This window comes from Rhodococcus sp. C-2 (genome assembly GCF_027854095.1).
In the GTDB taxonomy this organism is placed as follows: Bacteria; Actinomycetota; Actinomycetes; order Mycobacteriales; family Mycobacteriaceae; genus Rhodococcus_F; species Rhodococcus_F qingshengii.
Map to the genome: position 1 here is coordinate 1 of NZ_JAQGFI010000004.1, position 55,695 is coordinate 55,695.

At 61.8% G+C, this 55,695-nt stretch carries 65 protein-coding genes (1 of these 65 only partly in view); 49 read left to right on the top strand and 16 right to left on the bottom strand.

The features are described 5' to 3' along the window. Positions 1 to 1,113, top strand: a 1,113-nt coding sequence (locus tag PCS43_RS09055; protein ID WP_270923020.1) for a thioesterase domain-containing protein, incomplete at its 5' end; no start/stop codon positions are given. 173 nt (positions 1,114 to 1,286) lie between these two features. Here PCS43_RS09055 and PCS43_RS09060 read toward each other — a convergent pair. The 5 genes from PCS43_RS09060 to PCS43_RS09080 form a co-directional block, all read right to left on the bottom strand. Beyond that, on the bottom strand, positions 1,287 to 2,189 hold the full coding sequence (locus tag PCS43_RS09060) for an esterase/lipase family protein (protein WP_307848882.1): 903 nt from the start codon (positions 2,187 to 2,189) through the stop codon (positions 1,287 to 1,289). Between the two features lie 86 nt (positions 2,190 to 2,275). After that, positions 2,276 to 3,313 carry an alpha/beta hydrolase gene (locus PCS43_RS09065; RefSeq protein ID WP_209911538.1) on the bottom strand — a complete coding sequence of 346 codons (1,038 nt, stop codon included), beginning with the start codon at positions 3,311 to 3,313 and terminating at the stop codon, positions 2,276 to 2,278. A 118-nt stretch (positions 3,314 to 3,431) separates the two neighbouring features. Further along, on the bottom strand, positions 3,432 to 4,292 hold the full coding sequence (locus PCS43_RS09070) for an ABC transporter permease (protein WP_209908052.1): 861 nt from the start codon (positions 4,290 to 4,292) through the stop codon (positions 3,432 to 3,434). Further along, positions 4,289 to 5,152: an ABC transporter permease gene (locus tag PCS43_RS09075; RefSeq protein WP_209908055.1), complete on the bottom strand. Its 864-nt coding sequence runs from the start codon at positions 5,150 to 5,152 to the stop codon at positions 4,289 to 4,291. The genes PCS43_RS09070 and PCS43_RS09075 overlap by 4 nt, the downstream gene beginning before the upstream one ends. Beyond that, positions 5,149 to 6,120: a daunorubicin resistance protein DrrA family ABC transporter ATP-binding protein gene (locus PCS43_RS09080; RefSeq protein ID WP_020969036.1), complete on the bottom strand. Its 972-nt coding sequence runs from the start codon at positions 6,118 to 6,120 to the stop codon at positions 5,149 to 5,151. Before PCS43_RS09080 ends, PCS43_RS09075 begins: the two co-directional genes overlap by 4 nt. A 404-nt stretch (positions 6,121 to 6,524) precedes the next feature. On the opposite strand from PCS43_RS09080, the gene PCS43_RS09085 reads away from it, so the two are divergent. After that, on the top strand, positions 6,525 to 7,382 hold the full coding sequence (locus PCS43_RS09085) for a glycosyltransferase (RefSeq protein ID WP_204855600.1): 858 nt from the start codon (positions 6,525 to 6,527) through the stop codon (positions 7,380 to 7,382). A gap of 121 nt (positions 7,383 to 7,503) precedes the next feature. Here PCS43_RS09085 and PCS43_RS09090 read toward each other — a convergent pair whose 3' ends face one another. The 5 genes from PCS43_RS09090 to PCS43_RS09110 form a co-directional block, all read right to left on the bottom strand. Next, positions 7,504 to 8,481 carry a diiron oxygenase gene (locus tag PCS43_RS09090; RefSeq protein WP_209908057.1) on the bottom strand — a complete coding sequence of 326 codons (978 nt, stop codon included), beginning with the start codon at positions 8,479 to 8,481 and terminating at the stop codon, positions 7,504 to 7,506. A gap of 6 nt (positions 8,482 to 8,487) precedes the next feature. Next, entirely contained in the window at positions 8,488 to 9,366 is an 879-nt protein-coding gene (locus PCS43_RS09095; protein ID WP_209908059.1) for a prephenate dehydrogenase dimerization domain-containing protein, read from the bottom strand. 8 nt (positions 9,367 to 9,374) lie between these two features. Further along, positions 9,375 to 11,459, bottom strand: a complete 2,085-nt coding sequence (gene pabB / locus PCS43_RS09100; protein ID WP_007728560.1) for an aminodeoxychorismate synthase component I — start codon at positions 11,457 to 11,459, stop codon at positions 9,375 to 9,377. Continuing rightward, a complete protein-coding gene (locus tag PCS43_RS09105) occupies positions 11,456 to 11,980 on the bottom strand; it encodes a chorismate mutase family protein (protein WP_019747551.1) in 525 nt (174 codons plus the stop codon). Before PCS43_RS09105 ends, pabB begins: the two co-directional genes overlap by 4 nt. Positions 11,981 to 12,065: 85 nt before the next feature. Beyond that, a complete protein-coding gene (locus tag PCS43_RS09110) occupies positions 12,066 to 12,542 on the bottom strand; it encodes a hotdog fold domain-containing protein (protein WP_003940943.1) in 477 nt (158 codons plus the stop codon). Between the two features lie 552 nt (positions 12,543 to 13,094). Between PCS43_RS09110 and rpsJ the strand changes: the two genes are divergently transcribed. The 32 genes from rpsJ to truA all read left to right on the top strand — a co-directional run bounded on the left by rpsJ (position 13,095) and on the right by truA (position 31,290). Beyond that, positions 13,095 to 13,400, top strand: a complete 306-nt coding sequence (gene rpsJ, locus PCS43_RS09115; protein WP_003938093.1) for a 30S ribosomal protein S10 — start codon at positions 13,095 to 13,097, stop codon at positions 13,398 to 13,400. A 17-nt stretch (positions 13,401 to 13,417) separates the two neighbouring features. Then, complete coding sequence (gene rplC / locus PCS43_RS09120) at positions 13,418 to 14,074, top strand: 50S ribosomal protein L3 (RefSeq protein ID WP_003940826.1); 657 nt, start codon at positions 13,418 to 13,420, stop codon at positions 14,072 to 14,074. Beyond that, entirely contained in the window at positions 14,071 to 14,745 is a 675-nt protein-coding gene (gene rplD, locus PCS43_RS09125; protein ID WP_003940723.1) for a 50S ribosomal protein L4, read from the top strand. The genes rplC and rplD overlap by 4 nt, the downstream gene beginning before the upstream one ends. After that, positions 14,742 to 15,047, top strand: coding sequence for a 50S ribosomal protein L23 (rplW, locus tag PCS43_RS09130; protein ID WP_003940990.1), 306 nt, complete (start codon positions 14,742 to 14,744; stop codon positions 15,045 to 15,047). The genes rplD and rplW overlap by 4 nt, the downstream gene beginning before the upstream one ends. A gap of 39 nt (positions 15,048 to 15,086) precedes the next feature. Continuing rightward, positions 15,087 to 15,923 (top strand): 50S ribosomal protein L2, encoded by an 837-nt coding sequence (rplB, locus tag PCS43_RS09135; RefSeq protein WP_003940895.1) that lies wholly within the window; start codon positions 15,087 to 15,089, stop codon positions 15,921 to 15,923. Between the two features lie 13 nt (positions 15,924 to 15,936). After that, entirely contained in the window at positions 15,937 to 16,218 is a 282-nt protein-coding gene (rpsS, locus tag PCS43_RS09140; protein WP_003940820.1) for a 30S ribosomal protein S19, read from the top strand. Further along, positions 16,215 to 16,619, top strand: a complete 405-nt coding sequence (gene rplV, locus PCS43_RS09145) for a 50S ribosomal protein L22 (RefSeq protein ID WP_003940717.1) — start codon at positions 16,215 to 16,217, stop codon at positions 16,617 to 16,619. The genes rpsS and rplV overlap by 4 nt, the downstream gene beginning before the upstream one ends. Then, on the top strand, positions 16,619 to 17,425 hold the full coding sequence (gene rpsC, locus PCS43_RS09150; protein ID WP_003941003.1) for a 30S ribosomal protein S3: 807 nt from the start codon (positions 16,619 to 16,621) through the stop codon (positions 17,423 to 17,425). The genes rplV and rpsC overlap by 1 nt, the downstream gene beginning before the upstream one ends. Positions 17,426 to 17,428: 3 nt before the next feature. Continuing rightward, a complete protein-coding gene (gene rplP, locus PCS43_RS09155) occupies positions 17,429 to 17,845 on the top strand; it encodes a 50S ribosomal protein L16 (RefSeq protein WP_003940899.1) in 417 nt (138 codons plus the stop codon). Beyond that, positions 17,845 to 18,081 (top strand): 50S ribosomal protein L29, encoded by a 237-nt coding sequence (gene rpmC / locus PCS43_RS09160; RefSeq protein ID WP_003940734.1) that lies wholly within the window; start codon positions 17,845 to 17,847, stop codon positions 18,079 to 18,081. Before rplP ends, rpmC begins: the two co-directional genes overlap by 1 nt. Then, positions 18,078 to 18,359, top strand: coding sequence for a 30S ribosomal protein S17 (rpsQ, locus tag PCS43_RS09165; protein WP_003941020.1), 282 nt, complete (start codon positions 18,078 to 18,080; stop codon positions 18,357 to 18,359). The genes rpmC and rpsQ overlap by 4 nt, the downstream gene beginning before the upstream one ends. Positions 18,360 to 18,705: 346 nt before the next feature. After that, a complete protein-coding gene (gene rplN / locus PCS43_RS09170) occupies positions 18,706 to 19,074 on the top strand; it encodes a 50S ribosomal protein L14 (RefSeq protein ID WP_003940951.1) in 369 nt (122 codons plus the stop codon). Then, positions 19,074 to 19,391: a 50S ribosomal protein L24 gene (gene rplX / locus PCS43_RS09175; RefSeq protein WP_003941019.1), complete on the top strand. Its 318-nt coding sequence runs from the start codon at positions 19,074 to 19,076 to the stop codon at positions 19,389 to 19,391. Before rplN ends, rplX begins: the two co-directional genes overlap by 1 nt. 1 nt (position 19,392) lies before the next feature. Then, positions 19,393 to 19,959, top strand: coding sequence for a 50S ribosomal protein L5 (gene rplE, locus PCS43_RS09180; RefSeq protein ID WP_003940924.1), 567 nt, complete (start codon positions 19,393 to 19,395; stop codon positions 19,957 to 19,959). A gap of 4 nt (positions 19,960 to 19,963) precedes the next feature. After that, on the top strand, positions 19,964 to 20,149 hold the full coding sequence (locus tag PCS43_RS09185; RefSeq protein ID WP_003940698.1) for a type Z 30S ribosomal protein S14: 186 nt from the start codon (positions 19,964 to 19,966) through the stop codon (positions 20,147 to 20,149). A 451-nt stretch (positions 20,150 to 20,600) separates the two neighbouring features. Beyond that, positions 20,601 to 20,999 (top strand): 30S ribosomal protein S8, encoded by a 399-nt coding sequence (rpsH, locus tag PCS43_RS09190; protein WP_003940873.1) that lies wholly within the window; start codon positions 20,601 to 20,603, stop codon positions 20,997 to 20,999. Between the two features lie 14 nt (positions 21,000 to 21,013). Further along, positions 21,014 to 21,553: a 50S ribosomal protein L6 gene (gene rplF, locus PCS43_RS09195; RefSeq protein WP_003940970.1), complete on the top strand. Its 540-nt coding sequence runs from the start codon at positions 21,014 to 21,016 to the stop codon at positions 21,551 to 21,553. 1 nt (position 21,554) lies between these two features. Continuing rightward, on the top strand, positions 21,555 to 21,962 hold the full coding sequence (rplR, locus tag PCS43_RS09200; RefSeq protein ID WP_003940996.1) for a 50S ribosomal protein L18: 408 nt from the start codon (positions 21,555 to 21,557) through the stop codon (positions 21,960 to 21,962). A 31-nt stretch (positions 21,963 to 21,993) separates the two neighbouring features. After that, entirely contained in the window at positions 21,994 to 22,665 is a 672-nt protein-coding gene (rpsE, locus tag PCS43_RS09205; protein WP_003940718.1) for a 30S ribosomal protein S5, read from the top strand. Continuing rightward, positions 22,665 to 22,844, top strand: coding sequence for a 50S ribosomal protein L30 (gene rpmD, locus PCS43_RS09210; RefSeq protein WP_003940751.1), 180 nt, complete (start codon positions 22,665 to 22,667; stop codon positions 22,842 to 22,844). Before rpsE ends, rpmD begins: the two co-directional genes overlap by 1 nt. A 2-nt stretch (positions 22,845 to 22,846) precedes the next feature. Continuing rightward, positions 22,847 to 23,290, top strand: coding sequence for a 50S ribosomal protein L15 (rplO, locus tag PCS43_RS09215; RefSeq protein ID WP_003940829.1), 444 nt, complete (start codon positions 22,847 to 22,849; stop codon positions 23,288 to 23,290). A 276-nt stretch (positions 23,291 to 23,566) separates the two neighbouring features. Further along, on the top strand, positions 23,567 to 24,886 hold the full coding sequence (gene secY / locus PCS43_RS09220) for a preprotein translocase subunit SecY (protein WP_003940773.1): 1,320 nt from the start codon (positions 23,567 to 23,569) through the stop codon (positions 24,884 to 24,886). Further along, the gene (locus tag PCS43_RS09225) at positions 24,883 to 25,428 is read left to right on the top strand and encodes an adenylate kinase (RefSeq protein ID WP_003940868.1); all 546 of its coding nucleotides are present in this window, start codon (positions 24,883 to 24,885) and stop codon (positions 25,426 to 25,428) included. Before secY ends, PCS43_RS09225 begins: the two co-directional genes overlap by 4 nt. Then, positions 25,428 to 26,225, top strand: a complete 798-nt coding sequence (map, locus tag PCS43_RS09230; RefSeq protein WP_003940806.1) for a type I methionyl aminopeptidase — start codon at positions 25,428 to 25,430, stop codon at positions 26,223 to 26,225. The genes PCS43_RS09225 and map overlap by 1 nt, the downstream gene beginning before the upstream one ends. A 313-nt stretch (positions 26,226 to 26,538) precedes the next feature. Further along, positions 26,539 to 26,760: a translation initiation factor IF-1 gene (infA, locus tag PCS43_RS09235; protein ID WP_003418601.1), complete on the top strand. Its 222-nt coding sequence runs from the start codon at positions 26,539 to 26,541 to the stop codon at positions 26,758 to 26,760. A 90-nt stretch (positions 26,761 to 26,850) separates the two neighbouring features. Continuing rightward, on the top strand, positions 26,851 to 26,964 hold the full coding sequence (rpmJ, locus tag PCS43_RS09240; RefSeq protein WP_003938068.1) for a 50S ribosomal protein L36: 114 nt from the start codon (positions 26,851 to 26,853) through the stop codon (positions 26,962 to 26,964). A gap of 250 nt (positions 26,965 to 27,214) precedes the next feature. Continuing rightward, positions 27,215 to 27,589, top strand: coding sequence for a 30S ribosomal protein S13 (rpsM, locus tag PCS43_RS09245; RefSeq protein WP_003940834.1), 375 nt, complete (start codon positions 27,215 to 27,217; stop codon positions 27,587 to 27,589). After that, a complete protein-coding gene (rpsK, locus tag PCS43_RS09250) occupies positions 27,589 to 28,002 on the top strand; it encodes a 30S ribosomal protein S11 (RefSeq protein WP_003940683.1) in 414 nt (137 codons plus the stop codon). The genes rpsM and rpsK overlap by 1 nt, the downstream gene beginning before the upstream one ends. Before the next feature lie 22 nt (positions 28,003 to 28,024). Next, a complete protein-coding gene (gene rpsD, locus PCS43_RS09255) occupies positions 28,025 to 28,630 on the top strand; it encodes a 30S ribosomal protein S4 (protein WP_003940769.1) in 606 nt (201 codons plus the stop codon). A gap of 120 nt (positions 28,631 to 28,750) precedes the next feature. Further along, entirely contained in the window at positions 28,751 to 29,812 is a 1,062-nt protein-coding gene (locus PCS43_RS09260) for a DNA-directed RNA polymerase subunit alpha (protein ID WP_003941016.1), read from the top strand. 29 nt (positions 29,813 to 29,841) lie between these two features. Beyond that, the gene (gene rplQ, locus PCS43_RS09265) at positions 29,842 to 30,399 is read left to right on the top strand and encodes a 50S ribosomal protein L17 (RefSeq protein ID WP_209908061.1); all 558 of its coding nucleotides are present in this window, start codon (positions 29,842 to 29,844) and stop codon (positions 30,397 to 30,399) included. Between the two features lie 6 nt (positions 30,400 to 30,405). Next, on the top strand, positions 30,406 to 31,290 hold the full coding sequence (gene truA, locus PCS43_RS09270) for a tRNA pseudouridine(38-40) synthase TruA (RefSeq protein WP_209908063.1): 885 nt from the start codon (positions 30,406 to 30,408) through the stop codon (positions 31,288 to 31,290). A 59-nt stretch (positions 31,291 to 31,349) separates the two neighbouring features. Here the strand turns inward: truA and PCS43_RS09275 are convergent, their stop codons facing one another. Continuing rightward, a complete protein-coding gene (locus PCS43_RS09275) occupies positions 31,350 to 32,492 on the bottom strand; it encodes an acyl-CoA dehydrogenase family protein (protein WP_007728582.1) in 1,143 nt (380 codons plus the stop codon). A gap of 57 nt (positions 32,493 to 32,549) precedes the next feature. Here PCS43_RS09275 and PCS43_RS09280 point away from each other — a divergent pair, with 57 nt between their 5' ends. Both PCS43_RS09280 and PCS43_RS09285 read left to right on the top strand, forming a co-directional pair. After that, positions 32,550 to 33,128 carry a TetR/AcrR family transcriptional regulator gene (locus tag PCS43_RS09280; protein WP_007728583.1) on the top strand — a complete coding sequence of 193 codons (579 nt, stop codon included), beginning with the start codon at positions 32,550 to 32,552 and terminating at the stop codon, positions 33,126 to 33,128. A 22-nt stretch (positions 33,129 to 33,150) separates the two neighbouring features. Beyond that, positions 33,151 to 33,708: an NADPH-dependent FMN reductase gene (locus PCS43_RS09285; protein WP_003940967.1), complete on the top strand. Its 558-nt coding sequence runs from the start codon at positions 33,151 to 33,153 to the stop codon at positions 33,706 to 33,708. Between the two features lie 16 nt (positions 33,709 to 33,724). Here the strand turns inward: PCS43_RS09285 and eccE are convergent, their stop codons facing one another. Further along, on the bottom strand, positions 33,725 to 35,365 hold the full coding sequence (gene eccE / locus PCS43_RS09290) for a type VII secretion protein EccE (RefSeq protein WP_209908065.1): 1,641 nt from the start codon (positions 35,363 to 35,365) through the stop codon (positions 33,725 to 33,727). 97 nt (positions 35,366 to 35,462) lie between these two features. Here eccE and eccB point away from each other — a divergent pair, with 97 nt between their 5' ends. After that, on the top strand, positions 35,463 to 36,929 hold the full coding sequence (gene eccB / locus PCS43_RS09295) for a type VII secretion protein EccB (RefSeq protein ID WP_083291751.1): 1,467 nt from the start codon (positions 35,463 to 35,465) through the stop codon (positions 36,927 to 36,929). Positions 36,930 to 36,943: 14 nt separating this feature from the next. Here the strand turns inward: eccB and mycP are convergent, their stop codons facing one another. Both mycP and eccD read right to left on the bottom strand, forming a co-directional pair. Next, positions 36,944 to 38,356, bottom strand: a complete 1,413-nt coding sequence (gene mycP, locus PCS43_RS09300) for a type VII secretion-associated serine protease mycosin (protein WP_052959915.1) — start codon at positions 38,354 to 38,356, stop codon at positions 36,944 to 36,946. 14 nt (positions 38,357 to 38,370) lie between these two features. Continuing rightward, positions 38,371 to 39,837, bottom strand: coding sequence for a type VII secretion integral membrane protein EccD (gene eccD / locus PCS43_RS09305; protein WP_007728587.1), 1,467 nt, complete (start codon positions 39,835 to 39,837; stop codon positions 38,371 to 38,373). Between the two features lie 235 nt (positions 39,838 to 40,072). Here eccD and eccCa point away from each other — a divergent pair, with 235 nt between their 5' ends. The 10 genes from eccCa to PCS43_RS09355 all read left to right on the top strand — a co-directional run bounded on the left by eccCa (position 40,073) and on the right by PCS43_RS09355 (position 51,035). Continuing rightward, a complete protein-coding gene (gene eccCa / locus PCS43_RS09310; protein ID WP_209908067.1) occupies positions 40,073 to 44,077 on the top strand; it encodes a type VII secretion protein EccCa in 4,005 nt (1,334 codons plus the stop codon). A 56-nt stretch (positions 44,078 to 44,133) separates the two neighbouring features. After that, entirely contained in the window at positions 44,134 to 45,576 is a 1,443-nt protein-coding gene (locus PCS43_RS09315) for a type VII secretion-associated protein (protein ID WP_270923021.1), read from the top strand. 184 nt (positions 45,577 to 45,760) lie between these two features. Further along, positions 45,761 to 46,066 carry a WXG100 family type VII secretion target gene (locus PCS43_RS09320; protein ID WP_003940986.1) on the top strand — a complete coding sequence of 102 codons (306 nt, stop codon included), beginning with the start codon at positions 45,761 to 45,763 and terminating at the stop codon, positions 46,064 to 46,066. Positions 46,067 to 46,166: 100 nt separating this feature from the next. Continuing rightward, positions 46,167 to 46,460, top strand: a complete 294-nt coding sequence (locus tag PCS43_RS09325) for a WXG100 family type VII secretion target (protein ID WP_270923022.1) — start codon at positions 46,167 to 46,169, stop codon at positions 46,458 to 46,460. Between the two features lie 290 nt (positions 46,461 to 46,750). After that, entirely contained in the window at positions 46,751 to 47,194 is a 444-nt protein-coding gene (gene rplM / locus PCS43_RS09330; protein WP_003940842.1) for a 50S ribosomal protein L13, read from the top strand. Beyond that, the gene (gene rpsI, locus PCS43_RS09335) at positions 47,191 to 47,700 is read left to right on the top strand and encodes a 30S ribosomal protein S9 (protein ID WP_007728596.1); all 510 of its coding nucleotides are present in this window, start codon (positions 47,191 to 47,193) and stop codon (positions 47,698 to 47,700) included. The genes rplM and rpsI overlap by 4 nt, the downstream gene beginning before the upstream one ends. Before the next feature lie 154 nt (positions 47,701 to 47,854). Continuing rightward, positions 47,855 to 49,192 carry a phosphoglucosamine mutase gene (glmM, locus tag PCS43_RS09340; protein WP_007728598.1) on the top strand — a complete coding sequence of 446 codons (1,338 nt, stop codon included), beginning with the start codon at positions 47,855 to 47,857 and terminating at the stop codon, positions 49,190 to 49,192. 111 nt (positions 49,193 to 49,303) lie between these two features. Further along, the gene (locus tag PCS43_RS09345; protein ID WP_007728600.1) at positions 49,304 to 49,609 is read left to right on the top strand and encodes a hypothetical protein; all 306 of its coding nucleotides are present in this window, start codon (positions 49,304 to 49,306) and stop codon (positions 49,607 to 49,609) included. A gap of 80 nt (positions 49,610 to 49,689) precedes the next feature. Beyond that, the gene (locus PCS43_RS09350) at positions 49,690 to 50,754 is read left to right on the top strand and encodes a hypothetical protein (RefSeq protein WP_270923023.1); all 1,065 of its coding nucleotides are present in this window, start codon (positions 49,690 to 49,692) and stop codon (positions 50,752 to 50,754) included. Continuing rightward, the gene (locus PCS43_RS09355) at positions 50,751 to 51,035 is read left to right on the top strand and encodes a hypothetical protein (RefSeq protein ID WP_003940907.1); all 285 of its coding nucleotides are present in this window, start codon (positions 50,751 to 50,753) and stop codon (positions 51,033 to 51,035) included. The genes PCS43_RS09350 and PCS43_RS09355 overlap by 4 nt, the downstream gene beginning before the upstream one ends. Here the strand turns inward: PCS43_RS09355 and PCS43_RS09360 are convergent. Next, on the bottom strand, positions 50,996 to 51,835 hold the full coding sequence (locus PCS43_RS09360) for a poly(ethylene terephthalate) hydrolase family protein (RefSeq protein WP_003941000.1): 840 nt from the start codon (positions 51,833 to 51,835) through the stop codon (positions 50,996 to 50,998). The two genes, PCS43_RS09355 and PCS43_RS09360, sit on opposite strands and share 40 nt — an antisense overlap. Positions 51,836 to 51,947: 112 nt before the next feature. Here PCS43_RS09360 and glmS point away from each other — a divergent pair, with 112 nt between their 5' ends. Further along, a complete protein-coding gene (gene glmS, locus PCS43_RS09365) occupies positions 51,948 to 53,810 on the top strand; it encodes a glutamine--fructose-6-phosphate transaminase (isomerizing) (RefSeq protein ID WP_003940837.1) in 1,863 nt (620 codons plus the stop codon). Between the two features lie 53 nt (positions 53,811 to 53,863). Here glmS and PCS43_RS09370 read toward each other — a convergent pair whose 3' ends face one another. Then, positions 53,864 to 54,235 (bottom strand): plastocyanin/azurin family copper-binding protein, encoded by a 372-nt coding sequence (locus PCS43_RS09370; RefSeq protein ID WP_003940908.1) that lies wholly within the window; start codon positions 54,233 to 54,235, stop codon positions 53,864 to 53,866. A gap of 38 nt (positions 54,236 to 54,273) precedes the next feature. Between PCS43_RS09370 and PCS43_RS09375 the strand changes: the two genes are divergently transcribed. Further along, positions 54,274 to 55,695, top strand: the 5' portion of a protein-coding gene (locus PCS43_RS09375) for an NAD(P)H-hydrate dehydratase (protein WP_081557612.1). The gene runs 12 nt beyond the window's last position; 1,422 of the gene's 1,434 nt are visible here — the first part of the coding sequence; it begins with the start codon at positions 54,274 to 54,276; its stop codon lies off the right edge, out of view.

Here is a 55,695-nt window from a genome sequence, read left to right on the forward strand (position 1 = left end):
CCGTTGAATGCTTCGGGGAAGTTGGATCGGAAGTTGTTGCCGGAGCCGGTGTTCGAGGTTGCGGTGTTCCGGGCTCCCACTACCGAAGCTGAACTACTTGTCGCAAGCGTCTTTTCGGAGATTCTCGGTGTCGAGCACATCGGAGCGGACGACAGCTTCTTCGAGTTGGGTGGCAACTCATTGGTCGCAGCGAGGGTTGCTGCTCGGCTGAGCGCAGCAGTTTCCGTGGAGGTCCCACTGCGACTCATCTTCGCTACTTCGACGGTCAGCGAACTTGCAGAACGAATTGCACTCGGAATTCGGGTGGGCTTCGATGCGAAAACCGATGATGCACTACGAACGCTTCTGCCGCTGAGAACGACAGGGAGCGATGTGCCGTTGTTCTGTGTTCATCCACTCGTTGGACTGGCGTGGCCTTTTGCGCCGTTGGCGGCTGTTGTGGACCGTTCGATTCCGCTTTATGGATTGCAGAGCCCTGTTCTGACTGATGAGGCATTCCAAGGACGATCCCTTGACGATTACGCGGATCGCTACGTGGATGAGATCACCCGGGTTCAGCAGTCAGGCCCGTACCGAATTCTCGGTTGGTCGCTCGGCGCGATCATTGCTCAAGCGGTTGCGGCGAAGATGGAGGAGCGAGGCGAGATCGTTGAGGCGTTGATCTTGTTGGACGGTTCGCCGGAAACACGCGACGAATCAGAGCACGCTGTCCAGGTGCGCGCTGAGTTGGCTGCAATGGGGATTGTCTTCGGCGAGAACGAAAAGCTCGATGAATTGTCGGTCCAAAGGTCTGCAGAGATCTTGACGGCTGTCGACGGAGAGAGAATCGGACTCGATGCGTCTGCGATCAAGCGGTTGCTCACAAGCATTGCGATTTCGGCGAAGCTGATCAACGCCCATCGGCCGCAGTCGTTCGGGGGGCCGATCACCTTCGTGAGTTCGTTGGATCGTTCGGACGCAAAGCAAGCCGATAAGGTTTGGGGTCCGTACGCGCAAGGAGAACTGACGGATGAATTGGTCGACGTTCACCACCTGGAGATGATGTCTCCTGAAGGCGTTCGCGCTATCGGGCTGATCATTGAGCGTGTGTTGCGCGGTGGCGCCGCTGATTGATCAACCGGCGTATACGAGCCTGGTCGGGCGACGGCCAGGCTCGTATGCTTCGCTCTTCGTGATTGGCCTTGTAGGAGGTCATGTTCACCCGTGACAGCGCACGCTTGTCGATCGGAGTTTGTCGAGCGTGCGATTTCGACCGCTGCGGCTGACCATCTCGACGTCTGGGGCAGCTATGCGCAGGGGATCGGCGTGAATTCCGGATCGAGCGCGGATTTTACGAGGTCTAACGAATGCGCGTCACGAACCAGCCCCGCATGCGAGGCAGTGTTGCCTGGGCATCCATCCTGGACCCAGACGTTGTTTACAACGGAATTGGGGCCTGCGGTAAGGAACGAAGCTTCCGGAGGGGTTGAAATCTGGTCGTGAGCGGTCGCGATTACGGTATACGTAACTCCCGGTTGGGTTTCCGAGCCCGCATTGAGCTCAGTCAACAGCGGTGTCCCTTGAAGTTGTTGAACACCGGCTGGTCCCCAAATCGCCTGAACCAAGAGGTCTCCAGGAAGCCCCATATCTGAGAGTTGTATGGCGTTTGCTTGCAAGCCGCCGAAGGTCGTTCCGTGGTTGGTAGCGCCGAGGGTGACCAGAGAATGGACGGCGTTTTTCGACGGATCTTCCGGAGTCGAACCACCGTCGAACTTCAGGTACTGGCGAGCGACGACTCCCCCTTGGGAGTGGCCTACGAGATCCACCTGGCCTGCACCCGTATGACGGCGAACTGAATCAACGAAGGTTGCAAGCTCTTTCGCTGAAGTCGCAATGTCCCTGATACCCCATTGGAGAGCGTTGGGATTGAAGATTTCCCGTGCCCCTCCATAATTGAGAGCAAATACGCAGTAGCCGAGATCAGCAAGTTGCGGGGAAAGTTCAGCCCAGGTATCAACCATGTTCGCGGTTGTTCCATGGATGAGAACTACCGGACGAGGATGATCGGCGCTCGGAACGCAATTCCAGTTGTTGGAGCCCGCCGGCGATGGACCCATAGTCGCGAAACCAGGGCTGGGTTCTCGATCATCCGCCAGGGCACTAACTGAGGTGCCAGACAGCAGGAAACACGTTCCCAGTACGACCAGCATGATCCGAATGAACCGCACCGCTGATTCCTCCTATGAAGCTAATCGGTGCCTCGTGCTGGAGTTGAAGCCAGCACGAGGCACTTGAATCAGACGCCCAGAGACTGTGCGATGAATGGCCAGGACTTGTGTAGATCGTCTTGCCAGTAGCCCCATGAATGGGTACCTGTTGGTCGGAAATCCACTACTGCCGGAATATTCAGTTCGAAGAGCCGCTTCGCCATGTTGGAGGTACACAGGTTGGTTGCAAGCTCGATCGGACTGCCGACAACGATCTGGTCGAACATCGCAGCGCGGCCGTCCTGGATGCGCGGATTAGCAGGGGTGTCATTGGGGAAACCGGGGAGCCCGCTGCCGGTGCTCATGTAAATCTGTGTGCCACGCAGCTTCTCAGCGTTCACAAGGGGGTCGTGTTCCCGCCAACCGGGGCCGTCGAACGGACCCCACATGTTCTGCACGTCGTCAACGCCGCCGATCCACTCCGTGGTGGTCTTGACGAACTGCTGGCCGAGCGGATCGCTGGTCTGAGCACACCCGCTGAATGCGGCAACGGAGTTGTAAAAACCTGGGTACTCGATCGCCAGGTTGAGCACAGAAGTACCCGACATCGAGATTGCTGCAATCGACTGTTCGCCATTGCTGCCAAGTTGCTTGTTCAGCAACGGGGGGAGCTCCTTACCCAGAAAAGTGCTCCACATGTTCTTACCAAGTTTCGGGTCTTCCTTCTGCCAGTCGGTGTAGTACGACAGGCGTCCACCAACTGGCGTCGCGACGTTGACGTTCTTGTCCTGGAAGAAGTCGACGACATCGGTCTGGTACTCCCAAGTAGCGGAATCTTGTCCACCACCGGCTCCGTTGAGCAAGTACAGGATGGGACGGGGCGCGGAGTCATCGGCAGGAGTGATGACCTGAATTGGAACAACGCGGTCCATCGACGCCGCGTATACATTCACGATCTTTTGGCGATCGTTCACTTGCTCGACTGAGACGACGTAAGAACCACTCGTGACGGGCTCCACCGAATCTCCGCCGCCCTGGTGAGCGACAGGCGACGCAGTTGCGATACCGGCCGGAACCAGAGCGCACACCATCGTCACCGCGGCGACACCGGTAGCGCGCTTCCACATGGACTGCCTTGTACGCGTCAAGTTAGATACCTCTCGTTGCGTGGCACGGGTACATCGATGCTCATCCCTGGTGCCACTTGTTTCTCGAACTGTGAAGTCGGTTTGCGGTCTGTATTCGTTACGACATCGCCGCGGCGCGTCGGTATCCCCGAATTGCTGGGTAGACGAAGACCAGAATCATGCCGATGGACCAGATCAGCGTCTTGACGAGGGGTTCCGCCACAGGACCGCCCAACGACAGCCCTCTCATCGTGTCGATAGCGACGGACATCGGTTGCTCTGCCACCACTGGTTGAAGCCACTTCGGGTAGGCCATCACAGGGACGAATCCGGAATTGAAGAACATCAATAGTGTGCACGAGATGGATACGATTTCGACGAGCGGCAAGTTGTCGGAGACAGTGGCCAGGGCCGTCACCATCATGGCAAAACCGACGCCGAAAATGACGGGCAACGCCAAGATCGCGAAGGCCGCCAGCGGACCTTGATTGAATCGGAACCCCAGCAGATAGCCGACGCCGAGAATCACGATTGACGTGAGAAGAACTCGGACTGCTTCTGCGATCATGCGTCCGACGAGACTCGAGGCGCGATGCGCGGGGAGCGTCCAGAATCGACTCAGCAGTCCGGATGCGCGTTCACCTTTGAGGCCGACGGCGCTCGCAATCGACCCGAACATAGCGCCTACGAGGATGATCAGTGGAACTGTCCCGAAAATACTCGACTGGCCGGTTGCTGCTGTAATCGAATTGCCCAATACGACCCGGAACATGAGCAACATGAATGCTGGGTATATGAGGGCTTGAATGGCCGTCGACGGATCTCGCAGCCAGGTGAGCAACAGGCGTTTAGCCTGAATCCCACTGTGCACGACCAGCGCCTTGAACGAGTTCTCGGGGAGCGCTTTGTCCGGGTAAGGGAAGTTGAACCCCTCGACCGGGCGGACTACAGCCATGAATCGATCTGTCGGCTCGCTCATGACCGCCTCATACTTGCCCAGAACGCGAGTGGCGCGAACACGACGATCAACCCGATAGTCCACGCAACGACGGGAAACAGGACGCTCCAGGTGACTCCGCCTTGTGCAAGATCACGCATGGCGAATGAAAACTGCGATACCGGTTGATTGCGTACAAACGGCCGAATCCACTCGGGAAAGCCGGTCTCGGGCGCAAAACCGCAGGACAACATCCCCAGAATCAACTGTGGCAATGTCAGCGCTTGACTGGTGGCCTGCGGGCTCTTCGACAGTGAGCCGATGGCGTCACCAGCGAAGGACAGGCAGGTGCTGAACGCCAGGGCGACAGCGCAGAACAAGACGGCCTGCCCGACTCCGGCTGAGAATCGAAAACCGATCAAGTGGCCGAACGCCAATGCGGCAGCAAGCGAGACTGTTGATCTGACGAACCCACTGGATTGACGGGACAGCAGCGGGATCGGGCCGACGACCGGCATGGTTTTCATCCGGTTGCTGAAGCCGGTGATCGATTCGGTCGAAGACATTTGAGCAGCCGAGATCGATGTGAATGCCATCGCCTGCAGGACAATGATCGGCATCAAGAACTGCGCGTAGTTGATCCCTTGAAGTTGCATGACGAACTTCAAGGGAAGGTAGAACCCGATCGTGAAGATCAGCGGTGCGATGACTGCAACGAGCAGCTCATAGCGCTTGACCATCGATTTGACGGTGCGTGCAGTCAGCACCCACCACTGATTGATCGCTGATGGATGCGGTCGGCGGTGCTTTCCAACGCTTAAAGCCTCGGGGACTGCAATCTTGCTGCGACTGTCCCCGCGGACAGTCACTTGATCGACCCCGAATTTTGTAGTTGTCGTCACGGCGTCTCGCTTACGTGCTGTTCACCTGTGAGTGAAAGAAAGACGTCATCGAGTGACGGGCGACGAAGCGCGATGTCTGCAAGCGGAATCCGTGCGTGGTCCAGACGACGCAGCGCTTCGGAGAGGGTTCCTGCGCCGACAGGTGCGGGGATAGCGATGCGCCCGCTTTCTTGTGCCAGATCGAATCTGAAGTCGCGGGGGACCAGATTGCCCAGGGCATGGACCGCATGAGGCAGCTGTTTGAGATCTGCGGGCACAATCTCGCAGAAGCTTGCGCCGGTTCGCGCCTTCAGCTGGTCAGCAGTCCCCTCAGCAATGACTGCGCCTTTGTCGATGACGATGATGTTGTCGCTCAGTAAATCTGCCTCTTCGAGGTACTGAGTTGTCAGGAGCACGGTGATTCCCTGCTCCTTCAGTGACTGGACCAGCGACCAGACGCTCTGCCGACTGCGCGGATCCAAGCCGGTGGTCGGCTCGTCGAGGAAAACGACCTCGGGGCGAACAACCAGGCCACACGCGATATCGATTCGTCGGCGCATACCGCCGGAGTAGTTCCTCACTACTCGAGATCCTGCTTCGACGAGGTCGAATTGAGAGAGCAGGTCGGCAGCGCGCACCTTCGCGGACATTCGGTCGAGCCCCATCAACCTGCCGAACAGTTCGATGTTCTCCCGGCCGGTGAGTGAATCGTCCAGGGCGGCGAACTGCCCGGTCATCATGATGGAGCGTCGAACCTCGGGAGCATTACGCACTACGTCGTAGCCAGCCACCATCGCGCGTCCACTGGTGGGACGAATGAGCGTGGAGAGGACCTTCACCGTCGTTGTCTTGCCTGCGCCGTTGGGACCTAAGATGCCGAGCACTGTCCCACGTGGGGCGGTGAAGTTGATCCCTCGCAGCGCGTGCACGTTCTTGAAGGACTTGTGTACGTCCTCCACTAGTACCGCTGCGTCCGTGGAAAAGGGCATCAACACTCCGCTGTCTGCATTGTCGGAACGGGCACGCGCTCCCGACGGGCGCACAGATGCCTTCTGTCTTCTATCCGTGATCTCCGCTCAGATGTTACCGGAGGGTCAAACCGACACTCGGGCAATCGGACGCGTGAGAGGGAGTATGTGGCTCCTGCCAGCAACTCTCACCTTCGATTTCACCTTGTGGCAAGAATCACAAATTTTCTTTGTAACGTAAAGATCTCCTCTAATTGAACGAATGACCAAATAGAATTTCAGCGCATCTGCGCAGGTGGGTATTCGGTTGCGCGGACCGGAGGTCTTTGAATTGACCGGTGACGAAAGTCCCCCGATTCCTTCCGGTTGGTCCCCTGGGCCCGCTGCTCGATGTCTTGTGGAGAGATTCGCGATACCGTTGGGAAATGGCGAACGCGACGTTGTCGGTGGTTGTTCCGGCTTTTAATGAATCTGAATACATCGAAACGTGCATCGAAGCGCTCATTGCTCAAGGTGAATATGTCGACGAAATCATCATCGTTGACAATAATTCCTCGGACAACACTTCCGAGTTGATCAAGAAGTATCAAAGTAGTTGTCCCAAGGTTCGGCTTCTCAAAGAATCCCGCCCCGGGGTGGTGCATGCGAGAAACAAAGGGTTTGACGCGGCGAGTGGAGAAATTATCGGACGTATCGACGCGGATACGATCGTGGGGGAAGGCTGGGCCGTTGCGGTTCACGAATTCTTCGAGCGTCGCGACGATTTCTCGGGCGTAACTGGCCTGACTTACCTTTATGAATCTCCGATCGCCGGCCTTCAGCGCCGATGGACGAATTGGCGACTCGGTCGCGGGGTCCAGGGGGCGGTTCGGCCCGTTGTTGCAGTTCCAGGCAGTAACATGGCGATGCGTCGGTCGGCTTGGTTGGCCGTTAGGGGTGCGGTCAGCGATCGAACCGACATTCACGAGGATATCGATCTATCCCTCTGCATGGCGCATGTTCGTTGCGCAGTGGGGCAGATCTCGAGCATGGCCGCAAAGGTTTCGGGTAGACGTGGAGTTAGTTCGCCGCGAGTGTATGCACGATATAATCGAGCATCGAAGAAAACCCTCGAGCATCATGGTGTATCGAATTGGAAGTTAACATTCTTGATTGCAGCGGACAGTATTCTGCATGCAATCTTGTGGCCTCTTTATCGAATTTATGACAAGGATTCCGGACAACTCTCGTCTCGGGTCTTGGGTCGGAGGCAGCGGGCGCGGGATCTTCCCGTCTTTTCTTGATAAATCCGTCCGGTATTTATTCGAGAACGCTCGTGTCTAGCTGAAAAATCGGGAGTGCCCGATAATTGCGGACTATTGCTGGTTCTCGTTCGTTGCGAACTATTTCTTTTATTGCACGGGATTAACTGGCAGAATATTCATCTGCAGCGATTGTTACTTCTGGTGTAACTTGTAGCTTTTGGAACAGGGACGTTATTCCACTGTAGTCCTGCACGAACAGTTCGTTGTGCGGTTCCAATGCGACATCGTCGAGCATCTTCCGTCCTCCAGGTATGGCTTCAATTTCCATGATTGCTCGCCACGCGCCGAAGTCGGTCCCGCTGAACGCATGCATTGCGTCCTCGAAACCTTCGAGTAGATAGCTGCGATCTCCACCACCCAGGGAATCCCAGACCAGGACGGCTAATTCCCCGGCAATCGAGGCATGGCAGTACTCGTCGCGAGCGTGCAACCGGATTGTCGCGCGGTTGATCGACTGAACGCCCGGGTCGTCCGAGATGAGGTCGAGGTATGCGGTGATCGACACCTCGGCGACGGTCATGAACGCCAACTGTGTCAGGGCGATCTTGCGAGGCCCCTCGGCTGCGTCGAGAGCTTGCGCCCGCGTGCGGACCGTCAGGACGTCTGGCAGTGCCTTCGCCGGCAGCCCCCAGCCCCTGCCTCGACGGGTCGCTGAACTGGCATTGAAGTGCATGAGCGTGTGATATTGCTCGTCGACCATCGCCTGATTGACGGCCACTGCAGCCCAATCTCCGAGACCGACGCCGAGTCGGTCTTCGGCGAGAACGTCGAAGCCGGGATTGACGACGTACTTCTCGATGTCCATGACGTTCTTGTTGAACGCGATCCATGCCCAGGCTTGCAGGCGTTGCTTCTGCTCGGGGCTCAATGCCAGGTAGGTCGGATGCTCCGCGAACGGGAGAAGTGCTTCGGGGTAGTCGGACAACGACGAATCGAAGAGATCGTCCAGTTCCGGCTCCGCCTTCTTCACGGTTGCCCGGCGCGCCCAGTTGCTCGCAAGGCGGCGGACGATTGCACTCTCGACCGGATCCGAGGCGTCGTACTCCGGGAGGCTGGGCGGACTCACTCCGGGTCTCATCGTTCCCTACTCTCTGTGCCCTTCGGCAATGCGATCGAACAAGCTCTGGCACTCCGCGTTCAATTCGCCGGAGTGATCGTCGAGCGCTGCCTCGGCGGTTTTCATCAGCGTCGTGAAGTCGCCGAGCGTCTCGGCCGCCGTGTCCACCTGTGAGGTGGCATCAAACAGTGCTTTTCGTGTCGCACCTGCATGCGGATTGCCCGCTTGTACGTCCCAGTACACCTCCGGTTCGCCGCCGGCTATCCGCGCCAGGAGCGCGAGCAAGGTCCGATGCGGGGGAGGGGCGACCGCGATGAGTTCGTCCGCGGAAACTCCGAGTTCGGCCAGGGCAACGCCGAAAGCCAGCACCGACGCGTGTGTCAGAACCTGGGTAGCCGCGGCCAACCGGTCGTGACGATCGGCGTCCATCACCGCGACCGACGCTCCCCACGAGCGCACGATGTTGAGGAATCTGTCGGACTGCGGACCGCCGACGTACGGCACTGCGATGACGGCCCGACCGCGCGGTCCGAGCGACGGACGGAACATGGGGTTGAGTCCGAGGAACTCCCCTTCTCGGCCGGCGTCGGCGATTGCTGCGTCCATCCGCGATTTGACCGACAGCGTGTCCACAACGAGAGCGCCGGATGTCCGAAGGCTCGGTAGTGCGGCTAGAGCGACCTGTTCGGGAACCGCGAGCACGATGATGCGCGAGGACTCCACGTGCGCGAGGACTTGCTCACTGGGTTTCGTGATGTCTCCGACGACTACATCTCCGTCGGGATCGCTGCCTGCTGGGTCGACGACGGTGACGGTCGACCCCCCGGCGCGAAGCAGTTCGACGAACATGGATCCGACGGCACCCAGCCCGCCAACAACCGTCGCTGTGCCTGATGCCGCCGTCATGGCTGGATCTACCCGCCGTACTCGAGGACCCGCGAGGACACCGCGTCGAGCGCACGGAGCAGCGTGGACGCCTTGACCGTGGTCTCGTCGAATTCTTCTTCCGGATCGGACAACGCTGTGATGGCACCGCCGATTCCGAAGGTCACGCCGCTCTCGGTGCAGACCAGCGACCGGATCACGATCGAGAGGTCCGCGGCGCCACCGAGCGCGAAGTACCCGATCGATCCCGAGTAGACCCCACGTGGGCCTGATTCGAGGCGGTCGATGATCTCCATCGTCCGTACCTTCGGGGCGCCGGTCATCGATCCACCGGGGAACGCGGCACGCACACAGTCCACCGCCGACGACCCCGGACTCAGGTGTCCGCGCACCGTCGACACCATTTGGTGAACGGACGAGTACGACTCGATCGCGAACAGCCTCGGAACGTGGACACTTCCCGGAACGCAGACCTTGGTGAGGTCGTTGCGGGTGAGGTCCACGATCATCAGGTTCTCGGCGCGGTCCTTCTCGCTGTCGAGCAGGTCCTGCCGTAGGGCAGCATCACGCGCTCGGGTGACGCCGCGCGGGCGGGTCCCTTTGATCGGCTTGGACTCGACGTTGCCGGCCGAGTCGACACGAAGGAACCGCTCAGGCGAGGCCGAGACCACCGAGATACCGGTGAAGTCGAGAAGTGCGCTGTACGGCGTCGGATTGATCGAGCGCAGATACTCGAACGCCTGCTGTGCATCGATCGTCTCGTCGACGCTCGCCATGTTGGTCAGACACACCTCGTAGGACTCACCTGCCCGGATCTCCGAGAGGGCCGTTCCGATCAACGACAGGTACTGATCGCGATCATGCCGAAGGCGAGCCTGCGTCCAGACGGTGTCGCTGATCAGCGGAACGGGGGTGCGTTCCGGAAGGTCCGCGCCGATCCGCGCCAGGGTGTCGACGGTCGATTCGAGCCAATCGTCATAGCCGGCGTCCCGGACTTTCTCGCGCAACCTCAAAACGTGAGTGCGGCCCGCGGTGTGATCGATGACGACGGCGCGATCGGCAAACACCAGAGCGGCATCAGGAGTGGGTGCCGGATGGACTGCCCTTCCTCCGGTCTGTGCTTTCAGTTCGTAGCCGAGGTAGCCCACGTAGCCGAGGTTGAAGTCGAGTTCCGGATGCGAGGGCACGAAGCGTGTCGAGAGTTGTGCGTCCAAGTAATCGAAGAAAGGAACTCGAATGTGCTCGTCGGACAAGCCTTTTCGGCTGACAGTCAGTACCTCGGCTTGCACGTCGTACGTGATGAACTCGGCCAGCGGCCCCGACGAATCGCCGAGAATCGAAAAGCGCGCACTCGGCTCTGCGGTTGCCGCGCGGTCCAGCCAGAACGCGTTCGGGCCGTCGGCGAACAGTGCTGCATAGGCCGCCGACGGGTCCACTGCAAAATCGAGAGTCACGTCGTCGACGTCGTAGTTGATCGCCGGCCGCAGGTCGGGTGTTTGCGGAACAGGTTCGGGTCGGATCACCGAATCCAGAGTGCGTCCGACGGACAGATCGCGGAAGTTCGCGAGCAAATCTATGCCGAACTCGGTGCTGATGGACTCCGGATGGAACTGAACTCCCCACATCGGCTTGGTCCGGTGCCGGACACCCATGAGCAGACCGTCGGACGTCCACGCGGTACGAACGAAGGCGTTCGGCAGATTCTCGACGGTCAACGAGTGGTAGCGAACAGCTCGGAACGGCGACGGAAGTCCGGCAAAGATGCCCGAGCCGTCGTGATCGATCAGCGAAATTCGGCCGTGCATCGGGACGGGCGCAACCACCACGTCCGCGCCGAACAACTCGCACAGGCCCTGGTGGCCGAGACAGACACCGAGAAGTGGGAGAGGCGCTTCTTCGATGAAACGGCGGCTGATTCCGAAATCACGGTCGCGATCCGGCCGGCCGGGACCTGGGGAGATGACCACGTTGTCGTACGACGCGAGATCGAGGGAATCCCAATCCGCGTCGTTGCGGACCACGGTCGGCACAACCCCGTTGACCTCGGTCAACAGGGTGAACAGGTTGTAGGTGAACGAGTCGTAATTGTCCACCAGAAGGGTGCGGGAACTCATGTCGATGATCCTGATCTCGGTCCGACGGATTCCCGAACAGTGTCCTCCTCCTCAACAGGTGCGTTGATCACCAGGTCTTCGAGTCGACAGGTCTCGGCAATCATCAGCTCGTACAGGGCGTTGAAGAAGTCGGGGGAGAGGTCGTGTCTACGGGCGAATTCACGCGCCCGCTCCTGCACGAGGCGGACGCGGCCGGGTTGCATCATCGGAACCTCGCGTGAGCGCTTCCACTCGCCGATGCGCAGGCAGAGTTCCAGCCGCTGCCGCACCGTCTCGAGAAGTAGAGCGTCGATGGCGTCGAGGTCGCGCCGGAAGCTGTCCAATCCCTCGGCCTCGTCCGGATACGACGAGGTCTGCGTGCCTGCTTCGGAACTCGTTGTGGTCAAGAACTCTTCCACGAGGCCTCCCGGTGCTCGGCGTGACGCGAGGTCGACAATGTGGTGCCCGGAACGCAACCCACCTCCGGACACCGGCACCCCGACCGACCATCGCCGTTCGGGGAGGTGTTCCACGATCGTCATTCGCCGAAACCTGCGGTGGTGCCTAATTCTGCGAAACCTGTTTAGCGGGCGAATCAGGTTGCGATGCAGGCGGGTTTGTGAGTGCCTACTTGGGGGAGACCCAGGTGGTGATTTCGGCGTGGACTACTTCCTTGCCGCCACGGTCGAAGATCGAGATGGGAACGAGAAGTTCCGTGCCACTCTCGATCGCCGCGAAGTCCGGCAAAGTCTCGAGTCGGGCGACCGCCCGCAGGCCGGTCTCGGCCTTGGCGAGGTAGTCGACCTTCATGGACTTGGGGATCCAGCGGTGCGAGTTCGGAACCGTCGCTTCGCTCAGCATGCCCATTGCGACCTCCGCGAGATTGCAGGCAGCGATCGCGTGAAAAGTGCCGAGATGGTTGTGGACGCCCCACCATTTGGGGGAGCGGACCTCGCAGAGCCCTGGTTCCAACTTGGTCACCCGGGGGAGAACAGAGGCGAAATAGGGCACGCGAATGGACATCGCCGCCGAGAAAACTGCATGTCCGAGCGCGTTGTCCGGCAATTTCTGCCATCCGCGATAGGTAGGGCTGGAGGTAGTCATAGGCGTATCTTACTTCTGAGTAAGGTTGTTGTCGCGCAGCTCGCTCGGAAAAGGCAGTTCGGGGGAGTTGAGGATTTGGGCCAGGTACGGCATACTGGTCGGGTTGCCTTGTCCGGGACGCGGTCGATTGCGGCCGTGATCGGGTAAGGGTAAGACGTCACAGACGATCGATCGCAGATCCCGTCAGGGTAATCGGGTCAACGACTGTGACCATGCAAGACGAGAAGTAATGCAGGACGGAAGCAGTACCTACTTTGTGTTCGACATCGAACACGTCCGGTACGCATCACGCGCCAGATAATCGAAAGATTGTCCGGCGCAGGATGAGTGAGAAGGCGACACGCCCGACCGCGTGTACCGGAGAACAATGACAAACGAACAGCGGCAGCAGATCCTGATCTCGATCCGAATCTCGGTACTCCCGAGAACTTGGACTTGGTCCCGATCGCTTCAGTGTTCGTCGTGTCATCGTCCAGGCAAGGACTGTGCAGACGAGGTAGCTCGAGCCTGACCAGGCGGGCTACGAAACGCGGCAAGAAAAGGACACTAAGCGTGGCGGGACAAAAGATCCGCATCAGGCTCAAGGCCTACGACCACGAGGCGATCGACGCGTCAGCGCGCAAGATCGTCGAGACGGTAACCCGTACGGGTGCCCGCGTCGTTGGACCTGTGCCGTTGCCGACCGAGAAGAACGTATATTGCGTCATCCGCTCGCCGCACAAGTACAAGGACTCGCGCGAGCACTTCGAGATGCGTACTCACAAGCGGCTGATCGACATTCTCGACCCGACGCCGAAGACGGTTGACGCGCTCATGCGCATCGACCTTCCGGCCAGTGTCGACGTGAACATTCAGTGACGGCGGAGACAAAAACAATGACTGATACCAAGATCAAGGGAATCCTGGGCACCAAGCTCGGCATGACCCAGGTCTTCGACGAGAACAACCGGGTTGTCCCGGTCACCGTCGTGAAGGCTGGGCCGAACGTCGTAACCCAGATCCGTACCGAAGAGCGTGACGGCTACAGCGCCGTTCAGCTCGCGTTCGGCGCCATCGACCCGCGCAAGGTGAACAAGCCGACTTCCGGCCAGTTCACCAAGGCTGGTGTGACCCCGCGTCGCCACGTAGTGGAGCTCCGCGTTGCGGACACCTCCGACTACGAGGTCGGCCAGGAGCTCACCGCCGAGGTCTTCGAGGACGGCGCATACGTCGACGTCACCGGAACCAGCAAGGGCAAGGGCTTCGCCGGAACCATGAAGCGTCACGGCTTCAAGGGACAGGGCGCGTCGCACGGTACCCAGGCTGTTCACCGCCGCCCGGGCTCCATCGGTGGCTGTGCAACTCCCGGCCGCGTGTTCAAGGGCATGCGCATGTCCGGACGCATGGGTAGCGACCGCATCACGACGCAGAACCTCTCGGTCCACAAGGTGGATGCAGAGAACGGCCTGCTGCTGATCAAGGGTGCGATCCCCGGCCGCAAGGGCGGCCTCGTGATCGTCAAGAGTGCAGTGAAGGGTGGTGCACGGGCATGACCAGCACCGAGACCAAGTTGACCCTGGACGTCAAGGTCGCCGGCGGCAAGACCAACGGCACCGTCGATCTCCCCGCTGAGATCTTCGACGCTCCGGCCAACATCGCGCTTCTCCATCAGGTTGTCGTCGCGCAGCTCGCAGCTGCTCGTCAGGGAACCCACTCCACCAAGACCCGCGGCGACGTCCGCGGCGGTGGCAAGAAGCCGTACCGCCAGAAGGGCACCGGCCGCGCACGCCAGGGCTCGACTCGCGCACCGCAGTTCGTCGGCGGCGGAACCGTTCACGGCCCGCAGCCGCGTGACTACAGCCAGCGCACCCCCAAGAAGATGAAGGCAGCCGCTCTTCGCGGAGCCCTCTCTGACCGCGCACGCAACGAGCGCATCCACGTCATCACCGAACTGGTTGCAGGGCAGACGCCTTCGACCAAGGGCGCAATCGCGTTCCTCGGCGAGATTTCGGATCGCAAGAAGCTGCTGCTCGTCGTGGGTCGCCAGGATGTAGCCGCTTGGAAGAGCGTGCAGAACCTGGAAGGCGTGCATCCCATTGCACCCGACCAGCTCAACACCTACGACGTGCTCAATGCAGACGATGTCGTGTTCAGCGTCGAGGCACTCAACGCGTTCATCCACGGGCCCGCAGAGAGCGCTCAGAACAAGGAGGACGCCAAGTGAGCACCATCGCTGACCCCCGCGACATCCTGCTCGCTCCGGTCATCTCCGAGAAGTCCTACGGACTGATCGAGGAAGGCACCTACACCTTCCTGGTGCACCCGGACTCGAACAAGACGCAGATCAAGATTGCCGTCGAGAAGGTCTTCGGCGTCAAGGTGACCAGCGTCAACACCGCCAACCGTCAGGGCAAGCGTAAGCGGACCCGATTCGGTTACGGCAAGCGCAAGGACACCAAGCGCGCGCTCGTGACCCTGTCCGCTGACAGCAAGCCCATCGAGATCTTCGGAGGACCGGTCGCGTAAGCGCCGGGACTTGACGAGACATAGAGGACGAGAAGACTCATGGCAATCCGTAAGTACAAGCCGACAACACCGGGCCGTCGTGGCTCGAGCGTCTCGGACTTCGCCGAGATCACTCGGTCGACCCCCGAGAAGTCGCTGGTTCGCCCGCTGCACGGTCGCGGTGGACGTAACGCACACGGTCGTATCACCACCCGTCACAAGGGTGGCGGACACAAGCGTGCATACCGACTGATCGATTTCCGTCGCAACGACAAGGACGGCATCCCGGCAAAGGTCGCTCACATCGAGTACGACCCCAACCGCACAGCAAACATCGCACTCCTGCATTACGCAGACGGTGAGAAGCGCTACATCATCGCCCCCAAGGGCCTGGTGCAGGGTTCACCGGTCGAGTCCGGTGCAGGCGCCGACATCAAGCCGGGCAACAACCTGCCGCTGCGCAACATCCCGACTGGTACCACCATCCACGGTGTGGAACTGCGTCCCGGCGGCGGAGCCAAGATGGCTCGTTCCGCAGGCGCCAGCATCCAGCTCCTCGGTAAGGAAGGCAGCTACGCCACGCTGCGTATGCCTTCCGGTGAAATCCGTCGCGTCGACGTGCGCTGCCGCGCATCCGTCGGCGAGGTCGGCAACGCCGAGCAGTCGAACATCAACTGGGGCAAGGCCGGCCGTATGCGTTGGAAGGGCAAGCGCCCGACCGTTCGTGGTGTCGTGATGAACCCGGTCGACCACCCGCACGGTGGCGGCGAGGGCAAGACCTCAGGTGGACGCCACCCGGTCAGCCCGTGGGGTAAGCCTGAAGGCCGTACCCGCAAGAACAAGGCAAGCGACAAGATGATCGTCCGTCGCCGCCGCACCGGCAAGAACAAGCGCTAGGAGGGAGTGAAGGATGCCACGCAGCCTTAAGAAGGGCCCGTTCGTCGATGACCACCTCCTCGCGAAGGTGGATGTACAGAACGAAAAGGGAACCAAGCAGGTCATCAAGACCTGGTCCCGTCGTTCGACAATCATCCCGGACTTCATCGGCCACACGTTTGCAGTTCACGACGGCCGCAAGCACGTCCCCGTGTTCGTTTCCGACTCCATGGTCGGACACAAGCTCGGAGAGTTTGCACCGACCCGCACGTTCAAGGGTCACATCAAGGATGATCGGAAGGCGAAGAGGCGATGAGCAACACCGAAACCGCCAACCCGACTGCCAAGGCTGTAGCGAAGCACGTTCGCGTTACGCCGATGAAGGCACGTCGAGTTGTGGACCTGGTCCGCGGGCGCTCGGTTGAAGACGCCCTGAACATCCTGAAGTTCGCGCCGCAGGCAGCGAGCGAGCCGGTCGCCAAGGTGATCGCCTCCGCAGCAGCCAACGCCGAGAACAACCTCGACCTCGACCCCAGCACGCTTGTCGTTGCTACGGCGTTCGTGGACGAGGGCGCGACCCTCAAGCGGTTCCAGCCGCGTGCACAGGGACGTGCGTTCCGTATTCGCAAGCGCACCAGTCACATCACCGTGATCGTGGAGAGCCTGCCGAAGACCGGAACATCGACCCGTAATCGCCGGAAGGGAAGTGCTCAGTAGTGGGCCAGAAAATCAACCCGCACGGCTTCCGTCTCGGCATCACCACCGACTGGAAGTCTCGCTGGTACGCAGACAAGCAGTACGCGGAGTACGTCAAGGAAGACGTCGCGATCCGTAAGCTCCTCGCCACCGGCATGGAGCGCGCAGGAATCGCGAAGGTCGAAATCGAGCGCACCCGTGACCGTGTTCGCGTGGACATCCACACTGCACGTCCGGGCATCGTCATCGGCCGCCGCGGCGCCGAAGCCGATCGCATCCGCTCCGAGCTCGAGAAGCTGACCGGCAAGCAGGTTCAGCTGAACATCCTCGAGGTCAAGAACGCAGAAGCTGAAGCACAGCTCGTCGCACAGGGTGTGGCCGAGCAGCTCTCGAACCGCGTTGCCTTCCGTCGTGCAATGCGCAAGGCCATCCAGTCGGCCATGCGTCAGCCCAACGTCAAGGGAATCCGCGTTCAGTGCTCCGGTCGTCTCGGCGGCGCCGAGATGTCCCGGTCGGAGTTCTACCGCGAAGGCCGTGTGCCGCTGCACACGCTTCGTGCGGACATCGACTACGGCCTCTACGAGGCCAAGACCACCTTCGGTCGCATCGGCGTCAAGGTCTGGATCTACAAGGGCGACATCGTCGGTGGCAAGCGTGAGCTCGCCGCCAACACGGCCGCACCGGCCGGGGATCGCCCGCGTCGTGAGCGTCCGAGCCGTCCGCGTCGTTCCGGTGCCACCGGTACCACTGCGACCAGCACCGAGGCCGGCCGCGCAGCGACCGCAACCGCCGATGCTCCCGCAACTGAACAGAATCAGGAGGGCTGACGCATGTTGATCCCACGGCGGGTCAAGCACCGCAAGCAGCACCACCCGAGCCGTTCGGGTGCCGCCAAGGGCGGTACCCAGGTGACCTTCGGTGACTACGGCATCCAGGCTCTCGAGCCTGCCTACATCACCAACCGGCAGATCGAGTCCGCTCGTATCGCCATGACTCGGCACATCAAGCGTGGCGGCAAGATCTGGATCAACATCTTCCCGGATCGCCCCCTCACGAAGAAGCCGGCCGAAACCCGAATGGGTTCCGGTAAGGGTTCGCCCGAGTGGTGGATTGCCAACGTCAAGCCCGGACGCGTTCTGTTCGAGATGACATACCCCAACGAGGAGATTGCTCGTGAGGCCCTGCGCCGCGCGATGCACAAGCTCCCGTGCAAGTGCCGGATCGTGACCAGAGAGGAGCAGTTCTGATGGCTACTGGAACCCCAGCAGCAGAGCTCCGCGAGCTCAGTGAAGACGAGCTGGTCACCCGGCTCCGTGAGTCGAAGGAAGAGCTTTTCAACCTTCGTTTCCAGATGGCTACCGGCCAGATGGACAACAACCGACGACTGCGCACCGTTCGTCACGAGATCGCGCGCATCTACACCGTCCTGCGTGAGCGTGAGCTCGGACTCGCTGTGGGTCCGGATGCAGGTGACGCGGCATGAGTGAGGAAAAAGCAGTGAGCACAGAAGAGCGCGCGAGCCGTAAGGTCCGTGTCGGATACGTCGTGTCCGACAAGATGGAAAAGACGATCGTGGTCGAGCTCGAAGACCGCGTCAAGCACAAGCTCTACGGCAAGATCATCCGCCGTACGACCAAGGTGAAGGCGCACGACGAGAACGGCGTTGCCGGCGTCGGCGACCGCGTTCAGCTGATGGAAACCCGTCCGCTGTCCGCGACGAAGCACTGGCGTCTGGTCGAGGTCCTCGAAAAGGCCAAGTAAGCCTGATCGAATCCTCGAGCTGATCGAGTATCACCGAATGGCCCGCTTCCCCTTGGGGGAGTGGGCCATTCGGCTTTCCGGGGGCTTTCGGGGCTTTCCGGGCGAAGGGTTCGAGTTGCGTCGAGTACGGCTGATTTGGTATTCGGTGAACCCTTCCCTACAATAGAACGGTTGCCTGTGGCAGAGGTGTGTCTTCACGTGCGCAGCTCGAACGGTGCTTGCAGTGATCGTCTCCCGACGTCAGTCGGTGGGACTGCAGCTCAGACACGACGCAGGTGGCAACAATGACCGCGCGCACCGGGTCGGTAATCCGTTGCGCACGAAATTCCAGGTCTAGGGAGATCAAGTGATTCAGCAGGAGTCGCGAGTTCGCGTCGCTGATAACACGGGTGCCAAGGAAATCCTTTGCATCCGCGTTCTCGGCGGTTCGTCACGTCGCTACGCCGGGATCGGTGACGTCATCGTCGCCACCGTCAAGGACGCAATCCCCGGTGGAAACATCAAGAAGGGTGAGGTCGTCAAGGCCGTCATCGTTCGCACGACCAAGGAGCGCCGTCGTCCGGACGGTTCCTACATCAAGTTCGACGAGAACGCTGCAGTGCTCATCAAGGCTGACAGTGATCCCCGTGGAACCCGCATCTTCGGACCCGTCGGCCGTGAGCTGCGCGAGAAGAAGTTCATGAAGATCGTTTCGCTTGCCCCGGAGGTGCTGTGATGAAGGTGCACAAGGGTGACACCGTTCTGGTCATCGCCGGCAAGGACAAGGGCGCGAAGGGCAAGGTCATTCAGGCCTACCCCGCGACCGACAAGGTCCTCGTCGAAGGCGTGAACCGAATCAAGAAGCACACCGCGGTTTCCGCGAACGAGCGCGGAGCATCCTCCGGCGGCATCGTCACGCAGGAAGCCCCGATCCACGTTTCCAACGTTGCAGTCGTCGACTCGGACGGAAACCCCACCCGCGTGGGCTACCGCACCGACGAAGAGTCCGGCAAGCGCGTTCGGATTTCCCGGAAGAACGGGAAGGACATCTGACATGACCTCCACCGAAAACAAGGTCCAGCCGCGCCTCAAGGCACGCTACCGCGCTGAGATCAAGGACGCGCTCAACAGCGAGTTCGACTACTCGAACGTCATGCAGATCCCCGGCGTCGTCAAGGTTGTCGTCAACATGGGCGTCGGCGACGCTGCCCGTGACGCCAAGCTGATCAACGGCGCTGTCCATGACCTGTCGCTGATCACGGGCCAGAAGCCCGAGATCCGCAAGGCACGTAAGTCTATCGCGCAGTTCAAGCTCCGCGAAGGTATGCCCATCGGTGCACGCGTCACCCTCCGTGGTGACCGCATGTGGGAGTTCCTGGACCGCCTCGTGTCTGTCGCTCTGCCCCGTATCCGCGACTTCCGCGGTCTCTCGGGCAACCAGTTCGACGGCAACGGCAACTACACGTTCGGCCTCAACGAGCAGTCGATGTTCCACGAGATCGACGTGGACAAGATCGATCGCCCCCGCGGCATGGACATCACCGTCGTGACCACCGCAACCAACAACGAAGAAGGCCGTGCACTGCTCAAGCACCTCGGCTTCCCGTTCAAGGAGAACTGAGCGCATGGCTAAGAAGGCATTGGTCAACAAGGCCAACAAGAAGCCCAAGTTCGCGGTTCGCGCCTACACCCGCTGCCAGCGGTGCGGTCGCCCGCACTCGGTGTTCCGCAAGTTCGGCTTGTGCCGTATCTGCGTTCGCGAGATGGCTCACGCCGGCGAGCTTCCCGGAGTTCGCAAGAGCTCTTGGTGATCTGAGGCCCTCGGGCTTCGTCACACCACGCATGTGAATGGGCGTGGGTTCCTTTGGAACCCACGCCCATTCGTGGTTTTCATCGAGATGTGAATCGTGCCGATCCTGAAAAGAACTGCCCCGCTGCGACTCTGGTTGAAAGCGATCATCGTTCGTCGGTGTCGTTCTTCGGTGCCGAACGAGCAGTTCAGATTTCGGGGTGCGTCGATAGCTTCCCGATCGCATCCTTCGGGCGGCAGTGGGGGAGGCGACATGGGATCCCGGTGGACACCTGCGCCGAAGTTCCCTACACTAGAGCGGTTGCCGTGGCTGACGCATGCGTTCAGCTCGGTGCGGTAACTTACGCCGTCTGACACAAGTCGGACGGCCCAGCCGAATTGCTGGAGGCCCACGATCGGATTCGTCCGGTGTTGCATGGGAACCACAGCGAGAAAGGTGTCGAGGTCGACCTATGACCATGACTGACCCCATCGCAGACTTCTTGACGCGTCTGCGCAACGCCAACACGGCGTACCACGATGAGGTGAAGCTTCCCCACTCGAAGATCAAGGCGAACATCGCCGAGATCCTCAAGCGCGAGGGCTACATCTCCGATTTCCGTACCGAAGACGCAGAGGTCGGCAAGACCCTCATCGTCGATCTGAAGTACGGTCCCAGCCGCGAGCGTAGCCTCGCCGGCGTGCGTCGCGTTTCCAAGCCCGGTCTCCGGGTTTACGCGAAGTCCACCAACCTGCCCAAGGTCCTCGGAGGCCTCGGCGTGGCCATCATCTCCACGTCGTCCGGTCTGCTCACCGATCGCCAGGCGGCCAATCAAGGAGTAGGCGGGGAAGTCCTCGCCTACGTCTGGTAAGGGAGGCCACCACAATGTCGCGTATTGGAAAGATTCCGGTCACCGTCCCCGCGGGCGTTGACGTCACGATCAGCGGCCAGGATGTCACCGTCAAGGGTCCCAAGGGCACCCTCGCGCTGACCATCTCCGAGCCCATCGCAATCGAAAAGGCAGAGGACGGCTCGCTGAGCGTCACGCGCCCCGACGACGAGCGTCGTAGCCGCGCGCTGCACGGTCTGTCGCGGACCCTGGTTGCGAACATCATCACCGGTGTCACCGAGGGTTACACGAAGAAGATGGAGATCCACGGTGTTGGTTACCGTGTGGCACTGAAGGGCAAGGACCTCGAGTTCGCGCTCGGCTTCAGCCACCCGGTGCCGATCGAGGCTCCTGAAGGCATCACCTTCGTCGTCGAGTCGCCCACCCGGTTCTCGGTGTCCGGCATCGACAAGCAGAAGGTCGGGCAGATCTCGGCCAACATCCGTCGTCTCCGTCGTCCGGACCCGTACAAGGGTAAGGGCGTGCGTTACGAGGGTGAGCAGATCCGCCGCAAGGTCGGAAAGACGGGTAAGTGATATGAGCCAGACTGCAAACCAGAAAGCCAAGCGGATTCCGCTGGGCAAGGATGCGTCCACCAAGCGTCGTCTCTCGAAGACGCGTCGTCACTTCCGTCTCCGCAAGAAGGTCTCCGGCACGCCCGAGCGTCCCCGCTTGGTCGTCAACCGGTCCTCGCGCCACATCCACGTCCAGCTCGTGGACGACCTGGCCGGCCACACCCTGGCCTCCGCGTCGACCATCGAAGCAGACGTGCGCGTGGCAGAAGGCGACAAGAAGGCTGCGAGCGCGAAGGTCGGTCAGCTGATCGCCGAGCGCGCCAAGGCTGCCGGCGTGGAAGCAGTTGTCTTCGACCACGGCGGACACGGCTACCACGGTCGCATCGCGGCCCTGGCAGACGCGGCTCGCGAAGGCGGGTTGAAGTTCTGATGACCAACATTTTCAACGGAAGGACAGCCTGATGCCGGGACGTCAAAGGCGTGACGGCGGAAGCGGACCCGCCGGACAGAATGGCCCCAACAGCGGTGACAACAGCAACGCTCGTGGGGACAACCGTGGTGGCGGCCGTGACCGTCGCGACGGTGGCCGTGGCGGAAACGCTGCGGAGAAGTCACAGTTCATCGAGCGCGTTGTCACGATCAACCGCGTTTCCAAGGTCGTCAAGGGTGGTCGTCGCTTCAGCTTCACCGCTCTGGTGATCGTCGGAGACGGCAACGGACTGGTCGGCGTCGGCTACGGAAAGGCCAAGGAAGTTCCCGCGGCCATCCAGAAGGGTGTCGAGGAGGCTCGCAAGAGCTTCTTCCGCGTCCCGATGATCGCCAACACCATCACTCACCCCGTTCAGGGTGAGGCTGCTGCCGGCATCGTCATGCTTCGCCCGGCAAGCCCCGGTACCGGTGTTATCGCCGGTGGCGCTGTGCGCGCCGTGCTGGAGTGCGCTGGTATCGCGGACATCCTGTCGAAGTCGCTCGGTAGCGACAACGCCATCAACGTCGTGCATGCGACCGTTGCTGCGCTCAAGGGTCTGCAGCGTCCCGAGGAAGTTGCGGCTCGCCGCGGCCTCACCCTCGAAGAGGTTGCACCCGCCGGCATGCTTCGCGCTCGCGCACAGGCTGCTGGGAGTGTGAAGTAATGGCAGATCTCAAGGTCACTCAGATCAAGAGCATCATCGGGACCAAGCAGAACCAGAAGGATTCTCTGCGCACGCTGGGTCTCAAGGGCATCCGTCAGACCGTTGTTCGTGAGGACAACGCACAGAACCGCGGTCTGATCAACGTGGTGCGCCACCTCGTAACAGTTGAGGAGGTCTAACCATGACCATCAAACTGCACCACCTGCGCCCCGCTCCGGGATCCAAGTCCAACAAGATTCGTGTTGGACGCGGTGAGGGCGGCAAGCGTGGTAAGACCGCAGGTCGCGGTACCAAGGGCACCAAGGCACGTAACACCGTGCGCGTGGGCTTCGAGGGTGGACAGATGCCGCTTCACATGCGTCTGCCCAAGCTCAAGGGCTTCACGAACCCGTTCCGCGTCGAGTACCAGGTCGTCAATGTCGGCGACATCGCCCGTCTGTTCCCCGAAGGTGGAGCAATCACGGTCGAGGATCTCGTCGCCAAGGGCGCAGTCCGCAAGAACCAGCTCGTCAAGGTTCTGGGCGACGGCGAACTGACAGTTGCCGTTCAGGTGACCGTCGACAAGTTCACCGGCTCCGCCAAGGAAAAGATTGCTGCTGCCGGTGGTTCCGCCACCGAGCTGTGAGTGATCACGCGTAGCTAGTCCGATGGCCGCAGCGCAGCGTTTGCTGCGGTGCGGCCATCGGCGTCTACGAGGTCGTGTCACAGGTACGAGGTCGTGTCACAGATTGGTCGTGCATGCTCGGACGGGCCAGTATTCTGGTCACCGAGTGGCAAATGTATCTTCGGCTTACCCGGTTTTCGTGGTCTGCCCGCCTAGTTCCCAAATGCTCACTGTTAGAGTTCAAAAGTTCGACAGGTCAAAACGATCTGTCTCCCTACCGTCGTGCCAGGAGGATCTTTGCTTTCCGCCTTCGTCTCGGCCCTCAGGACCCCAGACCTGAGGCGGAAGATCCTCTTCACCCTCGGCTTGGTGGCTCTGTATCGGGTCGGCGCTCTCATCCCGTCCCCAGGTGTCGACTACGGCCGTGTGCGTCAGTGCATCGATATCGCCAACTCCGGTGACTCAGCAGGTATCTACTCGCTGATCAACCTGTTCTCCGGCGGCGCTCTGCTGCAGATGTCGATCTTTGCGATCGGCATCATGCCGTACATCACGGCGAGCATCATCGTGCAGCTCCTGACCGTGGTGATTCCGAAGTTCGAGGAACTTCGGAAAGAAGGCCAGTCCGGCCAGGCCAAGATGACGCAGTACACGCGTTACCTGTCCATTGCTCTGGCAATCCTGCAGTCGACCGGCATCGTCGCTCTTGCGGCACGCGGACAGTTGCTCCAGGGCTGTGACGACATCATCGCCGACAAGTCGATCTTCGGACTTGTCATCATCGTGCTGGTCATGACTGCCGGTGCTGCCATGGTCATGTGGTTCGGCGAGGTCATCACCGAACGTGGCGTCGGCAACGGTATGTCCCTCCTCATCTTCGCCGGTATCGCATCGCGTATCCCGAGCGAGGGCAAGGCAATCCTCGACAGCCGTGGTCCGCTGGTCTTCGCCTTCGTCTGCCTCGCAGCGCTGCTGATCATCGCCGGTGTCGTCTTCGTCGAGCAGGGTCAGCGTCGTATCCCGGTGCAGTACGCGAAGCGGATGGTCGGACGCAAGATGTACGGCGGATCCTCGACGTACCTGCCTCTGAAGGTGAACCAGGCCGGCGTCATCCCGGTGATCTTCGCGTCTTCACTGCTGTACCTCCCGAACTTGATTGCACAGCTGACTTCGGCCAGTACAGCGGTCGACCCCAGTTGGTGGCAGCGCCTCATCAACACCTACCTGGTGAATCCGGCCAACCCGGTGTACATCGCGATCTACTTCGGCCTGATCGTCTTCTTCACGTACTTCTACGTCGCCATCACCTTCAATCCCGAAGAGCGCGCCGACGAGATGAAGAAGTTCGGCGGCTTCATCCCCGGTATCCGACCCGGTCAGCCGACCGCGGACTACCTCAACTACGTGCTGAGTCGCATCACCCTTCCGGGTGCGATTTACCTCGGCACCATTGCTGTTCTGCCCAACCTGTTCCTCGACATCGGGAATGGCGGCGGCGCGCAGAACCTGCCGTTCGGTGGCACCGCGGTGCTGATCATGGTCAGCGTCGGCCTGGACACCGTGAAGCAGATCGAGAGTCAGCTAATGCAGCGTAACTATGAAGGGTTCCTCAAGTGAGACTTGTCCTCCTTGGTCCTCCCGGTGCCGGCAAGGGCACCCAGGCCGCTATCTTGTCCGAGAAGTTCGGCGTTCCCCATATCTCCACGGGTGATCTCTTCCGCGCGAACATCGGTCAGGCCACCGCTCTCGGTGTGGAAGCAAAGAAGTACATCGACGCCGGCGAACTCGTACCGAGCTCGATCACCAACGACATGGTGAAGGCTCGCGTCGCAGAACCGGACGCAGCAAACGGTTTCCTTCTCGACGGATTTCCGCGCTCGGTCGAACAGGCTCAGGCACTCGAGGGAATCTTGAAGGATCTCGACACCAAGCTCGACGGTGTCCTCTCCTTCGTCGTCGACGAGGACATCGTGGTCGAGCGTATGCTCGCCCGCGGTCGTGCAGACGACACCGAGGACGTCATTCGCAACCGACTCCGGGTCTACCGCGACGAGACGTCACCGCTGTTCGATTACTACAAGGACAGCATCGTCTCCGTCGACGCGATCGGCGAGGTCGAAGAGGTCAACGCTCGCGCACTGGCAGCGTTGGGTAAGTAATGGTCTTCGGGCGCAAACGCAAGGTTGTTCCGTTCCGCTCCGCGGGCGAACTCGACGCGATGGCTGCTGCCGGCGCGATCGTGGGTTCGGCTCTGGTGGCGGTTCGCGCTGCGGCGAAGCCCGGTGTCAGCACTTTGGAATTGAACGCGGTCGCTGAATCCGTCATTCGTGACGCCGGCGCCGTGCCCTCGTTCCTCGGGTACCACGGCTTCACCGGCTCGATCTGCTCTTCGGTCAACGATCGCGTCGTTCACGGAATCCCTTCAGCTCAGGACATCCTGGCTGAAGGCGACCTGGTTTCCATCGACTGTGGCGCGATCCTCGACGGATGGCACGGTGACTCCGCTTGGACGTTCGGTGTCGGTGAGATCAGCGTCGCCGATCAGGAGCTCAGCGAAGCCACTCGGCTTTCCATGGAAGCCGGGATCGCGGCAATGATCGCCGGCAACCGTCTGACGGATGTTTCGCACGCGATCGAGGTCGGTACTCATGCCGCCGAGAAGTTGCACGGTCGTTCCTACGGCATCGTCGACGGATACGGCGGACACGGAATCGGCCGGGAAATGCACATGGATCCGTTCCTCGCCAATGAAGGTGCCCCGGGTAAGGGTCCTGAACTGGTTGTCGGATCTTGCCTGGCGATTGAGCCGATGCTCACGCTCGGCACCACCGACACGGTGATTCTCGACGACGACTGGACCGTTGTGACGACCGACGGGTCCCGTGCGGCGCACTGGGAACACACTGTCGCAGTGACCGAAGACGGTCCGCGGATTCTGACACTCCGGCCGGAGTAGTCGACACAGTCGCTGACAAGTGTTGGCAGCGAGCATGATTCATGTTCGAGAAGTCCCAGCCTCATTTCGAGGCTGGGACTTTTTCGGTGGGGGAGCGGTGTGTGTCGTCACCCTGACCGGAGGCGCATTTGGCCTGGTCGTTTACATCGCGTAACATGGCTAGGCGGTGCGCTATGCGCGTCGATAGTTCGTGTGCCTACGCCTGGATCGCTCCGGGATCGGGCTTTCGAACTGCCGACGATCTTTCCATTGCGTGCCAATGTAACGGAAGCCGATGCACGAAGCATGCCAAACCAAACGGATCGCGGAGGATATGGCTAAGAAAGACGGGGCCATCGAGGTCGAAGGACGAGTAGTCGAGCCGCTGCCCAATGCGATGTTCCGCATTGAGCTCGAGAATGGCCACAAGGTCCTCGCCCACATCAGCGGAAAGATGCGTCAGCACTACATTCGCATCCTCCCGGAAGATCGCGTTGTCGTAGAGCTCTCGCCCTACGATTTGTCGCGCGGACGCATCGTTTACCGCTACAAGTAACGAACTTCCCGGACCTGACCTGGGTCAGGGAGAAGTATGTCTGCCGCGGTTCATCGCGGCGGGCTGCGACAAAACAGGAGATCAGAAGACGTGAAGGTTCAGCCGAGCGTCAAGAAGATCTGCGAGAAGTGCAAAGTGATTCGCCGTAACGGTCGAGTCATGGTGATCTGCGAGAACCTGCGTCACAAGCAGCGTCAGGGCTAGATCTAGCTTTTCGAAGATCTGCTTGGCAACAAGCAAAGAAGACCTCCCAGTACCAGCCATTGTTGACGAGACCCCACGCGATCGTTCACCGATCGCCAAGGTCGGACAATGGTTCACCCCCGGCACGGAGGCCGGGGCCCCACTGAGTTAGTTGATGAGATCATCTGCGCCTTCGGGCGTCGGTACTCGGCAAGAGGCACAGGGGAAGGGCTGGGAGCAGACCTCCGCACACCGATAAGGAAATGCCACCATGGCACGTCTCTCTGGTGTTGATCTTCCTCGCGAAAAGCGCATGGAGATCGCACTGACATACATCTACGGCATCGGCCGTACCCGCTCCAAGGAAATCCTTGACGCCACCGGCGTCAGCCCGGATCTCCGGAGCAAGGACCTCTCGGACGAGGACCTGGCAAAGCTCCGCGAGTACATCGAGGAGTCGCTCAAGGTCGAGGGTGACCTTCGCCGCGAGGTTCAGGCCGACATCCGTCGCAAGATCGAGATCGGCTGCTACCAGGGCCTGCGCCACCGTCGTGGTCTGCCCGTGCGTGGTCAGCGCACCAAGACCAACGCCCGTACCCGTAAGGGTCCGAAGCGCACCATTGCCGGCAAGAAGAAGGCGAAGTAATGCCCCCGAAGTCACGTAGCACCGGTCCGAAGAAGACCCAGAAGACGCGTCGCAGGGATAAGAAGAACATCCCGCACGGCGCCGCTCACATCAAGAGCACCTTCAACAACACCATCGTGTCCATCACGGACCCCGCCGGAAATGTCATTTCCTGGGCGTCTTCGGGACACGTCGGCTTCAAGGGTTCGCGTAAGTCGACTCCCTTCGCCGCTCAGCTTGCTGCTGAGAGCGCTGCCCGTAAGGCGCAGGAGCACGGTGTCAAGAAGGTTGACGTCTTCGTCAAGGGACCGGGATCCGGTCGCGAGACCGCAATCCGTTCCCTCCAGGCCGCTGGCCTCGAGGTCGGCACCATTTCCGATGTAACCCCCCAGCCGCACAACGGCTGCCGTCCGCCCAAGCGGCGTCGGGTATAGCGGGAAGGATAGGTAGAAGAAAATGGCACGTTATACCGGACCCATCACCCGCAAGTCGCGTCGTCTGCGCGTTGACCTCGTTGGAGGCGACCAGGCATTCGAGCGTCGCCCGTACCCGCCCGGACAGCACGGCCGCGCGCGTATCAAGGAGAGCGAGTACCTGCTCCAGCTGCAGGAGAAGCAGAAGGCTCGCTTCACCTACGGCGTCATGGAGAAGCAGTTCCGCCTGTACTACAAGGAGGCGAACAACCGCCCCGGCAAGACCGGCGAGAACCTGCTTCGCATCCTCGAGTCGCGTCTCGACAACGTCGTGTACCGCGCGGGCCTCGCTCGCACGCGCCGTCAGGCACGTCAGCTGGTCACGCACGGTCACCTTCTCGTGAACAACAAGAAGGTCGACATCCCGAGCTACCGCGTCTCGCAGTACGACATCATCGATGTCAAGGAGAAGTCGCTCTCCACGCTTCCGTTCCAGGTTGCGCGTGAGACCGTCGGCGATCGCCCGGTTCCCGGGTGGCTGCAGGTTGTCGGCTCGCGTCTGCGGATCCTGGTTCACCAGCTTCCCGAGCGCGCGCAGATCGACATCGCTCTGCAGGAACAGCTCATCGTCGAGTACTACTCGAAGTAAGGCGCTTCGCACCCCGTGAGTGGTTGAGGAGTCTCCGGACTCCTCAACCACTCACAGGGCCGCAGGCCCTTTCCCATCGTGGGCGTCAAATAGTGGACGTCCGTACAGGAGGAAATACCAATGCTCATTTCTCAGCGACCCACGCTGACCGAAGAGGTCATCGCTGATAACCGCTCGAAGTTCGTCATCGAGCCCCTGGAGCCAGGTTTCGGGTACACGCTCGGCAATTCGCTGCGCCGCACGCTGCTCTCGTCGATCCCCGGCGCTGCTGTCACCAGCATCCGTATCGACGGCGTTCTCCACGAGTTCACCACCGTCCCGGGCGTGAAGGAAGATGTCACCGACATCATCCTGAACCTCAAGGGCCTCGTCGTGAACTCCGAAGAGGACGAGCCGGTCACCATGTACGTCCGCAAGCAGGGCCCCGGCGCTGTTACTGCGGGCGACATCGTGCCCCCGGCAGGCGTCACCGTGAACAACCCTGATCTGCACATCGCCACCCTGAACGACAAGGGAAAGCTGGAGATCGAGCTCGTAGTCGAGCGCGGTCGTGGCTATGTCCCCGCCGTTCAGAACAAGGCGTCCGGCGCAGAGATCGGCCGTATCCCGGTCGACTCGATCTACTCGCCGGTGCTCAAGGTCACCTACAAGGTGGAGGCCACTCGCGTCGAACAGCGCACCGACTTCGATCGGCTCGTTCTCGACGTGGAAACGAAGAACTCCATCACCGCACGGGACGCGCTCGCTTCGGCGGGCAAGACCCTGGTTGAGCTCTTCGGCCTGGCCCGTGAGCTGAACGTCGAAGCAGAAGGAATCGAGATCGGACCCTCGCCTGCCGAGGCCGATCACATCGCTTCCTTCGGACTCCCCATCGAGGATCTGGACCTCACGGTCCGCTCCTACAACTGCCTCAAGCGCGAAGGTGTTCACACCGTCGGTGAGCTTGTCGGCCGTACCGAGTCCGATCTGCTCGACATCCGCAACTTCGGACAGAAGTCCATCGACGAGGTCAAGGTCAAGCTGCATTCGCTCGGCCTGTCCCTCAAGGACAGCCCCGCATCCTTCGATCCCACCACCGTTGCCGGCTACGACGCCGCCACCGGAACGTGGAGTGACACTGATGCCGGTTCCTTCGGCGATGCCGAAGGTACCGAGGACTACGCCGAGACCGAACAGCTGTAGCAGCTCAGGTCCTTTACTAGGAGATCATCATGCCCAAGCCCAAGAAGGGTGCCCGCTTCGGCGGGTCGGCTTCCCACCAGAAGGCGATTTTCGCCAATCTGGCTACCGCGCTCTTCGAGCACGGTCGCATCACCACCACCGAGTCCAAGGCCAAGGCACTGCGCCCCTACGCCGAGAAGCTCGTCACGCACGCAAAGGCCGGCACGCTGGGTCACCGTCGTGAGGTGCTGAAGGTCATCCGCAACAAGGATGTCGTTCACACCCTGTTCGCCGAGATCGGCCCGTTCTACGCGGACCGTAACGGTGGATACACCCGCATCATCAAGACGATCCCCCGCAAGGGTGATAACGCTCCGATGGCAATCATCGAGCTCGTCAAGGAAAAGACCGTCACCTCCGAGGCTGACCGCGCTCGTCGCGTCAAGTCCTCGCAGGAAGCTCCCGCCGCAGAGAACGTCGTCGAGGCCGTAGAGGCCGACGCGACCGACGCTGAGGTCGAGAACGCTGACGCAGTCGTCGAGGCCATCGAGGACGAGACCGCAACTGCGGCCGACGCTCCCGAGGCCGAAGAGGCCAAGAAGGACTAGTCTCCCTTGGTTTCGGCACACGCTGAATCGAACGAGCCCGCCGCCCCCATCGGGGACGGCGGGCTCGTTCGATTGCGGCTCGACATCTCCTACGACGGCACCGACTTCTCGGGTTGGGCCCGCCAGACAGATCTGCGCACCGTGTGCGGTGAGATCGAAGACAAGTTGGGAACGGTGCTTCGACACCCGGTTCTGTTGACCGTTGCCGGTCGAACCGACGCCGGTGTCCACGCCACCGGTCAGGTAGCGCACGTCGACGTTCCGGGAGAGTTGCTCCCGGACGATCCGTCTCGACTCGTGCGCAGACTTGCACGATTTCTGCCCAAGGACGTTCGAGTCAAACAGATATCGGTGGTTCCGGGTGACTTCGATGCGCGCTTCTCCGCGATGCGACGCTATTACGAGTACCGGGTGACCAACGCGGCGTTCGGAGTGGAACCACTACGCGCACGCGACACCGTCTCGTATCCCAAACCACTCGATCTCGGAGCGATGCAGGATGCGTCGAATCGGCTGCTGGGTCTGCACAACTTCGCGGCATTCTGCAAGCGTCGAGAAGGCGCCACGACGGTGCGGGAGCTTCAGCGTTTCGACTGGACCCAAGTGGGCACGGTGTTCACGGCCTACGTGAATGCTGACGCATTCTGCTGGTCGATGGTTCGCAGTCTCGTCGGCGCAGTCCTCTCCGTCGGTGAGGGACGGCGCACCGCCGACTGGGTGGCAGGGTTGCTCGACGAAACGTCGCGATCCAGTTCCATCCTCGTTGCTCCGGCGCACGGACTTTCGTTGGTCCGCGTGGACTACCCCGACTACTCGGAACTGGCTGCCCGCAACGCGATTACCCGTGAGACCCGCGAGATTCCGTCTTCGGGTGGATGCTGCGGCGACTGAACATCACCATGCAAAATGCCCTCCCACTCTGTGTGGGAGGGCATTCGTATCGGGGGGGGCTATCCCGCCAGTTGGCGCGCGATGACCAATCGCTGAATCTGGTTGGTGCCCTCGAAGATCTGCGTGATCTTGGCCTCGCGCATGTAGCGCTCGACGGGGAAGTCCTGGGTGTATCCGTACCCGCCGAATACCTGAACGGCGTCGGTGGTGACCTTCATTGCCGCGTCGGTGGCCACGAGCTTGGCGACGCTCGCGTTGCGTGAATACGGAACTCCGGCGTCGCGGCGGCGGGCTGCATCGAGGTAGGTGGCTCGCGCGGAGTCGACTGCGGCAGCCATGTCCGCGAGCACGAAACCGAGTCCCTGGTGATCGATGATCCGCTTGCCGAATGCCTTGCGCTCCTTCGCGTAAGCGACCGCGTCGTCGAGCGCGCCTTGAGCGATTCCGACGGCAACGGCAGCGATTCCGAGTCGGCCGGAGTCGAGAGCGCTGAAGGCAATCGGCAGCCCCTGGCCGCGCTGACCGATCAATCGCTCCTCAGGAATGAAGGCGTCGTCGTAGTTCGCGGAGGCAGTGGGAACCGCGCGTAGCCCCATCTTCTCTTCGGGTTTTCCGAAGCTGAGGCCTTCGGTGTCCTTGTCCACCAGGAGGCAGGAGACGCCGCGTGAACCGTCGTCACTGGTGCGTGCGAAGAGGTTGTAGAAGTCCGCCTTGCCGCCGTTGGTGATCCAGGCTTTCGAACCGTTGACGCGGTAGCCACCGTCGGTGGGCGTCGCCTTGCACGACAACGCGGCGGCGTCGGATCCGGCCTGCGCTTCGGAAAGGCTGTACGCGCCGATGGTGTTGCCGCCCAGCATGTCCGGTAGCCAGCGGTTCTTCTGTTCGTCGGTGCCGAAGGTGAACAGCGGGAAGCACGACAGGCTGTGCACGCTCACCGCCACTGCAACCGCTGCCCAGCGTGAGGCGATCTCTTCGAGCACTTGGAGATACACCTCGTACGGCTGATCGCCGCCGCCGAACTCCTCGGGATACGGAAGGCTCAGCAGACCCGCCTGTCCGAGTGCGGGGAACACTCCGTCTGGATACTTCTCGGCCTTCTCGTATTCGTTGACCTTGGGCGCGAGTACCTTGTCCGCGACATCACGCGTCAGTTCGATGAGATCGCGAGCTTCTTGGCTGGGCATCAGGCGTTCGACGGGCACGGTCGGCTCCTAGCTAGGTAATAGTACTGAGAACGATACTGCAGTACTGTTGTACGTATGGCAAGACTGGTTCACAAGACGACTGCGCGCAGGGCAGAGTTGTTCGATCAACTGGTCGAACTGTTCTTGAGCGAGGGTTTCGCCCACCTCACGCTCGACGAGATCTCAGCTCGTCTGCACTGCTCCAAGAGCACCTTGTACACCGTGGCGGCCGGCAAAGAGGATCTGGTGCGGGCTGTGACAGTGCACTTCTTCCGGGCGGCGACCGATGCAGTGGAGAGTGCAGTCGCCGCCGAAACGGCCCCGCCTCGTCGAGTCGCGGTGTATCTCGAAGCAGTGGGTGATCGGCTGTCCGCGGCGTCCAGTCAGTTCATGGAAGACCTGGCCGAATCGGTGTCGGCGAGCCAGGTCTACGAGAAGAACACGTCGATCGCTGCTGATCGTGTGCGATCGCTCATCGTCGAGGGAGTCGATTCGGGCGCATTCCGGCAGGTACACGCATCATTTGTCGCCGATGCCGCTGCGGCGACGATGGTTCGGATCCAGCAACGCGCGGTCTACCGGGCAACTGGTCTGGACGATGCCAGCGCTTATCGGGAACTGGCAGCACTCATCACGGACGGGATCACTGCGTGATCAGTCGCTAGCATCGACGTTCATGGCACCTTTGAACGTCGAAGTCATCGTAGGTTCGGTCCGCGAGGGGCGAATGGGACGAGCAGTGGCGGACTGGTTTGTCGAGCGCGCAACCGCGAACCCGTCGTGGAACGTATCGGTGATCGACCTCAGAGAGCTGTCGTTGCCCCAGGATTTCTCGGATTCACCTGCCACGGAGGTTTTCCGCCGGCGAATCGGGCGCGCCGACGCTGTTGTCGCCGTGACCTCCGAATACAACCACGGGTATCCGGCTGCTCTCAAGACCGCATTCGATTCGGTGAAACACGAGTGGCGTGCCAAGCCGATCGGATTCGTGTCCTACGGCGGGATTTCAGGTGGTGTTCGGGCCGTCGAGCAACTGAGGCAAGTGGTGGCGGAGTTGCACATGGTCTCGGTGCGTCAAAGCGTGACCATCCACCGGGTGCGTAAGCAATTCGGACACGAGCCGTACGGCGTCGATTCGATTGCGATCGATGCAAGCGAGAAGATGATTCGTGAATTGGATTGGTGGGGAAGCGGATTGCGGATGCAACGTGCAAGTGATCCCTATCCCGGCTGATCTTGGACATACGCGATCACGCCATCTGGTGAGCGTCGCCGGCTCGTGGACGGCCGATGAACGATGTCTCGGAAGCGATGGTCACCAGAGTCAGGTCGACGCGTGTACGGCCGGTTTCGACCGTGATCTTGTCACCGAGTGCGAATGGCTGGACTATCGAGATTTCAGGGTCGACCCGAGGCCATTGGCGTGGATGTCCGTACACATAGATTGCGGTCACGCCGGCACGCGGAGATAACCCCTCGACGCCGTCGAACACGACAGTGTTGAAGGCGCCCTCAGGCCCACCGCCCTGCCCGGACACGCGGAGTCGGTCAGGCACTCCCATCGAGTCGGTGAGCGCGGTCCACGCTTGCGGTCGATCGGTGTGGACGAGTACCAGTGCGCCGGTCGCGATGGCTCGAAAGATCAACTGCTGAGCCAGATAGAGTTCGCCGGCGACAAGAACGGTGTTGACGCCCGGTCCCGAAATTCTGGCCGCGACACCGTGCCCGTTTCGGTCCGAGCCGATGAGTTGGCCGCACCCGGCAAGGGGTAGAGCGAGTGAGTCGAGTGTGCCCCCGTCCATGCGAACGCCCGGCGTGATGCCGTCCAGCGCGGCCAATGCGGTTGGCAAGTTGGTCAGCAATCCGTCGCGCTGGCGCCCACGTAGCGAGACCAAACCGGCCAGCGGTGCGTTCTCAGGTGGATTGCGCGTGGTGAAGCGACATGTCGCACTGACCTTCGCCTCTCCGCGTCGTCCGGTGGGTCGTAACCGAATTGTCACGGACGTCCCGGCCGTTGCCACTGCCCACACTCGGGTCAGGGTCGCAGTGGTGATGAAACGGGGTTCGATCCCAAATCCGACGTTGGACACGCCAGGCAAGGGGGTACTTCGCCACGTTTCGGTGACCTCGTGGCCGGCCACTCCTCTTGTCACCTGGGCAGTGGACGACGCGATCTCCGGTGCGGTCAGGATCCGCGCCTTGCACCCCGCTGAATCGAGCACCCGGATGACACGATTGGCGGCAACAGCTATCGCGCGGCCGGCGCCCTGTTCGCCCCCGCCCCGGCGTTCGACTGCTGCACCACCCTCCAGCGCGTCGAAACGTAGTGCAAGCCAAACACTTCTGGTGGCAGTGGCTGGTAGTGGTCCGATGAGACGTTCGTAGACTTCGGTGGCAGGCGTTCCCGACGCGGCGCGGTATCCGTGACTGACGATGTCGATGCCGGTGAGTGAGATGTCGTGCTGATAGAGACAATTGGCGAGGGCTGCCGTGGGCAGAAGGTGGGAAGCGTCGAACGAATGACGGCCGATCCTGGTCAGGTAGTCGCGTGGGGGAGCGATCTCGACCACAGCGACGAGCGAAGATCCGTCCACTCGGAGCCCGATGGACTGCTCGGAGGGAGTGTGAAAACTGACGATCGTGCTGCGGTCGACGTCCTTGCGGTGCAGATAGCGAAAGTACCTGACAATCCAGGACATTACCGACCAACCGCCCACATGAAGCAGCATTGATCCGGCAACCACACAACCGATTGCCAGCCCCCAGAACCAATCGAGCCCACTGGCCATCGCGATTCCGCCCGCACCGATTCCGAAAATCTGTGCCGGCACGAACTCGCGCGTCGAAATCCTGTGTGACGACGGCCAATGCTTCAACCGCGATCGGTCCACGGTTCCTCCCCGATACCTGACCTGCGAACTACCCGAAAATTTCCGCCCCAGCGGAACTGTACTGTGTCTTCGCAAGGGGATGTAAGGCACGGGGGGAATGATGGCTGCGACACCTACCACGCGCTGGCAGGTCAACGGGTACCGATTCTTGGTCAGGCGGATGGAACATGCGCTGGTCAGACGAGACGTGCGGATGCTTCACGATCCGATGCGATCACAGTCGCGCGCGTTCACCGTCGGAATAGTCCTCGCTGCACTGGGATTGGCGGGTTGCGCTGTACTCGCTCTGTTTCGGCCACAGGACAGAATCGGCGATGCAGAGATCGTCGTTGCAAAGGAATCGGGCGCGATGTTCGTCGCCATGGAGGGTACGTTTCGCCCTGTGCTGAACTTGGCCTCCGCACGACTGATTCTGGGTTCGCCAGGAAAACCGGCAGTAGTCAAGGCATCCGAGGTCGAGGCGAAACCCCGGGGCGCGCTCGTCGGCATTCCCGGCGCACCGTCCGCGCTGCCGGAATCGGCCGACCCTACCAACGCCGCGTGGACGGTGTGCGATTCCGTCGGATCGGACGGGAGAAAATCGTTGACGACTTCGGTCCTGGTCGGCTCGTCCAATGTCGGCGAAAACACGACATATCTGACGAATGACCGTGCATTCCTGGTGAAGTCGGGTTCCGATCACTTTCTCGTGTACGACGGGAAGCGAGCGGAAATCGATGTGGACGATCCGGCGATCATGCGGGCTTTAGGCCTGGAAGGAGCACAGGCGCGACCGATCAGTATCGGATTCCTCAATTCGATTCCCGAAGTTCCGCGCATCGAGGCTCCGCGAATCCGCCAACTGGGATCGGCGCCCCGGTTTCCTCTGCAGAACAAGACTGTCGGCTCCGTCGTCCAGGTTTCGGTGGGTGCGGACCCGCAGTACTACGTGGTACTCGAGAACGGGATCCAGAAGATCGGTGCGGCGCTCGCCCAACTGATCTACTTCTCGGATTCGCAGGGCGCCACCGGGATCGCGAGCGTCACCCCTGATGCCATCAGTCGTATTCCCTCGGTGAGTGAGCTGGCCGTCGACTTGTTGCCGCGGGTGGTTCCGGAGATCGTCGATGATCACGGCGCACCTGTCGGCTGTCTGGAATGGGCTCCCCCACCTGCAGTCGAGGGCGGCGAAAGTAGTTCTGCAACGCTGAAACTTGTCGCTGGATTGCAGGTTCCGATCCCGGAGGGTGGCAAGTTGGTGTCCTTGGCGCAGGCGGACGGATCGGGTGACAATCTCGACAACGTCCATGTCGAACAGGGATTCGGCGGATTTGTTCAAGCGACCGGAATCGAGACGAACAGCACCAGGCACGACGGAGTGTTCTACGTAGCCGACACCGGTGTGAAGTACGGCGTACCGGACGAAACCTCCGCTCGCGCGCTCGGATTGACGCGAACGCCTGATCGCGCGCCTTGGCAGATGCTCGACCTACTTGCATCAGGTCCCGCGCTCGAGAAGAGCAATGCACTGATAGCTCACGACGGAATCGCCCCCGATACTGCGCCGGCCGCTCCGGTGAACTGAACACTGCTGACGGTTCAGGGATCGATGTTCTGGCGTTCGGGAAGATGCCGACGAATTACTCGACGAAGAGGCATCGATGCCAACAGCGTCAGTAGGGCGAGGGTGCCGACCGTTCCGGCTCCGACGAGTGCCGTGTCGCGAGATCGGTTGTCGGGGGTCGGCGGCGTGGGTAGGGGATCGATCGACACCGACTGATGGTTGACCTTGACGCGTTCTCCTGGGGCCAATTCGCCCGTCACTGCCGCAAGTGGATCGATGACGCCGTGACCGACGTAGGGATTCCAACCCTGCGCCGGAGCGTGGGCGGTGGCTTCGATACGTTGCATGACCTGAAGCGCCGTCAGTTCCGGGTGAACCGACCGGACCAGTGCGGCGGTCGCCGCGACAAAGGGCGCAGCGAAACTGGTCCCGTTGAACGACTGTACGGCGCCGTCGGAGCCGTACACCCCGTTGGTCAGACCGGGCGACGTCGGGTGAAGTGAGGTGATTCCGGTGCCGGGCGCCGCCACGTCGACCCACGGACCGCCGAGGCTGAAGGAACTGGCGGCGCCATTGGGGTCTACCGACCCGACCGTGAGGACATAGTCGTCGTACCAAGCCGGACTGGCAATCGTCGCAACCGAGTTCCATGGATCGGCTAAGGGGTCGACGGGATCCGGCGGCGGATTCTGGTTCTTGCAACCTCCGGATCCGACGTTACCTGCAGCTGCGACGACTACGACGTTCTTCGCGATCGTGGCGTATTCGATTGCAGCGCCGAGTCGTTGGTCGTTGATCCCGTCCCCGGCAGGCTTGCAGGCGACTTCGGAGATGTTGATGACGCTTGCACCCATGTCCGCAGCGTGACGGACGGCCGATGCCATGGTGTCGACGTTTCCGTACCCGGATGAGTTCTCGGCTACAGCAGGGTCTTCGCGTTGGCCGGCCACCGAGAAGGCGGCACTGGACTGCCTGATCGAAATTATCTGTGCGTCAGGCGCAGCTCCGGAGAATCCGGAACCCTCGACTTGCTGGGCGGCGATGAGACCGGCCACGACAGTTCCGTGTGCGTCACAATCGTCGGTGCCGTCGGAGGTACCGACGTAATCACCGCCGCCGTCGAGCGATGGCAGCCGGGGATGTCTGCTGACACCGGTGTCGATGACAGCAATTCGCTGTCCTGCCCCTCTGGTGATCGGCCACACAGAATCGAATCCCAGATCTCGTTGAGAACGTGGAATGTCCGCACCGTCACCACCTGCCACTGCTGGGACGCACAGGGTTCGTTGTTCGGTGGGTTGTGGAGGTGCAGGCGGACCGTCCTCGGGCAGCATTGCAGGATCGATGGGGGAGGGAACCGCGCTCGATGCGCCACCTGCCCCGGCGAGAATGCTGAAGGCAACGATCACGAGACTGGCGCAGATGTTTGTTGCACGTCGAATCACCATCGATCACCGATCGCTCAGAGGCCACGCATGAGCGCGAAGAGGCCACTGACCCAGCAGATCAGCGGAACGATTGCTGCAATCGCAGCGAGGTCCAACAGCTCGGCAGCGCGTCGCATCACGGGGCTGAATGTGTTCTGGGGGGCGAGGATTCCCAGAACCAGTGCCAGGAGGAGAACGGTCATCGTGATGGCGAAGACGACCAATGCATGGTCGCGATGGGTCCATGCCATGTCGCCCAGGAGAACGAGAATCACCGAGATGCCTGCCGCGATGAGTGGCACAGCCTGCTGTGCGCCCGCGTAGGTGCGCCCGCGAAACATCAGCACGACGGCCGTCGCGAATGCGAGAGCAAGATTCGGCCAGACGATCCCCTGACCAGGCCAGGACCACGCGAGTGCGACGGCAGCGACGAGCGCGACCACTGACGTGGCCACGATCAGCCCGGTCAGATAGCTACGCGCCCGCCCTGCCCTTTCCGCCAACTCGGTCAGCCCGGGTAGTTCGGGTTCGGGCAGTCCGTCGCGGTCGTCGTCGAGGGGATTACTCGGCGTCGGAACAGGAGGAAGCGGTAGTCGCGCGAACAACATCGACAGTCGAGCGGTGAACGTGAGAACGATCAATGCGGCGGCAATCACCGCGCCGCTGACGGTCGCGGTGCGCGCCTCGGGAAGCGTGGTAGTGACGGCAAAGGTGCCCACCGCCGCGAGAAGGACGACGAGAAGTGCTGTGAAGACAGCTAATCCGGCGCCGCACAAGCGGAAGCAGATCAGAGTTACCGCAGCGGCAGATGCCGAACCGAGAAGCAGATGAGCCGAAAGAACAGTGCCGGGCACGCAGAGTGCGCCGGAGACGAACGCCAGTGGCACCGAAGCGCATCCGAGCGTGACGGAACTTCCAGAGTCTCCGTACACCCGCGCTGCCACGACGGCGGCGACGGTGAGCACCAAAGACGTCACTCCGCCGCAGACGGCGCCGATCAGTCCCGTGTCGCCGAGGACCAGGGCGAGGGCCGCGACGAGCGCAGCGACGAGGGCGGCGGTCGAGCCGACAATGCGCGCGGTGACCGGAGTCCAGCGTCGGTAGACGTCCGCATCCGTGGCCGCGACGGTGTACATGATGTCGTCGAAGAGTGGGGGCGGGGCAGCGGTGTCCGAGGCCTCGAGTACGAGCAATTCTCCATCGCGGATTCCGTGCTCGTGCAGCGACAGCGTCGGTGCCAGCGGTGCCCTGCCGACTTTCGACAGAGTCCAGTCGACGGGCTCGAATTGTTCAGTGGTGTGGTCGAACTCGTTGAAATTGCTGTGGTTGACAATTGTGTCCACAATGCCCGGAATGACCACGGTGAGTGGAACACGAAGCGGCACCGCAAGATCCACCTGCGAATGGGCTGAAAGTACCGTCAACCTGCACAGTTCGGCAGAATGACTCGCGCCTCGTCCGTTTCCGGTGTTCGCAGCGCTGGTTGTAGTGGTGCTGGTCAAGATCTGTCCCCTCCCATGACGCGATTCCCCCTTCGCGTCACCCCAGTTCACCCGAACAATACGACATGAACTGCGTGCCCGTATCGGAGACAGCGCCGACAACAGGTGGCACCGACCCGAGTGTCGGTGTTGTGATCTACTCTCTTGCAATTGCGCGAGTACGCCTTGGGGGGCCGGCGGTAGTCGGACGAGGCGCCTGGCGGCAACAGCTGCAGCACCGATGGGGGTGGGTGAATTGAGCACTGTCAGATTTGCGCGTCGAGCACGCCGTGAATCGCCGCGCACACCGGGCGGCGAGGTGACGCTTCAGGCCCCACCGGAGATACCTCGCGTCACGCCGGGAAACCTACTGACCAAACTACTTCCGGTGATCATGGTGGTTGCCATGATCGGCATGGTGGCGCTGATGTTCTCTTCCGGCATGGCGCGCAATCCGATGTCCCTGCTGTTTCCGGTCATGATGATGGTGTCGATGCTCGGAATGCTCGCCGGGGGCGGTCGTAGCGGTGGAGCAAGAGCGTCCGAGGCGAACGAGGACCGCAAGGACTACCTCCGGTACCTGGATCAGATGCGTAGTGATGTTGCTGCGACGACTGGTGCGCAGCGTGCTGCTCTCGAGTGGAGCAATCCCGAGCCGTCGCTGCTCTGGACACTGGCCGGGACTGTGCGGATGTGGGAGCGTCAGATCACCGACTCGGACTACTGCCACGTTCGGGTAGGTCTGGGTACACAGCGATTGGCCACCAGACTCGTGTCTCCGGAGACCGGGCCGGTCGAGGATCTCGAACCCGTCGCTGCTGTCTCACTTCGGCGATTCGTCCGTGCACATTCGGTTGTGCAGGACCTGCCGACCGCCGTCTCGCTTCGCGGATTTGCTGCGATGTCCATCGAGGGGCAGAGAGATTCCGCTCGTGCGCTTGTCCGCTCGATGTTGATGCAACTGTGCACATTCCACGGTCCGGACACGCTCCAAGTTGCGGTGGTGTGCGGTCCCGATACCGAATCCGAGTGGGAGTGGGTCAAGTGGCTCCCACACGCGCAACACCCGCAGTCTCAGGACGCCACCGGCACTGCACGCATGGTGTTCGGTTCGTATCTCGAATTCGAAAGTTCCCTCGGGGAACCGCTTTCGATGCGTGCTCGATTCGCTCGCAACACTCCAGCCAGTGCGGGCGTTCCGCATCTCGTGCTGGTCGTGGACGGTGGCTTGTTCGAAGGTGACACCGGCCTGTTGTCCGAATCCGGGCTCGACTCGGTGACCGTCCTCGACCTGTGCGGGTTCTGCCCGCGGCTGGTGGCGACGCGTGGTTTGCGACTTGTCGTCAGTAGCGATCAGATCGGCGCGGTGAGCAGCGCAGGAGTTGAGAACTTTGCGAGGCCTGACGCTGCGACGACGAGCCTGGCGCAGGCGTTCGGCCGTCGCATCGCACCGTTCCGTGCGGCATCGCAGAATGCCGTCGACGCAGCTGACGACGACCGATCCCTTCGGACGTGGAGCCAGATGTTGGGGATAGGAAACATTGCGAGGTTCAATCCTGAGCATGGCTGGCTTCCACGTCAGGGACGCGACCGACTCCGCGTGCCGATCGGTGTCGGACAAGACGGAAACCCCGTCGAACTGGATCTGAAGGAGTCGGCCGAGAACGGTATGGGTCCGCACGGGCTGTGTATCGGAGCCACCGGTTCTGGCAAGTCGGAGTTCCTGCGAACCTTGGTGCTCGGCCTGATCGCGACCCACTCTCCCGACGCACTGAACCTCGTCCTGATCGACTTCAAAGGTGGTGCAACCTTTCTCGGCCTCGAGGAGGCACCGCATGTTGCTGCGATCATCACCAACCTTGCCGAGGAATTGGCGATGGTCGATCGTATGAAGGACGCGCTCGCCGGCGAAATGAATCGTCGACAAGAACTGTTGCGTGCGGCAGGAAACTTCGCAAACGTGTCCGATTACGAGAGGGCGAGGCTGGCCGGCGCTGCACTCGATCCGTTACCGGCACTCTTCGTGGTCGTCGACGAGTTTTCTGAACTGCTCAGTCAACAGCCGGAATTTGCCGAATTGTTCGTGGCCATCGGGCGATTGGGCAGGTCACTTCACATTCACCTGCTGCTGGCCAGTCAGCGACTCGACGAAGGAAAGCTTCGGGGTCTCGACAGCCATCTTTCGTATCGCGTCGGGTTGAAAACGTTCTCGGCGAACGAGTCTCGTTCCGTCCTCGGCGTTCCCGATGCTTATCACCTTCCGGGTACACCCGGTGCGGGATACCTGAAGTCCGATTCTGCTGAGATCGTTCGCTTCCAAGGTGCGTACGTGTCAGGCCCGTACGAGGGCGAGCGGATCGTGCCCACTCGATTCTCGGTCGATTCCCCCGTCGAACTGGCGCCGCTGCCGTTTACCGCGAAGCCCGTGATCGGACCAGAGGCCGTTCTCGTTCCCGTCGAGCCCGACGTCGTCGACATGGGTGAAATCGGTGACGATGCACGTACTCTCATGGGAGTCCTCGTAGACCGCATGCGCGGTCACGGTCCACGTGCGCATGAAGTGTGGCTCCCGCCGCTCGAGTCATCTCCGACGCTTGACCAGTTGTTGCCGCGGTGGGCGACCGGTGATCAACCTCGCGGAAATCTGAGCGCACCCTTCGGCATAGTCGACAGGCCGTTCGATCAGCGCCGCGATCTACTCGTCGCCGATCTCAACGGATCGACTGGCAACCTCGCGATTGTCGGCGGCCCGCAGTCGGGAAAGTCGACGGCGTTGCGCACGTTGATCTTGTCTCTGAGCATGACGCACACGCCGGAACAGATTCAGTTCTACTGCCTCGACTTCGGCGGTGGAACGCTCCTCGGATTGAAAGATCTGCCGCACGTCGGATCGGTGGCAAACCGCTTGGATTCCGACCGCGTCCGGCGCACAGTTGCCGAGGTACTCGGTGTGGTCGCCAAACGGGAGCGACTGTTTCGTGACCTCGGCATCGAATCGATGGCCGATTTCCGTAGATTGCGAACAGCTGATCCCGCCGGGGAAGGTGAGGCTGCGGGACTCCGAGAGGACCCGTACGGCGACGTCTTCCTCGTCGTCGACGGTTGGCCAAGCGTTCGTTCGGATTTCGAATCACTCGAGCCCCAGATCAACATGCTCGCCGGTCAAGGTTTGTCCTTCGGTGTACACGTGATCGTCACGACGTCGAGGTGGGCCGAGATCCGGCCGGCACTCAAGGATCAACTGGGTACTCGCATCGAACTTCGTTTGGGTGATCCGGGAGATTCGGATGCGGGTCGCCGGAAAGCCGGCCTGGTGCCGGAAGGTCGACCGGGTCGTGGCATCACTCGCGACGGACTCCACCTTCTCACCGGACTACCTCGAATCGACGGCCTACCGGGTAGTGAGAACTCGAGTACGGCTGTGGTGGCGACGGTCGAACGTATTGCAGCCATGTCGAATTCGCGTCCGGCACCCACCGTGCGGATGCTCCCGGATTTCTACTCGCGGGCGGAACTTCTCGAAGCTGTCGGGACCCGGTGGCCCTCAACGAGCGCGGCCGACGGTCGGTGCCTCACGGTGCCGATCGGGCTCGGTGAGACCGACCTCGCCCCGGTGTACATGGACTTCCGGGAACACCCGCACCTGTTGATATTCGGCGACACCGCGTGTGGGAAGACATCTCTCTTGCGTGGAATAGCCGAAGGGATCATCGCGTCGAACACACCGGCCCAGGCCAAGCTGATCATCGGTGACTATCGGCATTCCCTGCTGGGCGTGGTCGAAGGGAATCACCTCGGCGGGTACTCGGCGTCGTCGACGACCTTCGGTGAATTGATGGTCGACTTGGCTCGGATCGTCGCTGCCAGAATGCCGAACGCCGAAACAACGCAGCAGCAATTGCGGGAACGGTCGTGGTGGAGTGGGCCGGAGATTTACGTACTGATCGACGACTACGACCTTGTGGCCACACCGAGTGGAAATCCGGTGGCGCCGTTGCTCGAATACATTCCGCACTCCAAGGACATCGGTTTGCACCTGGTTATTGCCCGCCGTTCCGGTGGTGCGGCCAGAGCACTGTACGAGCCGGTCATTGCGAGAATTCGTGACATGGCGCCGGCCGGATTGATCATGAGCGGAAGCCGTGACGAGGGAAATCTCGTCGGCACTGTCCGCGCGTCGGCGATGCCGGAAGGCCGTGGGGTCTACGTTTCCCGCTCGCAAACCCAACTTGTCCAAGTTCCGTGGATACCACCGCTGTGACCGCTCCGTCCGCAGTGTCGGTCTCGTTACATTGGGGTGCATCGAATATCTGGGTCGTGTCGGGTCAACGCGAATTCTGTTGCAGTGCAGACCTCAGACGCGAACCGGCGTCGGGCCCCGGTGCGGCCGGTGAGAATGCGATCGATTACATCGACGACGATTATGTCGACGTGGATGGTCGGGTTGTCCCGACAGTCTTGGAGGTGGCCAGGCTGATCTCCAGTGCGATGGACGGGTGCGGAATCGTCGGCGCAGACATTCTTCATCTCAGTCATCCCTCGGATTGGGGTGCCCCACGCAGGCGGCGATTGCTCGATGCAGCACGTCGAGTGGCGTACGACGTCGTACTCGTTCCGACGTCGATCGCGGCGGCGAGGTCGGCTCATACGGCTTGGCGATCGCGGTGTGTCGTCCTCGAACTGCGAGGCGGAACGGTGGTCGCTTCTGTTGTCGCTGAGGTCGACGGTGAACTCCGAATCGACGGAACACAAAGTTCGGAGATCGCAGACGTTGCGGGGTTGTTTTCCGCAATCGGGGATCTATCGGTTCGGGACGCTGTGGTGTTGGTCGGGCCGAGCTCTCATGCTGTTGCGGCTTCGCTCGAACGGGGGGCGACGAATGTTCACGGCCACGCGAGCATCCGAATTCTGGACGAGAGCCGGGTGGCTGCGTCTCTGGTGGATCCTCAGACGCTCGTTCGCCAGACAACCGCGCGGGACAGTTCGGGACGAATCGTCGACAATTCGGCTTTTGGCGCCGGGTGGGTAGGCGATACGGATGGCGCGAAGTCGATTCCTGGCGCGGACTCGAATGCCTCTTCGCCGCGTCGCGTCGGCGGGCGGCGAAGAGGCCGTCGATGGTTCGCGGCGGCGCTTGCGGTGGTCGCCGTCGCCGGTGCGGTCGCAGCAACGGTCGTGGTGTCCACTCGCGATCGAGGCGATTCTCGGTTGGCGGGGTCGGTCGCAGCCACGGCGGAAGTCGAAGTCGAGATCGTGGAGGCGTCGAAAGAGCAGGAAACGCCTGCACCGAAGACTTCGATCTCGTCGATCGAGTCCGGGGCCACGCCGGAACTTACTCGTGTGGACGTGGGAAGCGTTGCGGCAGAAGTGCCTTCCGATTGGAAGCTTCTGTCGCGAGGGACCTCGAGCGGGCGTACCGATTTGGTACCCGGTTCGGGTGCGGATCGCAAGATCGTGGTCATCGAGAAACGTCTTGCGGAAGGTGTGGGATTCGATTCCGTCGAAGCTGTTTTGCGTCAGCAGTTTTCGACGTTCGAGGACCCATTGCGGTTCGCAGAGTTTGCTGTGCTCGACGATGCCGCAGGAAAACGGGCAGTGGTGTACGTCGAGTTTCCGGACGATTTCTCCGAGGTGCGTTGGCGCGTGTACGTCGACAACGGACGGCAAGTGAGTATCGGCTGCCAGTATCTGGTCGGTGAGTGGGGCAGTCTCGAAGCGGACTGCCTGCGGATGTGGCAGTCGGTCGAATTCACACCGTGACCGGATCGGTCGGTTCTGAAAATATTCTTCGGTCGGGCCGGAACCGTTGGTACGAAGGTCGCGTCAAAGTATGTGTAGCGCACATCAGGGAGTTCCGCTCGACCCCGGTGCACATCCGACGGACAAAGCCCGTTGTGTGTGATCGCCGATACCGAACGGTACTCACCGAATCCAGGGGGACGACATGGGCTTTACCGCAACTACCGCTGAATTGATCGATTCGGCGGGGACCATCGACGGACATCTCGGTGACATCAGGGGGCTGGTCAACGCTGTTCGGTCGGAGGCCGACGCTTCGCACAATTCGTGGAACGGTGCGGCGCAGGTCGAATACGCAGGAATCATGGAGCGATACAACAGCGCGGCCCTGAAGTTGGACACAGCTCTGACCGACATCTGCGAGCAGATCAAACAGGCCGCGGGAACCTTCGACTCGACCGAAGACGACAACGTCAGCTCGCTTCGCGGCGCGACGGTGAACATGTCCTGACCGCCAGCTCTTCATCGTCCGATCAAGCAATCCTCAGCCAGTAGTTCTCACAAGTTAGTTCTCACAAGTTCTCTCCAGTCACACCGAACCGGGAGCAGTTATGTCCGACAGGATCAAGTACGACTTCGGCGGCCTCGCAATGCTGTCCGATCAGATGAAACAGCAGGCCAAAGCGATCAACGACAAGCAGGGTGACATCAAGGTCGTCGTGGACAAGCTGCAAGCAGGCTGGGAAGGGGCAGGTTCCGAAGCGTGGAACGGCGCACAGCGTCGCTGGGCCCAGGCTTCCGAAGAACTGAACATGGTTCTCGCGCAGATCGCCGGAGCGACGGCGAGCGGCTCGGAGAAGATGCAGGAAGCTGATCGGATCGCCGCAAACGGATTCGGTCGCTGACAACATCCCATGCCGTGATGACACCCCGCCTGCCCCGGTACCGTCAGGTTGCCGGGGCAGGCGCATGTCGATCGCTCGCATCGCTGTGCTGGACGATGATGCTGTTGGCAGGAATGGCTGCGCTTTGACCTGGCAGCGGGTAGACCGGTATCGTCTATCGGTGGCGTGCCGTAGGGCTCCGGCAGAAATGCGTGGAGACCGGCGGTTCTCGGGTCTCAACTGGCCGCCGAGGATCGTTTACGCGATACGCACATGGTCAGCAGTGGAATGAATTAAGACGAGGAAGATCTGTGTCTACGTACACCCCGAAGGCCGGAGATGTGACCCACACGTGGCACGTCATCGACGCCACTGACGTGGTGCTCGGCCGTCTTGCCGTTCAGGCAGCGAACTTGCTGCGTGGCAAGCACAAGCCCACCTACGCGCCGCACATCGACGGTGGTGACTTCGTTGTCATCATCAACGCAGAGAAGGTTGCCATCAGCGGCAACAAGCTGCAGGGCAAGAACGTTTACCACCACTCCGGATTCCCGGGTGGCCTGAAGTCCCGCACTGTCGGTGAGGTCCTCGACAGGACTCCCGATCGTCTCGTCGAGAAGGCCATTGTCGGCATGCTCCCCAAGACGAAGCTCGGCCGCGCAATGAGCAGCAAGCTCAAGGTTTACGCGGGCCCGAATCACCCCCACACCGCGCAGCAGCCGGTGCCGTTCGAGATCAAGCAGGTCGCACAGTGACATCGCCGGAAGAGCAGAACGTGTCCGAAGAGAACATCGAAGCAGTGGAAGAGCTTGTCTCTGACGCAGTCGAGGTCGTCGAAGAGGTTGCTGCAGCTACGCTCGCACCGATCGTCCTCGATCGCCCGGTCCAGACCGTCGGTCGCCGCAAGGAGGCTGTCGTTCGCGTCCGGATGGCTCCCGGTACCGGTCAGTTCAAGCTCAACGGTCGTACGTTGGAGGACTACTTCCCCAACAAGGTTCACCAGCAGCTGATCAAGGCTCCGCTGGTGCTCGTCGAGCGTCCCGAGTCTTTCGACATCATTGCACTGCTGCACGGTGGCGGCCCGTCCGGTCAGGCAGGCGCACTGCGTCTGGCTATCGCGCGCGCACTCATCGAGGTAACCCCTGATGATCGTCCGGCCCTCAAGCGTGCAGGCTTCCTGACGCGTGACGCCCGCGCGGTCGAGCGTAAGAAGTACGGCCTGAAGAAGGCCCGTAAGGCATCGCAGTACTCCAAGCGCTGATGCTTTGCCGAGGTTGACCCGACGGGTCTGCTTCGGCACCTGTTCACCACAAGAGCGGGCGTCCATCGTTACCGGACGCTCGCTCTTGTGTTTCTCGGAGAAATTCCCTTCTCGAGTTCCCTTCTCGAGGTTCACAGGATTCAGGAGTCGTTCTATGGGTCGGTTGTTCGGTACTGACGGTGTTCGTGGACTTGCCAATTCGGATCTGACTGCAGATCTTGCATTGAGATTGGCAGTTGCCGCGGCGAGCGTACTGACAGCCGATACCGCGGACGAACGTCCGACCGCCGTGATCGGCCGCGATCCTCGCGCCAGCGGTGAGATGCTTCAAGCCGCGGTGACCGCAGGATTGAGTTCCGCGGGTGTCGACGTGCTCGACGTGGGTGTTCTTCCGACTCCGGCAGTTGCATACTTGACGGCAAAGCTCGACGCCAGTCTCGGTGTCATGATCTCTGCATCGCATAATCCCATGCCGGACAACGGAATCAAGATTTTCGCAGCCGGTGGACACAAGCTCGATGATGCTGTCGAGGTGGCGATCGAGGATGCACTCGACGGCACTGCACCGCCCGTCCTACCGACAGGTGCCGGGATCGGCCGCGTCCGTACGGTCGACGACGCCGCTCAGCTGTACCTTGCGCATCTGGCGAGCGCGGCGAGCGAGCCACTCGCTGGACTCACCGTTGTGGTCGACTGCGCCAACGGCGCTGCTTCCGCGCTCGCACCGGTTGCCTACGCGGCAGCTGGCGCTCGCGTCATCGCGATCAGCGCCGATCCCGACGGCCTCAACATCAACGACGGCTGCGGATCGACGCACCTGGAGAATCTTCAGAAAGCCGTAGTCGATCACGGGGCGGACCTAGGCCTCGCGCACGACGGCGACGCCGACCGTTGCCTGGCCGTCGACGAGACCGGAGCGGTGGTCGACGGTGACGCGATCATGGCAGTTCTGGCGATCGCGATGAACGACGCCGGCGAGTTGGTCGAGAACACTCTCGTCGCGACTGTCATGAGCAATCTCGGTTTGCACATCGCGATGCGCGAGGCCGGTATCAACATCGTGACTGCTGCCGTAGGTGACCGCTACGTTTTGGAGGAACTGCGCGCGGGCGGATACAGCCTCGGCGGCGAGCAGTCAGGCCATGTCGTGTTGCCGGCGTTCGGCACCACGGGCGATGGGATTCTCACCGGCCTCCGGCTGCTCGGACGCATGGCTCGCACGGGTAAGTCGGCATCCGCACTGGCCGCAACGATGACAACCCTCCCGCAGGTTCTGATCAACGTGAAGGTCGGGGACAAGGCGACAGTCGCAGCATCGCCGTCGGTACTCGCAGCAGTCGCGGACGCAGAGCGCGTCCTCGGTGACGGTGGTCGCGTGCTCCTGCGCCCGTCCGGGACCGAGCAACTGGTCCGCGTCATGGTCGAGGCCACCGAACTTCCGCTCGCGCAGAAGCTGGCCGACGAGTTGGCCGAGATCGTCGGTTCGGTTTAGCCCCCCATTACGGCATTCGCGTTTTGAGGGAACGTAATTGCGCCCTGCTGCGTCCAAGGAGTCAAAGGCCGCTCGACGTTCGAGTGGTTCCGCTGAAACTTGGGAGCGCTCGTGGATGTCGACCGCGCTGGAACAGATGAATTGGCACGCCAAGCGGTGTCGGTGGCCCAGGCTCTGCGCGATTCTGCCGAGCCGATCAGGCGTCTGCGATTCAGCGGTGCCGTTTCGGGCCGTGATTACGCCGAGCATGGAGCCGCGTTGGCGTCGGCATTGGCGGTCCTGAATTCTCGCTTGACTGGCCGTGCGGATCTTCTCGATGCGTTGGCGCGTCGGCTTTCCTCTTCGGCTGAGGTGATCGCTGAGGTGGACGGTCAGGGTGCGCAGCGATTGCGAGACTCCAGCGGGTCGGTCTCATGAGACGGACGAGCGGTACCGCACAGGCAGTACCAAACAGCTACTATTGCGTCGAAGATATTCTTGCACTGCGTGATTCGCGCGTGCGTCCTGACGAAATCCTGGATGCTGGTGCGAGGGGACTGCAGTTCTTCGATCGATTTCACGACCTGGCCTCTCGGTTGGGCTTCGAAGAACGGATGCTTACGTCCTACGAGGATGCGTATCGCGCAGAGGCTGGTATCGATTTCGAGGCACTAATGCGAGATGCGTCGGACATGGCCGCAGCGGTGGACGGTTCGGTCGCCGAGATCGCGATGCTGACGACCCTGGCGGAGAATCTTCCTGCAGTGTGGAATGTTTCCGGCGTGGGTGCGGTCGTAGATCATGCCTTCGCGGCGCGGCGTGAAGCTCGGTCCGATGCGGATCCGGCGCCACTGTTGATCACGCTGGCCGACGAGTTCGCGCGGACGGTTCGAACGGCTTTGGCAGACAAGGCTTTCAAGGTGGCAAGCCTCGACCGGGCGACGATCGGCGGTCTGGGTGCGGGGGAGATCGACCAGCTGACTCACGTCGCTTCCACCGGTCGTGGTGCGGCGCCATGGCTGGACACGGTTTTTCGTTCGGCGTATCTCGATACTCGCGATGAATTCGACAGGGCGTGTGCGGAGTGCGCGAGCGCGGTTGGTCATGCTTTTGACGCCGCGACCCAGTGGGTGACAGACGCGTTCACGTCAACCTTTCCGATCGCCGAGCCGAGTGCATCAGGTGTCGCCGCCGCTCCTGTCTCTTTCTCGATCGGCGGCAACACTTGGGGCTTCTCGATTGCGTCCGACGGTCGTGGGGTGAGTCTGGATGTTGCAGGTGCTGACGGGAACTCTGTGTCGGCCACCCTGGAGTTGAGCGAAAATGGTTGGCCGAGAATAGTGCTCGATGCCGATCCGGAGATGTCGCTGCACGAGGCGCGCCCGCAAGAAGCGTCCCAGCCTGCGACACTCCAGCCCGAAACTCCCGACCCTGAGATTCGCGAGCACGAGGTGCCGGTTGAATCCAACGCCGAGTTCTCGCCCGCGCCGGACCCGGAGCCGCCTTCCACAGTCCCCGACGAGTCGATCGTGGCTCCCGACGGAGGGACGGGCGCTGAGTTGGCCGGAGCTGGTCCGCTGTGAAGTCCGTTCACGCGCCGTTCGAAGCGATCCGTCGAACCCTCGATTCTCAACTCGACGACTTCCGTGAGCGCAGAGTGGCCGCAGCGAGCGCGGAATCGCACCAGGAGCCGCCGTCCGAAACGACATCCGCCGAGAATGACACGGATGGGCCGGTCAGGTCCGGCCCGTATCTGCGATCCGCGTCAGAGCCGACGCCGACGCCGCCGTGCTCGCCGCCGGAGTCGGTGGCGAGTACGGACTCCTACTTACGCAACAGCTGGCTGGCCCGCGCGTCGGAGTGAGGTTCGACCGGCAGCAACGGCGCCGTGTGCGGAATCTCGACGTCGGGATCAGCAAAATCCTTGTACTTCTTGTCGCCGGTCAGATGGAACAACAGGAAGCCCGTGAGCAGGCACCGTGTGGCGGCCTGTGTCTTGCGCTCGGATCCACCGAGGCCCAGGGCGCCGAGGAGTCGGCGGCCTTCGATCAGTCCGGCGTCTTGGGCGTCATTCACGGTACGTGCGATGACAGGACCGCCCCACTCCACGCTCAGCGGCCGGGCATTGCTGGTCAAGGAATCGACGTCGTCTTCGCCGGCGAGGATCAATCCGGGCGCTGTGATCTTCGACGCGTAGTTCTCCGCCTTGGGTGCTGTCGGGGCCGGGAACAGTGCGGCTACCGCACCGACATCCCCGCGCTGCGCTGCGGCCAGTACCGCAGCGCCCGCGCCCATGCCGTGACCGGCAAAGGCGACCCGATCGGGTTGGACGCTGATCTGTCCGGGGCCGAGTCGCACGCCGACGCAGATGTCGAGCGTCGCTCGAAGATCTGCAGCCAATCCGAGATGTGACGGGACCGGACCGCGTTCGCTGTCGGGCGCCGCTGCGACAATTCCCCAGGAAGCGAGGTGCTGGAGTGTCTGCTCGTACTTGTGGGACCCGACCATCCACCCGTGCGCGAAGGCAACGGCGGGGAGATTGAAACCGGTTTCCGGCGTGTACACGACACCCGGCTGTCCGGCCAGGGCGAGGTTGCCGCGGAGAACTCGGTGCGGGCCGCGCTTGGACAGCTCACGGGTCAGTGTCTTCAGTTTCGGTGCCACGGTTGAAGACGTTATCCGATGAGCCGCCTCGTGTATGCGGAGCGGACGCTGCAACCAGGTGCGGGAACCGCAAAATGCGCCCACCGCCGATGTCCAAGTACCCTGAGTCACCATGTGCGGAATCGTGGGATACGTCGGCCACCGCCCAGCTCTGGGCGTTGTGGTGGAGGCTTTGCGACGAATGGAGTATCGCGGGTACGACTCGTCGGGAATCGCGATTCTCGACGGAACCGGTGGGGTCGAGATCGAGCGTAAGGCCGGTAAGTTGGCCAACCTCGAGGCGGAGCTCGGCGAGTACGGTGCGGATCACTTCGTCGGTACGTCCGGTATGGGCCATACCCGTTGGGCGACGCATGGGCGTCCGACGGACCGCAATGCGCACCCGCATCGTGATGCCTCGGGCAAGCTGGCTGTCGTTCACAACGGAATCATCGAGAATTTTGCCCCGCTGCGTGCGGAGCTCGAGGCTGCAGGCGTCGAACTGCAGAGCGACACGGATTCCGAGGTCGCGGTTCACCTCGTCGCCCGGGCGTACGCCCAGGGGCCGACGGCAGGTGATTTCATCGAGAGTGCGCTGTCGGTGGTTCGTCGGTTGGAAGGTGCGTTCACGCTCGTTTTCACGCACGCTGATCATGCGGACACGATTGTCGCCGCGCGCCGCTCGACACCGCTCGTAGTCGGTGTCGGTGAGGGCGAGATGTTCCTCGGCTCCGACGTCGCTGCATTCATCGAGCACACACGCGATGCGGTTGAACTCGGACAGGATCAGGCAGTGGTGATCACTGCCGACAGCTACCGGATCTCCGACTTCGCGGGTAACGAGGCAGAAGGACGCCCGTTCCGCATCGACTGGGATCTCGCGGCCGCCGAAAAGGGTGGTCACGATTACTTCATGCTCAAGGAGATCGAAGAGCAGCCGACTGCTGTCGCCGACACGCTCCTCGGCCACTTCGAAAACGGGAAGATCGTCCTCGACGAGCAGCGGTTGTCCGATCAGGAACTGCGCGACGTCGACAAGGTGTTCGTTGTCGCTTGCGGTAGCGCTTACCACTCCGGTCTGTTGGCGAAGTACGCGATCGAGCATTGGACGCGTCTACCTGTCGAGGTCGAACTCGCCAGCGAATTCCGTTACCGCGACCCGGTTCTCGATCGCTCGACGCTTGTTGTCGCAATCTCGCAGTCGGGGGAAACGGCCGATACGCTCGAGGCTGTCAAGCACGCCAAGGACCAGAAGGCACGCGTCCTGGCGATCTGCAACACCAACGGTGCACAGATCCCGCGTGAAGCCGACGCAGTCCTCTACACCCGGGCAGGACCGGAAATCGCGGTCGCGTCCACCAAGGCGTTCCTGGCGCAGGTGACCGCGAACTACCTCGTCGGTTTGGCTTTGGCGCAGGCTCGCGGAACCAAGTATCCGGACGAGGTCGCCCGCGAGTACGCCGACCTCGAAGCGATGCCCGCATTGGTCAGCAAGGTACTCGAGACGGCAGAACCGGTGCGCGCGTTGGCGCGCCAGTTCGCGCACGCGTCGACCGTGCTGTTCCTGGGGCGTCACGTCGGCTACCCGGTGGCGCTCGAGGGTGCGCTCAAGCTCAAGGAGCTCGCGTACATGCACGCCGAGGGCTTTGCCGCCGGTGAGCTCAAGCACGGCCCGATCGCCTTGATCGAGGAGGACCTTCCGGTCATCATCGTCATGCCGTCGCCGCAGGGCCGCGCTGTCCTGCACTCGAAGTTGGTGTCCAACATTCAGGAGATCAAGGCGCGCGGGGCGACGACTATCGTCATCGCTGAGGAAGGCGACACCGTCGCCGCGGCGCACGCGGATCACCTGATCGAGATTCCGGCGTCACCGACTCTGCTGCAGCCGTTGCTGTCCACGGTTCCGTTGCAGATCTTTGCGGCCGAGGTTGCCGCGGCGCGTGGCTATGACGTCGACAAGCCGCGTAACCTGGCGAAATCGGTTACGGTCGAGTAGCTTTCGCTAGAAAATCGGGCCCCGCAGTCGCAAGACTGTGGGGCCCGAGCGCGTTACGGCGTCTCGACGACGACGGTTCCGCGCATCTCGGGATGCGGTGTGCAGGTGTAGTCGTAGGTTCCGGGTTCGGTGAACGTGTAGGTGTAGGTTCCCGATTTCTTGAGCGGACTGCGGAGTTTGCCCTTGGCGTCCCCGAGGCCGTTGACGTCGTGGGCCATTCCGTTGTCGTCGAACACCCACGTGACCGTCTCGCCGACATTCACGGTGATGGACGCGGGGGAGTACGCCATCCCGGAGATGGTCACCACGGGTCCGCTGGCCGTCGTTTCCGGAGCCGGTGGTGTGGAGTCGGTGCCGGAACTGCACCCGACCAGACCGAGAGCGAGCACGAGACCCGCGATTGCCGGGCGAAGACGTGATTTCATGGTTTCGAGGGTAGCGACGGCAACTGAAGGGTTCCGACATGCGTGGGTACTACACAGCCGATCAGGTGCGAGCAGCTGAGGCGCCGCTGCTCGACAAGCTGCCCGACGGGGTGCTGATGCGTCGAGCGGCGTACGGTCTTGCGCGAGTAGTCGCGGACGAATTGCGTTCCCGTACAGGGTCGGTCGCGCATCGGTCGGTGACGCTGCTGGTCGGTACGGGCGACAACGGCGGTGATGCCCTGTGGGCCGGTGCGTTGCTCCGCGAACGAGGTGTGAGCGTGCGGGCCGTGTTGCTCGATCCGGCGCGCGCTCATCGGGCGGGCCTCGATGCTCTCTTGAAGGCCGGCGGCCGAGTCGCCGCCGAAGTCGGGTCGCCGGATCTGGTGATCGACGGCATCGTCGGGATTTCCGGGCACGGCGGTCTACGGCCTGACGCGGCCGATCTCGTCGGCCAGGTGGATGCACCGATCGTGGCGGTCGATCTTCCGAGCGGCGTCGACGCGAACACCGGCGCAGTGGACGGCCCGTCGGTGACTGCTGATGTGACGGTCACATTCGGTGCGCTCAAGCCGGTACACGTACTCGCGGCTCCGCTGTGTGGTCGTGTCGAACTCGTGGACATCGGATTGAGCGTCGGCGAACCCGAGTTCGGTTCGCTCGATCCGGCGGAGGTCGGTGCGCTGTGGCCGGTGCCCGGTCCGGAGGACGACAAGTATTCGCAGGGTGTGGTGGGCATCGTTGCGGGAAGTGAGCAGTATCCCGGCGCGGGCGTGCTCTGTACCGGTGCCGCGGTTACCGCGACCGCCGGCCTGGTCCGCTACGCCGGGCACGGCGCCACCGAGGTGCTCGCCCGGTTCCCGGAGGTGATTGCGAGTGAGACGTTCCGAGCCGCCGGGCGAGTTCAGGCGTGGGTGGTCGGCCCCGGTATGGGTACCGACGACGACGCCGCGCGACTTCTGGCGTCGGTGCTGGCTACTGATGTACCCGTTGTTGTCGATGCGGACGGACTTACCCTCCTCGCTCAGCGTCCCGAACTTGTCGCAGCCCGGACCGCGCCGACACTGTTGACGCCCCACGCCGGCGAGTTCGCTCGATTCACAACTCTTGGCGACGACAGGATCGCGGCCACGCGTGCTCTTGCCGCACGCCTCGGAGTCACGGTCCTGTTGAAGGGCCATACGACGGTGATCTCTGATCCCGGCGGTGAGGTGCTGGTCAACGACGCCGGCGGCTCCTGGGCATCGACGGCAGGCTCGGGTGACATCCTCTCCGGTGTGATCGGTGCGTTGCTGGCGTCGGGTCTTAGCCCTCTCGAAGCCGGGGCCGTCGGGGCGCGGGCTCACGCGTTGGCTGCGAACATCGCCGCTGCCGGCGGTCAGAGGGATGTCGCCGGAGCACCGATTTCGGCTTCACCCCTGCTGGGAGGTCTGCGGGAATCGGTGCGTGTGCTTCGCTCTTTT

Coding starts and splice junctions, on each gene's coding strand:
- PCS43_RS09060 (WP_307848882.1), bottom strand. CDS start 2,189: ATGCTGGTCGTACTGGGAACGTGTTTCCTGCTGTCTGGCACCTCAGTT.
- PCS43_RS09065 (WP_209911538.1), bottom strand. CDS start 3,313: ATGTGGAAGCGCGCTACCGGTGTCGCCGCGGTGACGATGGTGTGCGCT.
- PCS43_RS09070 (WP_209908052.1), bottom strand. CDS start 4,292: ATGAGCGAGCCGACAGATCGATTCATGGCTGTAGTCCGCCCGGTCGAG.
- PCS43_RS09080 (WP_020969036.1), bottom strand. CDS start 6,120: ATGCCCTTTTCCACGGACGCAGCGGTACTAGTGGAGGACGTACACAAG.
- PCS43_RS09085 (WP_204855600.1), top strand. CDS start 6,525: ATGGCGAACGCGACGTTGTCGGTGGTTGTTCCGGCTTTTAATGAATCT.
- PCS43_RS09090 (WP_209908057.1), bottom strand. CDS start 8,481: ATGAGACCCGGAGTGAGTCCGCCCAGCCTCCCGGAGTACGACGCCTCG.
- PCS43_RS09095 (WP_209908059.1), bottom strand. CDS start 9,366: ATGACGGCGGCATCAGGCACAGCGACGGTTGTTGGCGGGCTGGGTGCC.
- pabB (WP_007728560.1), bottom strand. CDS start 11,459: ATGAGTTCCCGCACCCTTCTGGTGGACAATTACGACTCGTTCACCTAC.
- PCS43_RS09105 (WP_019747551.1), bottom strand. CDS start 11,980: ATGACGATCGTGGAACACCTCCCCGAACGGCGATGGTCGGTCGGGGTG.
- PCS43_RS09110 (WP_003940943.1), bottom strand. CDS start 12,542: ATGACTACCTCCAGCCCTACCTATCGCGGATGGCAGAAATTGCCGGAC.
- rplC (WP_003940826.1), top strand. CDS start 13,418: ATGACTGATACCAAGATCAAGGGAATCCTGGGCACCAAGCTCGGCATG.
- rplD (WP_003940723.1), top strand. CDS start 14,071: ATGACCAGCACCGAGACCAAGTTGACCCTGGACGTCAAGGTCGCCGGC.
- rplB (WP_003940895.1), top strand. CDS start 15,087: ATGGCAATCCGTAAGTACAAGCCGACAACACCGGGCCGTCGTGGCTCG.
- rpsS (WP_003940820.1), top strand. CDS start 15,937: ATGCCACGCAGCCTTAAGAAGGGCCCGTTCGTCGATGACCACCTCCTC.
- rplV (WP_003940717.1), top strand. CDS start 16,215: ATGAGCAACACCGAAACCGCCAACCCGACTGCCAAGGCTGTAGCGAAG.
- rplP (WP_003940899.1), top strand. CDS start 17,429: ATGTTGATCCCACGGCGGGTCAAGCACCGCAAGCAGCACCACCCGAGC.
- rpmC (WP_003940734.1), top strand. CDS start 17,845: ATGGCTACTGGAACCCCAGCAGCAGAGCTCCGCGAGCTCAGTGAAGAC.
- rpsQ (WP_003941020.1), top strand. CDS start 18,078: ATGAGTGAGGAAAAAGCAGTGAGCACAGAAGAGCGCGCGAGCCGTAAG.
- rplX (WP_003941019.1), top strand. CDS start 19,074: ATGAAGGTGCACAAGGGTGACACCGTTCTGGTCATCGCCGGCAAGGAC.
- rplE (WP_003940924.1), top strand. CDS start 19,393: ATGACCTCCACCGAAAACAAGGTCCAGCCGCGCCTCAAGGCACGCTAC.
- PCS43_RS09185 (WP_003940698.1), top strand. CDS start 19,964: ATGGCTAAGAAGGCATTGGTCAACAAGGCCAACAAGAAGCCCAAGTTC.
- rpsH (WP_003940873.1), top strand. CDS start 20,601: ATGACCATGACTGACCCCATCGCAGACTTCTTGACGCGTCTGCGCAAC.
- rplF (WP_003940970.1), top strand. CDS start 21,014: ATGTCGCGTATTGGAAAGATTCCGGTCACCGTCCCCGCGGGCGTTGAC.
- rplR (WP_003940996.1), top strand. CDS start 21,555: ATGAGCCAGACTGCAAACCAGAAAGCCAAGCGGATTCCGCTGGGCAAG.
- rpsE (WP_003940718.1), top strand. CDS start 21,994: ATGCCGGGACGTCAAAGGCGTGACGGCGGAAGCGGACCCGCCGGACAG.
- rpmD (WP_003940751.1), top strand. CDS start 22,665: ATGGCAGATCTCAAGGTCACTCAGATCAAGAGCATCATCGGGACCAAG.
- rplO (WP_003940829.1), top strand. CDS start 22,847: ATGACCATCAAACTGCACCACCTGCGCCCCGCTCCGGGATCCAAGTCC.
- map (WP_003940806.1), top strand. CDS start 25,428: ATGGTCTTCGGGCGCAAACGCAAGGTTGTTCCGTTCCGCTCCGCGGGC.
- infA (WP_003418601.1), top strand. CDS start 26,539: ATGGCTAAGAAAGACGGGGCCATCGAGGTCGAAGGACGAGTAGTCGAG.
- rpsM (WP_003940834.1), top strand. CDS start 27,215: ATGGCACGTCTCTCTGGTGTTGATCTTCCTCGCGAAAAGCGCATGGAG.
- rpsK (WP_003940683.1), top strand. CDS start 27,589: ATGCCCCCGAAGTCACGTAGCACCGGTCCGAAGAAGACCCAGAAGACG.
- rpsD (WP_003940769.1), top strand. CDS start 28,025: ATGGCACGTTATACCGGACCCATCACCCGCAAGTCGCGTCGTCTGCGC.
- PCS43_RS09260 (WP_003941016.1), top strand. CDS start 28,751: ATGCTCATTTCTCAGCGACCCACGCTGACCGAAGAGGTCATCGCTGAT.
- rplQ (WP_209908061.1), top strand. CDS start 29,842: ATGCCCAAGCCCAAGAAGGGTGCCCGCTTCGGCGGGTCGGCTTCCCAC.
- PCS43_RS09280 (WP_007728583.1), top strand. CDS start 32,550: ATGGCAAGACTGGTTCACAAGACGACTGCGCGCAGGGCAGAGTTGTTC.
- PCS43_RS09285 (WP_003940967.1), top strand. CDS start 33,151: ATGGCACCTTTGAACGTCGAAGTCATCGTAGGTTCGGTCCGCGAGGGG.
- eccB (WP_083291751.1), top strand. CDS start 35,463: ATGATGGCTGCGACACCTACCACGCGCTGGCAGGTCAACGGGTACCGA.
- mycP (WP_052959915.1), bottom strand. CDS start 38,356: ATGGTGATTCGACGTGCAACAAACATCTGCGCCAGTCTCGTGATCGTT.
- PCS43_RS09320 (WP_003940986.1), top strand. CDS start 45,761: ATGGGCTTTACCGCAACTACCGCTGAATTGATCGATTCGGCGGGGACC.
- PCS43_RS09325 (WP_270923022.1), top strand. CDS start 46,167: ATGTCCGACAGGATCAAGTACGACTTCGGCGGCCTCGCAATGCTGTCC.
- glmM (WP_007728598.1), top strand. CDS start 47,855: ATGGGTCGGTTGTTCGGTACTGACGGTGTTCGTGGACTTGCCAATTCG.
- glmS (WP_003940837.1), top strand. CDS start 51,948: ATGTGCGGAATCGTGGGATACGTCGGCCACCGCCCAGCTCTGGGCGTT.
- PCS43_RS09370 (WP_003940908.1), bottom strand. CDS start 54,235: ATGAAATCACGTCTTCGCCCGGCAATCGCGGGTCTCGTGCTCGCTCTC.